The organism is Zestomonas carbonaria, from assembly GCF_904061905.1.
In the GTDB taxonomy this organism is placed as follows: Bacteria; Pseudomonadota; Gammaproteobacteria; order Pseudomonadales; family Pseudomonadaceae; genus Aquipseudomonas; species Aquipseudomonas carbonaria.
This window is the reverse complement of record NZ_CAJFCI010000047.1, coordinates 1-55,975: the sequence shown is the minus strand read 5'-3', so window position 1 is coordinate 55,975 and position 55,975 is coordinate 1. Positions and strand designations below refer to the sequence as shown.

The following is a 55,975-nucleotide window of genomic DNA, read 5'->3' as shown; positions in this document are numbered from 1 at the left end:
AGCCGGCGGTCAGGGTGCCCTTGTAGGCTTCCGGGCCCTGTGGCCAGGTGTCGAGCAGGTCGACGCCGCCACGGCCGAACACCACGCCGCGCGGCAGCGGGTCGCTGGGGGTGAAGCCGGTGCCGAAGATGATCGCGTCGATCTCGCGCTCCTGGCCGTCGGTGGTGACGATGCTGTTGGCGCGGATTTCCTGGATGCCGTCGGTGATCACGTCGACGTTCGGCTGCACCAGTGCCGGGTAGTAGTCGTTGGAGATCAGGACGCGCTTGCAGCCCATCACGTAGTCCGGGGTGACCTTGGCGCGCAGCACCGGGTCCTTGATGTGCTTGTTGATGTACATCTTGCCGACCTTCTGGGCCAGCTTTAGCAACTGCGGCGCGAAGGCGAAGGCGATCACCCGGCTTTCCAGCATGCCGTAGATCAGCCCGCGCCAGAGCTTCTGGAAGCTCGGGAAGTGGCGGAAGCGAGCGCGCTCCTTCTCGCTGATGGCGCGGTCCGGCTTGGGCATGATCCACGGCGCGGTGCGCTGGTAGAGGTCGAGCCTGGCCACCTGCTTCTGGATCTGCGGAACGAACTGGATCGCCGAGGCGCCGGTGCCGATCACCGCCACGCGCTTGCCGGCCAGGTCGTAGTCGTGGTTCCACTGCTGGGAGTGGAACAGGGTGCCCTTGAAGCTTTCCAGGCCCTTCAGCCTGGGGATCGACGGCGTGGACAGGGCGCCCATGCCGGAGACCACGAACTGCGCGGTGTAGTGGTTGCCCAGGGCGTCGTCGATCTGCCACAGCTCCTGCTGCTCGTCCCACTGGAGGCGGGTGATCTCGGTGTTCAGCAGGGTCTTGTCCTGGAGCCGGTACTTGGCCCAGCACTCTTCCAGGTAGCTCTGGATTTCCGGCTGCTTGGCGAACATCCGCGTCCACTTCGGGTTCGGCTCGAAGGAGAAGGAGTACAGGTGCGATTGCACGTCGCAGCCGCAGCCCGGGTAGTTGTTGACCCGCCAGGTGCCACCGACGCCGCCTTCCTTCTCGAACAGCAGGAAGTCGTTCTCGCCCTGCTGTTTCAGGCGGATGGCCATGCCGAGGCCGGAGAAACCACTGCCGATGACGGCGATCTTGCAATGGCGGGCTGTGCTGCGAGGTGACACTGAAGCGTTCATGGGCCGAGCTCCTGTTATCTTTATTGCTGGCGTATACGGCTGTATACCAATGTAGACATCTGTATACTCCCTGGCAACAGGGGCTCCCACAAGCCAACCTAAGGTAGGGGAAGAATGGATACCGATCGCCAAGACACGCCCGCCGCGCGGGAAAGAAACAGCACCGCGCCCGGCAAGCGCCTGCTGATGGAGGCGGCGTTACGATTGACCTCGACCAGCCGCAGCCTGAGCAGCCTGGGCCTGCGCGAACTGGCGCGCGAGGCGGGGCTGAACCCCAATACCTTCTACCGCCACTTCAAGGACGTGGACGACCTGGGCATGGCGGTGATCCGCGACATCTCCACGCAGTTGCGCCAGCCGCTGCGCGACCTGCGCCGCGAGGCGGCGTTGCGCGCGGAGGGAACGGAGCAGGGCGAGTCGCCCAAGCTGTTCGGCATCGACCTGAGCCGGGGCCGGCGCGTCTGCCACGAGACGGTGCAACTGTTCTTCGACTTCGTCGACAGCCACCCGGAAGCCTTCATCATCGGCGTGCGCGAACTGCACGGCGCTTCGCCGGTGCTGCGCGCGGCGCTGCAGGAGGTGATGGAGGAGTTCGGCGCCGACATGGCAGAGGACATCTTCGAGTTCAAGCTGCTGCCGGCGCTGATGGAGCGTCCGGTGGTCCTGCGCCTCTCGAACCTGATCAGCCGCAACCTGTTCCAATTGTCCCTCGACTACCTCGGCCAGCCGGAGCAGCGCGAGTCGATCCGTACCCTGGCCGAGGAGCAGGTGGTGATGCTGTTCACCGGCGCCAGCGTATTGCAGGGATTGGGGCAGTTGCGGCTGAAGTAGTGGAGTGGTTTGGGTGGTTGGTTTGTCGGGGGCGCATGTTTATTGGGTCCCCGCGAGCGCGGGGATCCAGAAAAGATCGCCGAAACAGGAAATGAAAAAAGACGGCGCCGCCTGGGGATAGCGACGCCGCCAATTGGGTAGCGCAATCGATCAGTTGTTGAAGCCGAGGCGTTGCCGCCAGTCCTTCTCCAGCGCCTTGGTCTCGTGGTCGAAGGGGTGGAAGCCGGGTCGGTAGTAGTCCAGGTACGGCCCGATCAGTCGGGTGAAGAAGCCGTTGCGCGGGCTGAACAGGGTGGTCAGGCCGCGTTTCCAGGCGCGCCAGTTGAACAACTGGCCGTCTTTGCGCAGCAGGTGGATCTGGAACCAGCCGATCACGCCGAGGAAGATCACCGTGGTCAGCATCATGGTGATGACGCGGATGAAGTAGCCGCCGCCGATGGCCTGGTAGGCGTCGTAGCAGACCGCCTTGTGCTCGTTCTCCTCGATGGCATGCCACATCCACAACTGATACATCTTCGGATCGTCGATCTGGGTGGTCAGGTCTTCGCGCTTGAGCAGTTGCTCGGCCATGGTCGCGGTGAAGTGTTCCAGGGCGCAGGTGGCGGCCAGGCACTGCTTCTTGGTGAATATCCTGGTCACCCACTCCAGCAGTACCTTGATGCGCAGTTCCAGGCGCTCGAGGTCGATGCCGTGCTCGGCGGCGTAGTCGTTGTAGGTGGCATGCTCCTTGGAGTGCATGGCCTCCTGGCCGATGAAGGCGCTGATGTCCTTCTTCAGTTGCGGGTCGGTGATGCGGTCGCGGATGGCGCGTACGCTGTCGACGAAGAACTTCTCGCCATAGGGGAACAGCGACGACAGGTTGTTCATGAAGTGGCTCATGAAGGGATCGTCGCTCCACCAGTATTTCTTGGTCTCGGCGAAGCTGAAATCCATGCGGCGTACCGGGAAGCTGGCACTGGGGGCAGGGTTGACGGTAGCAGTGGTCGACATTGCGGAGTCCTCGCTCGATGCGGCAAGCCGGTGCCGCTGTTCTTGTTATGGGCATGACGCGGCGGTTCGATCTCAACCGTGACATCGCTTGATGTAACTATTGAGCAAGGCGGGGATTTGCGCGGCCAACTTTCGGCGGGTTATCGGCGGGGAAGCGGTAACAGATGGGGCGGCCGCTTCAACCACAGGGTGCGCCGCGCGCACCGTTTACTTGGGGCGGACAGGGTGGTTCGCCGGAAATGTGGGTGCTGTCCCTGGGGCGGTGCGCACGGCGCACCCTGCGGGATGAGCTTCCTGGGGGATTCACCGTCGTCCCCGCGAACGCGGGGACCCGGATGGAGCAGGATCAGCGTTCGTCGAGGGAGAAGGCGGTGAGGCTGAAGGTGGGAATGCCGATGTCCTGCAGTTTCTGCGAGCCGCCGAGTTCCGGCAGGTCGATGATCGCTGCGGCCTCGAACACCTTGGCGCCCATGCGCCGGACCAGCTTGGCCGCCGCCAGCAGGGTGCCGCCGGTGGCGATCAGGTCATCGAAGATCAGCACCGAGTCGCCTTCGCACAGGCTGTCGGCGTGCACTTCGAGGAAGGCTTCGCCGTATTCGGTCTGGTAGCCCTCGGCGAGCACTTCGGCGGGCAGCTTGCCTTGCTTGCGGAACAGCACCAGCGGCTTGTTCAACTCGTAGGCGATGATCGAGCCGATCAGGAAGCCACGGGCGTCCATGGCGCCGATGTGGCTGAACTCGGTTTCCACGTAGCGCTGGATGAAGCTGTCGGCGACCAGGCGCAGGGCGCGCGGCGACTGGAACAGCGGGGTGATGTCGCGGAAGATCACGCCGGGCTTGGGGAAATCCGGCACGGGACGGATCAGTGTCTTGATGTCGTATTCGTCGAAGATCATCGTCGGGAGGTCCTGCGGAAAAGCGCTGGTGCGGGGTGCGGGGAAGCGGCGCGGACCCTCGACGGTCCGCGCGGATGGCGTCAGGCCTCGAGGTTGCCGCCAGCGGAGGCGCACAGCTCGATGGGGTCGAGGATGTGGATTTCCTTGCCTTCGGCGCTGATCAGGCCGTTCTGCTGGAAGCGGGTGAACACCCGGGACACGGTTTCCACCGCCAGGCCCAGGTAGTTGCCGATCTCGTTGCGCGACATGGCCAGGCGGAAGTGGTTGGCCGAATAGCCGCGAGCGCGGAAGCGTGCGGACAGGTTGACCAGGAAGGTGGCGATGCGCTCGTCGGCGGTCTTCTTCGACAGCAGCATCATCATCTGCTGGTCGTCGCGGATTTCCCGGCTCATCACCCGCATGAGCTGGCGGCGCAACTGCGGCAGCCCGGCGGACAGCTCGTCGAGGCGCTCGAAGGGAATCTCGCAGACCGAGGTGGTCTCCAGCGCCTGGGCCGACACCGGGTAGAACTCACCGTCCATGCCGGACAGGCCGACCAGTTCGCTGGGCAGGTGGAAGCCGGTCAGTTGCTCCACGCCGTCGTCGCTGAGGCTGAAGGTCTTCAGGGTACCGGAGCGCACGGCGAACACCGAATCGAAGGGGTCGCCCTGGCGGAACAGGAACTCTCCTTTCTTCAGCGGCCGCCCGCGCTTGACGATCTCATCGAGGGCGTCCATGTCCTCGAGGTTGAGCGAGAGCGGCAGGCACAGACTGGCCAGGCTGCAATCCTTGCAGTTCACCTGGGGCAAGGTGCGAACCTTGATGATTTCGGACATGAGGAGGGGTTCCCTGGAAGAAACACGGACTGGCCGTAAGGTTACTCCAGGGGAATAGGGACTGCCACCTTGGAGGTAGCGGCCAATGGCCGCGCCCCCGGTATCCGATAGTCGTAGTCCGTGCGCCGGCGGTCAGATCACCCGTGAGAAGCGCAGGTTCTCCAGTGGGTTCAGGTAGCGGTCGAACAGCATGCCCACGGCGCGGACCAGCAGGCGGCCAGCGGGCAGCACGCGGATCGAGCGATCGTTCAGATCGATCAGGCCATCGTTGGCCATTTGCTGCAGGCCCGGCCAGATATCAGCGAAGTAATCTCGGAAATCCAGGTCGTGGCGTGCCTCGATGGTGTCGAAGTCGACCCCGTAGTGGCACATCAGGCTGTGGATCACTTCGGCGCGGACGTCGTCGTCCGGGCTGCTGTGCAGGCCCCGGCAGGTGGCGAGCTGGCCGCTGTCCAGGCTGTTCTGGTACTGGGCGATGTCGCTGCTGTTCTGGCTGTAGAGCGAGCCGACGTGGCTGATGGCGGAAACGCCCAGGCCGATCAGGTCGCAGTGGCCGTGGGTGGTGTAGCCCTGGAAGTTGCGTTGCAGGCGGCCGTCTTCCTGGGCGATGGCCAGGTCGTCGTCGGGCAGGGCGAAGTGGTCCATGCCTATGTGGCGGTAGCCGGCGCGCTCCAGTTGCTCGATGGTGGTGTGCAGCATGGCCAGCTTGGCCGCCGGCGAGGGCAGGTCCTGGCTGTTGATGCGCCGCTGCGGCATGAAGCGATCCGGCAGGTGGGCGTAGTTGAACACCGACAGGCGGCTGGGTTGCAGGGCGATGACCTCGTCGACGGTGCGGGCGAAGCTTTCCGGGGTCTGCTTGGGCAGGCCGTAGATCAGGTCGATGTTCACCGAACGGTATTGCAGGGTGTGCGCCGCATCGATGATGGCGCGGGTTTCCTCCAGGGTTTGCAGGCGGTTGACCGCGCGCTGCACTTCCGGGTCGAGGTCCTGTACGCCCAGGCTGATACGGTTGAAGCCGAGTTCGCGGAGCAGGCCCATGGTCGCCCAGTCGGCTTCGCGCGGGTCGATCTCGATGCTGTAGTCGGCGTTGTCGTTGTCCATCAGGTTGAAGTTGCGGCGCAGCTCGGTCATCAACTGGCGCAACTGGGCGTGATCGAGGAAGGTCGGGGTGCCGCCACCGAAGTGCAGTTGTTCGACCACCTGGTCGTGGTCGACATGGCGGCTGATGATCTCGATCTCGTGGATCAGCCGTTGCAGGTAGGGCGCGCTGCGGCTGCGGTCCTTGGTGATCACCTTGTTGCAGGCGCAGTAGTAGCAGATGTTGGCGCAGAACGGGATGTGCACGTAGAGCGACAGCGAGCGTTCGGCCTTGCGACTGTCGCGCAGCGCCTGGAACAGCTCGAACGGGCCGACCCCAGGGTGGAACTGCATGGCGGTGGGGTAGGAGGTGTAGCGTGGGCCGGGCAGATCGTAGCGGCGGATCAGGTCGGTGTCCCACTGGATGGTGTCGAGCATGGCGGTGCTCCGCTTATTCGTAATACGTGCACGCAGTCTATGGGGTGGGGCAGGGATGGATGTTGATCTGGGGCAAGAGATGGGAAGCCGATGAAAGCGCTGGAGGCTGGAAGGTAGGACGGAAGGCGCTCGTTTTCGCAAGGGTTGTGGCCCGACCGTCATCCCCGCGAACGCGGGGACCCAATAGACAAAGCCTGTCAGTGCCCCATCAGCCAGGCCTGGTGCGGGCCGGGGAGGGTCCACAGGCCGAAGAGGATCACCAGCAGGCCGCCGGCCATGCGCACGCCGCGCTGGCGCAGCAGGGCGGTGAGGCGTTCGGCGGTGAGGCCGGTGGCGATCAGCACCGGCCAGGTGCCGAGGCCGAAGGCGAACATCAGCAGGGCGCTGTGCAGCGCGTCGCCCTGGCTGGCGGCCCACAGCAGGGTGCTGTAGACCAGCCCGCAGGGCAGCCAGCCCCACAGCGCGCCGAGCAGCAGGGCGCGTGGCAGGGTGGCGACCGGCAGCAGGCGGCTGGCGACCGGCTGGATATGCCGCCACAAACCGCGCCCGAGCGCTTCGATACGGGTCAGGCCGCTCCACCAGCCGGCCAGGTACAGGCCCATGGCGATCAGCAGCAGCGCGGCGACCACCCGCAGCGCCATCGCCGCCGGGCTGCTGGCCACGGCCCAGCCGGCCAGGCCGATGAGCAGGCCGGCGGTGGTGTAGCTGAGGATGCGCCCGAGGTTGTAGGCCAGCAGCAGGCGCAGGCGGCGGTTGCGTTGTTCGGCGGGAATGGCCAGGGTCAGCGCGCCCATCAGCCCGCCGCACATCCCCAGGCAGTGGCCGCCGCCGAGCAGGCCGAGGATCAGTGCGGAAACCAGCAGCGGCGCCAGTTCAAGCACGCGGTGGTTCCTGGTCGTTGTCGTCCTTGGCTTCGTCGACGCCGGCCTGGTGCTGCGGGTCTTCGTCGTCGAACAGGATGCTGTGGGCTGGGCCGTCTAGGTCGTCGTACTGGCCACTGTCCACCGCCCAGAAGAACACGTAGATGGCCACCGCGACGATGAGCAGGGCGACGGGGATTAGGACGTAGAGGGCGGGCATGGCAGGATCTCGAACTTCGAACGGGTAGGATGCGCCGTGTGCGCCGAAACGAAAAGAGCCGAAAAGAGCGCTGGAGGCTGGATGGCTGGACGAAAAAGCGGCCCGCTTTCGTACCCATCATCCCCGCGAACGCGGGGATCCAATAAACAAAGCGAAAGCAACAAACGCTGTCCAGCGCCTTCAGCCTCCAGCCTTCAGAATCTCGTCAACCTGAGCGCATTGAGCACCACCGCCAGCGAGCTGACGGACATGCCGACCGCCGCCCCGGCCGGGGTGATCCAGCCGAGGGCGGCGAAGGGCAGTACCAGGCCATTGTACAGCCCCGCCCAGAGCAGGTTCTCGATAATGATCCGCCGGGTGCGGCGGGCCAGGGCGAAGGCCGAGCTCAGCGCTTCCAGGCGGTTGGAGAGCAGTACCGCGTCGGCGCTGGTCTTCGCCAGGTCGGTGGCCGAGCCCATGGCCACGCTGATGTCGGCGGCGGCCAGCACCGGCACGTCGTTGACCCCGTCGCCGAGCATCAGCACCTTGCGGCCCTGTTCGCGCAGCCGCTGGAGGATCGCCAGTTTGTCGTCCGGGCGCAGGCCGCCGCGCGCTTCGTCGATGTCCAGTTCGGCGGCGACGCTGGCGACCATCGGCGAGCTGTCGCCGGACAGCAGCAGGGTGTGCCAGCCGCGTGCCTTGCAGGCGGCCAGCAATTGCGCCGCGTCGCTGCGCAAGCGGTCGTCGAGCACCAGCCAGGCCAGCGGCCCCTCCGTGTCGCCGAGCAGCAACCATTGGCCCGCTTCGTCGGGCATTTCCGGCGCCAGCCGGCTGCTTAGTTCGGCGACGAACCCCGGCTGGCCGATCCGCAGGCGGCGGCCTTCGACCACGCCTTCCAGGCCCAGCCCGGGCGTGGCGGCGACGTCCTCCGCGGCCTGTGGCGCCTGGCCGAAGGCGCGGGCGATGGGGTGTTCGGAGCGGTTCTCCAGGGCGGCGGCCAGGGCCAGGCAGGTGTCGGCGTCGACGGTGCCCAGCGGGCGGATTTCGCGCAGGGTCAGCTTGCCTTCGGTGAGGGTGCCGGTCTTGTCGAAGATCACCGTGTCGATCTGGTTGAGACCTTCCAGCACGTGGCCACGGGTCAGCAGCAAGCCGAGCTTGTGCAGGGTGCCGGTGGCGGCGGTGAGGGCGGTCGGCGTGGCCAGCGACAGCGCGCAGGGGCAGGTGGCGACCAGCATGGCGAGGACCACCCAGAACGCCCGGCTGGCGTCCAGTTGCCACCAGACCAGGCCGATGACGGCGGCGGCCAGCAGCGAGAACAGCAGGAACCACTGCGCGGCGCGATCGGCCAGCTCGGCCAGGCGCGGCTTCTCCGACTGGGCGCGCTCCAGCAGGCGGACGATGGCCGACAGCCGGGTGTCCTGGCCGAGCGCCTGGACTTCGACGGTCAGCGGTCCCTCGACATTGAGGGTGCCTGCGGTGACCGCGTCGCCGACGCCGCGCGGCTGCGGCAGGTATTCGCCGGTGAGCAGCGATTCGTCGACGCTGGACTGGCCGTCGAGGATGCGCCCGTCGGCCGGCAGCACCGCGCCGGGCATGACCTGCACGCGGTCGCCGAGGCGCAGTTCGCTGAGCAGGATGCGTTCGCCATGGCCCTCGGCGTCCAGGCGCAGGCAGGAGGCCGGCAGCAGGTTGACCAGTTGCGCGGTGGCCGCCGCCGTGCGTTCGCGGGCGCGGCGTTCCAGGTAGCGGCCGGTGAGCAGGAACAGGGCGAACATGCCGACGGCGTCGAAGTACAGCTCGCCCTGGCCGGTGATCGCGGTCCAGATGCCCGCCACGTAGGCGCCGCCGATAGCCAGCGACACCGAGACGTCCATGGTCAGGTGGCGGGTGCGCAGGTCGCGCAGGGCGCCCCGGAAGAACGGCGCGCAGCTATAGAAGACGATCGGCGTGGTGAGGAACATCGCCACCCAACGCATGATCTGGTGCAGCTCGGGGCTGAGGTCGATGTTGAATTCCGGCCAGGTGGCCATGGTCGCCATCATCGCCTGGAACCACAGCAGCCCGGCGACCCCGAGCTGGCGCAGGGCGCGGCGGTTCTCGGTGGCGAGCTGTTCGGCGGCGCGATCCGGCTGGTAGGGATGGGCGGCGTAGCCGATCTTGCGCAGCGAGGCGAGCAGTTGGCTGAGCGGCAACTGGCTGTCGGTCCAGCGCACGTGCAGGCGGTGGTTGGACAGGTTGAGGCGCGCTTCGGCGATGCCCGGCAGGTGCTTGAGGTGGTGTTCGATCAGCCAGCCACAGGCGGCGCAGCTCACGCCTTCCACCAGCAGGGTGGCTTCGGCCAGTTCATCCTGGTGGTGGACGAAGGGCTTCTGCACCTCGGGGCGGTCGTACAGCGCCAGTTCGTCGCTCAGTTGCTGGGGCAGCGCCTGCGGGTTGGCGGAGGGTTCGCTGCGGTGCCGGTAGTAGCTTTCCAGACCGCCGGCGACGATGGCTTCGGCCACCGCCTGGCAGCCGGGGCAGCAGAACTCGCGGGATTCGCCGAGCACGGATGCGCGAAAGCGGCCGCCGGAGGGCACCGGCAGGCCGCAGTGGTAGCAGGGCTGGGGCGCGCTGGCGGCAGCGCTGCGGGAAACGGCGACGCCGTCGGCCGTGCTCATTGGCCCAGGTCTTCGGCTCCCGGAATGGCTTCGTCGCCGAGCATCAGGACGCCGCCGGGGGCGATGTTCTCTTCCTCGAACAGGCGCCAGGTGTGGCCCTCCTGTTCGCCGAGCAGTTCGACGAAGCGGCGGCCCTCGATCACTTCCGGCAACTGGCCGATGTAGCGATCCGGCTCGCTGACGCTGCGGGTCAGGCGGATATGGCGGTCCTTCTCCGGTTGGGTGGGGGAGAACAGGCTGAGTTCGAGATGCTCGGGCAGGCTGGCGCCGCTGAGGCGCAGGCTGAGTTCGCCGGTCAGTTCGTCGACGTGCGCCTGGGCACGGATCTTCAGGTCGCGGGCCAGGCGCTCGCGGTCCAGGGAGCGGTTGATGCCCTTGCCGGCCTCGTAGTAGTTGTCGTTGACCAGGGTGTCCTGGTTGTCGACGGCGATGCGGATCAGGTTGATGCTGAGCACCACCGAGGTGGACAGCATGCCGATGATGATCCAGGGCCAGACGTTCTTGTACCAGCGGGTGGTGTGTTGCGGTTGAGCGGACATGCTGTTCTCTCGATGAGTACGGGCGCGGGGGAGCCGCGCCCGGCCATTCTACCGGACGCGCGGGCCGATGAAGCGGGTCTTCGCTTCGACCTGGATATCCGGGTCGTCGGTGCTTTGCAGGGTGAAGACTACTTCGTTGGTGGTCGAGGGCAGGTTCTCCGGGGCGACCGAGAGCTGTGCCGGCAGGGTGAGGATCTCGCCGGCGGCCACCTGGATCTCGCGCTTGCCGCCGAGCTGGATGTCTTCCAGGCCGCGCGCGCTGATCACGTAGGTGTGGTCGTGCTGGTCCTTGTTCATGATCTTCAGGCTGTAGACGTTCTCGATCCGTCCCTGGCTGTCCTCGCGGAACAGGACGCGGTCCTTGCTGACGTCGAAGCCGACCAGCGGGCGCAGCACCACGGCGGTGACCAGTGCGCCGATGATCAGCAGCAGGGCGAAGGCGTAGCCGATCAGGCGCGGGCGCAGCAGGTGGGTCTTCTGGCCGGACAGGTTGTGCTCGGTGGTGTAGCTGATCAGCCCGCGCGGGTAGCCCATCTTGTCCATGATGCTGTCGCAGGCGTCGATACAGGCGGCGCAGCCGATGCATTCGATCTGCAGGCCGTCGCGGATGTCGATGCCGGTGGGGCAGACCTGTACGCACATGGTGCAGTCGATGCAGTCGCCCAGGCCTTCGGTCTTGTAGTCGGCGTTCTTCTTGCGCGGCCCACGGCGTTCGCCACGGCGCGGGTCGTAGGAGACGATCAGGGTGTCCTTGTCGAACATCACGCTCTGGAAGCGCGCGTAGGGGCACATGTAGATGCACACCTGTTCGCGCAGCCAGCCGGCGTTGCCGTAGGTGGCGAGGGTGAAGAAGGCGACCCAGAAATAGGCCCAGCCGCTGGCCTCGCCGGTGAACAGTTCGACCACCAGGTCGCGGATCGGCGAGAAGTAGCCGACGAAGGTCAGCCCGGTGACGAAGCCGATGAGAATCCACAGGCTGTGCTTGGCCAGCTTGCGCAGGAGCTTGTTGGCGCTCATCGGCGCCTTGTCGAGCTTCATGCGCTGGTTGCGGTCACCTTCGGTGATTTTCTCGCACCACATGAAGATCCATGTCCACACGCTCTGTGGACAGGTGTAGCCGCACCACACGCGGCCGGCGAACACGGTGATGAAGAACAGGCCGAAGGCGCAGGTGATCAGCGCGCCGGAGAGCAGGATGAAGTCCTGCGGCCAGAAGGTGGCGCCGAAGATGAAGAACTTGCGTTCCGGCAGGTTCCACCACACGGCCTGGTGGCCGTCCCAACTGAGCCAGACGGTGCCGAAGTAGATCAGGAACAGCAGGGCTCCGCCGAAGCGTCGCAGGTTGCGATAGAAGCCGGTGAAGGCACGGGTGTAGATCTTTTCCCGGGAGGCATAGAGGTCGACGCCACCTGCCGCGGCCTTGGCCTGCGGGGTCACGTCTTGAACCGGAATTTGCTTGTTCATCATGCGTACCACGGCTGTGGGGAATGCCCCGGTCAGTGCGTGCCGACAGAGGTCAGGTCTTCGGATTATACGCTGGATGTGCTTGCTAGACGCTGCGACGGGTCGTCGCGCTGGGGTTCCGCCCGGCTCCGATGCTGCGGAGCCGGGGGAGGGGAGAGCTTACTCTGCGGCGGATTCGCCGTGGGACAGGCTGTAGACGTAGGCGGCCAGCAGGTGGACCTTGTCGTTGCCTTGCAGCTCGGCCTGGGCCGGCATGACGCCGGTGCGGCCGTAGCGAATGGTCTGTTGCAGTTGCGCGAAGCTGGTGCCGTAGATGAAGGCGGACGGCTGGGTCAGGTCGGGCGCGCCGAGGGCGGCCATGCCTTTGCCTTCGGGACCGTGGCAGGCGGAGCAGGTGGTGGAGAAGATCTGCTTGCCGGCCTCGACGTCCGCTTCCGCGCCTTCCGGCAGCTTGCGGCCATGCAGTTGGGTGGTGACGAAGGCGGCGACGTTGCGAACGCCCTGGTCGCCGATCACCGGGCCCTGGGGCGGCATCATGCCGTGGCGGCCTTCCATGATGGTGGTCTTGATGGTTTCCGCTTCGCCGCCCCAGCGCCAGACGTCGTCGGTCAGGTTCGGGAAGCCGTAGGCGCCCCGGGCGTCCGAGCCGTGGCAGATCGAGCAGTTGGAGGCGAACAGACGGCCACCCATTTTCAGGGCTTGCGGGTCCTTGGCCACTTCCTCGATGGGCATGGCGGCGAACTTGGCGAAGATCGGCCCGAACTTGGCGTCGGCCTTGGCCATTTCCTTTTCCCACTCGTGTACGCCGGTCCAGCCCGACGAGCCGGTGGAGAACTCCTGCTTGGTCTCGTTGTTCAGGTAGCCGTAGCCCGGCAGGACGCCTTTCCAGTTACCGAGGCCCGGGTAGAGCGCCAGGTAGCCGAGGGCGAAGACGATGGTGGCGATGAACAGCATGAACCACCACTTCGGCAGCGGATTGTCGTATTCCTCGATGCCATCGAAGGCGTGGCCGACGGTTTCGTCGGTGGCCTCGGCGCGCTGACCGCGGCGGGTGGAAAACAGCAGCCAGGTCAGGGCGAAGATCGTGCCCAGGGTGAGTACGGTGACGTACAGACTCCAGAAGAGGGTCATTCTTTGTTACTCCTAGAAGCTTGCTCTTGCTCGACGTGCTTGATGGCTTCGGGATCATCCGCGAACGGCAGCAGGGTGGCTTCGTCGAAGTCCTTCTTGCGCCTGGAACTGAATGCCCAGAGCGCCAGGCCGATGAAGGCGATGAAAATGACGAGGGTGCCAAGTCCGCGAATAGTCCCGATATCCATCACAGTCACCGTTTGCTCTTGATGATGGTGCCAAGGCCCTGCAGGTACGCGACGAGGGCATCCATTTCGGTCTTGCCCTTGACGGCATCGCGTGCGCCGGCAATGTCTTCATCGGTGTACGGCACGCCCAGGGCGCGCAGTGCTTCCATCTTCTGGGCGGTGTGCTTGCCGTCCAGCTTGTTCTCCACCAGCCACGGGTAGGCCGGCATCACCGACTCGGGCACCACGTTGCGGGGGTTGTACAGGTGGGCACGGTGCCACTCGTCCGAGTAGCGACCGCCGACGCGGGCCAGGTCCGGACCGGTACGCTTGGAGCCCCACAGGAACGGGTGGTCCCAGACGCTCTCGCCGGCTACCGAGTAGTGGCCGTAGCGCTCGGTCTCGGCGCGGAACGGACGGATCATCTGCGAGTGGCAGCCGACGCAGCCTTCCTTGATGTAGATGTCGCGGCCTTCCAGTTCCAGCGCGGTACGCGGCTGCATGCCTTCGACCGGCTTGTTGGTGACGTCCTGGAAGAACAGCGGAACGATCTGGGTCAGGCCGCCGATGCTGACGGCGATGACCATGAAGAAGGCCAGCAGGCCGATATTCTTCTCGACTACTTCGTGGTTCATCAATGGGCTCCTACTGCGGGAATCACGGCAGCGGCGTCAGCGTCGGCCGGCTTGGATGCGCGCACGGTGCGCCAGGTGTTGTAGGCCATCAGGAACATGCCGCTGGCGAAGAAGGCGCCACCGATGGCACGGACGACGAAGCCGGGCTGGCTGGCGACCAGGGCTTCGACGAAGGAGTAGGTCAGGGTGCCGTCTTCGTTGATCGCACGCCACATCAGGCCCTGGGTGATGCCGTTGACCCACATCGAGGCGATGTAGAGCACGGTGCCGATGGTGGCGAGCCAGAAGTGAGCGTTGATCAGGCCGACGCTGTGCATCTGGGTGCGGCCGTAGACGCGCGGGATCAGGTGGTAGAGCGAGCCGATGGACACCATCGCCACCCAGCCGAGGGCGCCGGCGTGCACGTGGCCGATGGTCCAGTCGGTGTAGTGGGAGAGGGCGTTGACGGTCTTGATGGCCATCATCGGGCCTTCGAAGGTGGACATGCCGTAGAAGGCCAGGGAGACCACCAGGAAGCGCAGGATCGGGTCGGTGCGCAGCTTATGCCAGGCGCCCGACAGGGTCATCATGCCGTTGATCATGCCTCCCCAGCTCGGCGCCAGGAGGATCACCGACATCACCATGCCCAGCGACTGCGCCCAGTCCGGCAGGGCGGTGTAGTGCAGGTGGTGCGGGCCGGCCCAGATGTACAGGGTGATCAGCGCCCAGAAGTGGACGATGGACAGGCGATAGGAGTAGATCGGGCGCTCGGCCTGCTTCGGTACGAAGTAGTACATCATGCCGAGGAAGCCGGTGGTCAGGAAGAAGCCCACGGCGTTGTGGCCGTACCACCACTGGATCATCGCGTCGGTAGCGCCGGAGTACAGCGAGTAGGACTTCCAGAAGGTGACAGGGATTTCCATGTTGTTGACGATGTGCAGCATCGCGGTCACGACGATGAAGGCGCCGTAGAACCAGTTGCCCACGTAGATGTGCTTGGTCTTGCGCTTGACGATGGTGCCGAAGAACACCAGCAGGTAGCTGACCCAGACCACGGTGATCAGCAGGTCGATCGGCCATTCCAGCTCAGCGTACTCCTTGGAGGAGGTATAGCCCAGCGGCAGGGTGATGCCCGCAGCGACGATCACTGCCTGCCAGCCCCAGAAGGTGAAGGCGGCGAGGTTGTCGGAGATCAGGCGGGCCTGGCAGGTGCGCTGTACCACGTAGTAGGAAGTTGCGAACAGAGCACAGCCACCGAAGGCGAAGATCACCAGGTTGGTATGCAGGGGGCGCAGACGTCCAAAGCTCGTCCAGGGCAGACCGAAGTTCAGTTCGGGGAAGACCAGTTGCGAGGCAATGAAGACGCCCATGCCCATGCCAAGGATCCCCCAGACCACCGTCATGATGGCGAACTGGCGGACCACCTTATAGTTATAAGCAGTCGGACTGATTGCTGTGCTCATTCTAAGGTTCCACGGTTTGGGTGTTTTTTCGGGGTAAAAAATCGGCGGCAAGTATGGAGAAAGCAGGTATCCATTGCAACGCCGAAACCCGTAACCACAAGGCTTCCAGGCATCTGAAACAAGATATTTCAACCCGTGGGCAAAGGCTTTCCACAATTCAGGCACGGCCTGTACGTCGCGTGGGAAGTGCGGTTGCCACGGGGGCACACTTCGCCAAGGTTAGTCCATGCGAATTGTCCGGCCATGTTGTTGGTCGGCGGAGGGTGCGACACTCGGTCGCATGAAGGTGTCGCGGAGGGAGGAGGCCACCTTGAGGTGACCCGGAGGAGGGAGGGGCGGTAGTCGCAGGGTGGGCCGGGCGGCGTTCCGCCTGGCCCACCCTGCGGCTGTGTGCGGCGGCGCTACTGCGCGGGGCTTTCCTCCACTTGCCGCGACAGGCTGTACACGTAGGCGGCGAGGACATGCACCTTGTCGTTGCCCAGGTACTGCTCCTGGGCCGGCATCTGGCCGTTGCGGCCGTGGCGCACGGTCTGCTGCAACTGCGCCAGGCTGGAGCCGTAGATCCAGCCACTCGGCTGGGTCAGGTCCGGGGCGCCGAGGGCGGCCATGCCCTTGCCTTCGGGGCCGTGGCAGGCGACGCAGGTGGTCTGGTACACCTGCTGGCCTTCGTCCAGGTCGGCGCCGTGGTCGGCCGGCAGCGGCAGGCCGGCCAGGGTGCCGCGCACATAGGCGGCGACGTTCTTCACGCCGGCTTCGCCGACCACTTCGCCCCAGCCCGGCATCATGCCCTGGCGGCCGTGCAGGATGCTGGTCTTGATGGTTTCCGGCTCGCCGCCCCAGCGCCAGTTGGCGTCGGTCAGGTTGGGGAAGCCCTGGGCGCCCTTGGCGTCGGAGCCGTGGCAGATCGAGCAGTAGGTGGCGAACAGCCGGTTGCCGATCTTCAGCGCCTGCTCGTCCTGGGCCAGTTCCTCGATGGGCGTGGCGGCCAGGCGGGCGAACAGCGGGCCGTAGGCTTTTTCGGCGGCATCCACTTCGCGTTGCCATTCCTTGGTCTGCGTCCAGCCGTCATAGCCGGGGAGAACGCCTTTCCAGTTGCCCAGGCCCGGGTAGAGCAGCAGGTAGCCGGCGGCGAAGACGATGGTCCCGATGAACAGCAGGAACCACCATTTCGGCAGCGGATTGTCGTATTCCTCGATGCCATCGAAGGCATGGCCCATGGTCTTGTTGCCGCCATCGGCGGACTCGCCCCGGCGGGTGGCGAAGATCAGCCACAGCAGGGCGACCAGGCTGCCGATGGTCAGCAGGGTGATGTACCAGCTCCAGAATGAAGTCATGTGATCAGGCTCCACGAATCCTGTCGGTCCCCGGCCTCATGGGCCGGGGCTCTGTTATCTCTTGCTCTTGATGGCGGTGCCGAGGCTCTGCAGGTACGCGACCAGGGCATCCATCTCGGTCTTGCCGGCGACGGCTTCGCGCGCGCCGGCGATGTCCTCGTCGCTGTAGGGCACGCCCAGACTCCGCATGGCCTGCAACTTGGCCGCGGTGTGCTTGCCGTCCAGCTTGTTCTGCACCAGCCAGGGATAGGCGGGCATCACCGACTCGGGCACCACGTTGCGCGGGTTGTACAGGTGGGCGCGGTGCCACTCGTCCGAGTAGCGGGCGCCGACGCGGGCCAGGTCCGGACCGGTGCGCTTGGAGCCCCACAGGAACGGGTGGTCCCAGACGCTCTCGCCAGCCACCGAGTAGTGGCCGTAGCGTTCGGTTTCGGCACGGAACGGACGGATCATCTGCGAGTGGCAGCCGACGCAGCCTTCCTTGATGTAGATGTCGCGGCCTTCCAGCTCCAGCGCGGTGTAGGGCTTCATGCCTTCCACCGGCTTGTTGGCGACGTCCTGGAAGAACAGCGGAACGATCTGGGTCAGGCCGCCGATGCTCACCGCCAGCACCATGCACAGCAGCAACAGGCCGACGTTCTTTTCGAGTACTTCATGCTTGCTCATCGCGACTCTCCTCAGGCCATCTGCGCGGCGGCGGTGACGGCTGCCGGTTGTGCGGAGCGCACGGTGCGCCAGGTGTTCCAGGCCATCAGGAACATGCCGCTGAGGAAGATCGCCCCACCGATCAACCGCACGACGTATCCGGGCTGGCTGGCGACCAGCGTTTCGACGAAGGAGTAGGTGAGCGTGCCGTCGGAGTTGACCGCCCGCCACATCAGGCCCTGGGCGATGCCGTTGACCCACATCGAGGCGATGTAGAGCACGGTGCCGATGGTGGCGAGCCAGAAGTGGGCGTTGATCAGGCCGACGCTGTACATGCCATCGCGGCCGTAGAGTTTCGGGATCATGTGGTACAGCGAGCCGATGGACACCATCGCCACCCAGCCGAGGGCGCCGGCGTGCACGTGGCCGATGGTCCAGTCGGTGTAGTGGGAGAGGGCGTTGACGGTCTTGATGGCCATCATCGGGCCTTCGAAAGTGGACATGCCGTAGAAGGCCAGGGACACCACCAGGAAGCGCAGGATCGGGTCGCTGCGCAACTTATGCCAGGCACCCGACAAGGTCATCATGCCGTTGATCATGCCGCCCCAGGAGGGTGCGAGGAGCACCAGCGACATCACCATGCCGAGGCTCTGGGCCCAGTCCGGCAGGGCGGTGTAGTGCAGGTGGTGTGGACCGGCCCAGATGTACACGCCGATCAGCGCCCAGAAGTGGACGATGGACAGGCGGTAGGAATACACCGGGCGCTCGGCCTGCTTGGGCACGAAGTAGTACATCATCCCCAGGAAGCCGGCGGTCAGGAAGAAGCCCACCGCGTTGTGGCCGTACCACCACTGGATCATCGCGTCGGTGGCGCCGGAGTACAGCGAGTAGGACTTGGTCAGGGTGACCGGGATTTCCAGGTTGTTGACGATGTGCAGGATCGCCACGGTGACGATGAAGGCGCCGAAGAACCAGTTGCCTACGTAGATGTGCTTGGTCTTGCGCTGCATCAGGGTGCCGAAGAACACCACCGCGTAGGCGACCCACACCACGGTGATCAGCAGGTCGATCGGCCATTCCAGCTCGGCGTATTCTTTCGAGCTGGTGAGGCCCAGCGGCAGGGTCACCGCCGCCAGCAGGATCACCAGTTGCCAGCCCCAGAAGGTGAAGGCGGCCAGGCGCGGCGCGAACAGGCGGGCCTGGCAGGTGCGCTGCACGGTGTAGTAAGAGGTGGCAAACAGCGCGCAACCGCCGAAAGCGAAGATCACCGCATTGGTGTGCAGCGGGCGCAGTCGGCCGAAGCTGGTCCACGGTAGATCGAAGTTGAGTTCCGGCCAGACCAGTTGTGCGGCGATCAGGACTCCCATCCCCATCCCGACTATCCCCCAGACCACGGTCATGAGGGCAAACTGGCGGACCACCTTGTAGTTGTAGGCGGTACTGGTTGCTGTGGTCATGTGCGTTGGCTTCCGTCCACGGTTCATCATTTGATTTTTATGCACTCGAGTGCGAGGCAAGCATGTCCAACCCCCCCTTCCGAAATATTGATCTGGATCAAGTCCACCCCGGCCCGGACGGCCTGCTGTGGCAACACGCCGCAGGCAAGCCGCGGGCGAGCCTGGTCCTCGCCCATGGCGCCGGAGCGCCGATGGACAGCGACTTCATGCAGGGCGTGGCCGAGCGCCTGGCGGTGCGGGGCGTGACAGTGGTGCGCTTCGAGTTCGCCTACATGGCCGCGCGCCGGGAGGACGGACGCAAGCGGCCGCCGAACCCGCAGGCGCAGTTGCTGGCGCAGTGGCGCGAGGTGCATGCGCGGGTGCGCGAACGGGTGGAAGGGCCACTGGCCATCGGCGGCAAGTCCATGGGCGGGCGGATGGCCAGCCTGCTGGCCGATGAGCTGGCGGTGGATGCGCTGGTATGCCTGGGCTATCCGTTCCACGCCGCCGGCAAGCTGGACAAGCCACGGGTGGCGCACCTGGCCGATCTGAAAACGCCAACCCTGATCGTGCAGGGCGAGCGCGACGCGCTGGGCAACCGCCAGACCGTCGAGGGCTATCGGCTGTCGAGTGCGATCGAACTGTGCTGGCTGCCGGCCGCCGACCACGACCTCAAGCCGCTCAAGGCTTCAGGTTTCACCCATGAGCAGCATCTGGACAGCGCGGCGGATGCGGTGGCGGGGTTTCTCAGGGGGTGAGGGGCGGAGGTTAGGGCGAGCGAAGATGCTCAGCTCCCTCCACCACCCTCATCAGCCTGCCGGTAGGATGGTGGGCTGAAGCCCACCCTACGGGTTCCTAGCGGTTGAACCGCTCCACCAGCGCCGACTGGCTGTATGCCGTGGCGGTCAGTTCCTTGCTCAGTTGCGCGGTGTTCTGCGCCTCGCCAGCGGTCTGGTCGGCCAACTGGGCGATGTTGGTGATGTTGCGGTTGATCTCGTCGGCCACCGAGCTCTGCTCCTCGGCGGCGGCGGCGATCTGGTTGGCCATGTCGGTGATGTTGGCCACCGCGTCGCTGATCCCGGCCAGGGCCTGGTCGGCCTGCTGCACGCGCTCGACGCCTTCGTCGGCCTGGCGGCGGCCGATCTCCATGGTCATCACCGCTTCCTCGGCGGTGCGCTGCAGCTTGGCGATCAACTGGTGGATCTGTTCGGTGGACTCGGCGGTACGCTGCGCCAGCGAGCGCACTTCGTCGGCCACCACCGCGAAGCCACGGCCCATCTCGCCGGCTCGGGCAGCCTCGATGGCGGCGTTGAGCGCCAGCAGGTTGGTCTGGTCGGCGATGCCCTTGATCACGTCGACCACGCCGCCGATCTCGTTGCTGTCCTGGGCCAGGCGGGTGACGGTTTCCCCGGTCTCGCCCACAGCCACCGACAGGCGCTGGATCGCCTCGCGGGTTTCCTCGGCGATCGAGCGGCCTTCGCCGGTCAGCCGGTTGGCTTCCTGGGTGGCGATGGCGGTGCGTGCGACGTTGCTGGCCACTTCCAGGGTGGTGGCGGCCATCTCGTTGATGGCGGTGGCCACCTGCTCGGTTTCGGCGCGCTGGCGGTCCAGGCCGCTGGAGCTGTTCTGCGCCAGCGAGTCGGCCTGGTGGGCCTGGCGGGTCAGGTGTTCGGCGGTGTCCTGCAACCGGGTCAGGCAGGTCTTCAGGCGGGCTTCCTGGCTGAGCATGGCCATTTCCAGGCGCGCTTCGGCGCCACGGCTGTCGGTGTACATCTGCGCGATCAGCGGGTCCGAGGTGGTCTGTTCGGCGATGCGCAGCAGGCGACGCACGCCGCGTGCCTGCCAGGCCAGGCCGAGCATGCCGAGCGGCACCGAGAGCAGGGCGGCGACCAGGAAGCCCCAGGTGCTGCCCATGAAGTGGCCGATCAGGAAACCGATCTGGCTGATCAGGATGAACGGCAGCCAGGCCTGGATCACCGGCAGCCAGCGGTCGCTGAGCGGAATCGCCGCGCGGCCGGCGTTGATCCGCTGGTACAGCGCTTCGGCCCGGCTCACCTGCTCGGCGGTGGGCTTGATGCGCACCGACTCGTAGCCGACCACCTGGCCGTTTTCCAGCATCGGGGTAACGTAGGCGTTGACCCAGTAGTAGTCGCCGTTCTTGCAGCGGTTCTTGACGATGCCCATCCACGGCCGGCCCTTCTTCAGGGTGGTCCACATGTGGGAGAACACCGCCGACGGCACGTCCGGGTGACGGACGATGTTGTGCGGAGCGCGAATCAGCTCATCGCGGTTGAAGCCACTGATCTCGACGAAGGCATCGTTGCAGTAGGTGATCTGTCCCTTGAGGTCGGTGGTGGAGATCAGCCGCTGCTGGGTGGGGAAGGTGCGTTCGCGTTGGGTGACGGGCTGGTTGTTGCGCATGGGGACTTGTCCAGGAGGTGTATACGACAGTGATCGACCGGTAGACGGAAAAATTAAGTGAAAAATAACAAAAAAGACCGGATGGTCAGTCCGGTCGTAGAGGGGGGGCTGCGGACGCGGAACCGGTCCGCTGCGGGGGTCCAGCCGTCACGCTCCTTCGGCGATCAACTGGCGCAGCACATAGTGGAGGATGCCGCCGGCCTTGAAGTACTCCACCTCGTTGAGGGTGTCGATGCGGCACAGCACCTCGAAGCCTTCGCGGCTGCCGTCCTCGCGGTGCACTTCCACGGAGAGGCGCATCTTCGGATGCAGCTCGACGCCATCCAGGCCGCAGATGTCCAGGGTCTCGCGCCCGGTGAGGCCGAGGGACTTGCGGTCCTGGCCGTCGAGGAACTGCAGCGGCAGCACGCCCATGCCCACCAGGTTGGAGCGGTGGATGCGCTCGAAGCTTTCGGCGATCACCGCTTTCACGCCGAGCAGGTTGGTGCCCTTGGCCGCCCAGTCGCGTGACGAGCCGGTGCCGTATTCCTTGCCGGCGACGATCACCAGCGGCGTGCCGGATTCCTGGTAGCGCATCGCCGCGTCGTAGATCGCCAGTTTCTCGCCGCTGGGGATGTGCAGGGTGTTGCCGCCTTCCTCGCCGCCGAGCATCTCGTTCTTGATGCGGATGTTGGCGAAGGTGCCGCGCATCATCACCTCGTGGTTGCCGCGCCGCGAGCCGTAGGAGTTGAAATCCCTGGGCTCCACGCCATGCGCGCGCAGGTAGCGACCGGCCGGGCTATCGGCCTTGATGTTGCCGGCCGGGGAGATGTGGTCGGTGGTCACCGAGTCGCCGAGCACCGCGAGGATGCGTGCCTGGTGGATGTCGCCGATGTGCGGCGGATCGCCGGCGATGTCCTCGAAGAACGGCGGGTGCTGGATGTAGGTGGAGTCTTCCTGCCAGACGTAGGTGTCGGTCTGCGGCACCTGGATCGCCCGCCACTGTTCGTCACCGGCGAACACCTCGGCGTATTCCTTGCGGAACATCGCGGTGTCGACCTTGCCGATCGCCTCGGCGATTTCGTGCTGGCTCGGCCAGATGTCGCGCAGGTACACCGGCTGGCCATCCTTGCCGGTGCCCAGCGGCTCGCTGCTGATGTCGATGCGCACGCTGCCGGCCAGGGCGTAGGCGACCACCAGCGGCGGCGAGGCCAGCCAGTTGGTCTTCACCAGCGGATGCACGCGGCCTTCGAAGTTTCGGTTGCCGGAGAGTACCGAGGCGACCGTGAGGTCGGCCTGCTGGATGGCCTTCTCGATGGGCTCGAGCAGCGGTCCGGAGTTGCCGATGCAGGTGGTGCAGCCGTAGCCCACCAGGTCGAAACCGAGTTCGTCGAGGTAGGGCGTCAGCCCGGCGGCCTTGAAGTATTCGGTGACCACCTTGGAGCCGGGCGCCAGCGAGCTCTTCACCCAGGGTTTGCGTTGCAGGCCCTTGTCTATGGCCTTCTTGGCCAGCAGCCCGGCGGCCATCATCACGCTGGGGTTGGAGGTGTTGGTGCAGGAGGTGATGGCGGCGATCACCACCGCGCCGTCCTCCAGGTCGTAGCTGTGGCCGTCGTGCTCGACGTGCGGGCTGGCGGCCGGCGCCTTGTCCGCCGGCTTGAGTTGCAGGCCGATCACTTCGTCGAAGGCCTTGGGCACCTGGGGCAGCACGACGCGGTCCTGCGGGCGCTTGGGGCCGGCCAGGCTGGCCTCGACGCTGCCCATGTCCAGCTCCAGGGTGTCGCTGAACAGCGGCTCGTGGCCCGCCTCGCGCCACAGGCCCTGGACCTTGCTGTAGGCCTCCACCAGCTTGACCGCCTGTTCGGGGCGGCCGGACAGGCGCAGGTAGCCGAGGGTGATCTCGTCGACCGGGAAGAAGCCGCAGGTGGCGCCGTATTCCGGGGCCATGTTGGCGATGGTCGCGCGGTCGGCCAGCGGCAGGTCGGCCAGGCCGTCGCCGTAGAACTCGACGAACTTCCCGACCACGCCTTTCTTGCGCAGCATCTGGGTGACGGTCAGCACCAGGTCGGTGGCGGTGATGCCCTCGCGCAGCTTGCCGGTGAGCTTGAAGCCGATCACCTCGGGGATCAGCATCGACACCGGCTGGCCGAGCATCGCCGCTTCCGCCTCGATGCCGCCGACGCCCCAGCCGAGCACGCCGAGGCCGTTGATCATGGTGGTGTGCGAGTCGGTGCCGACCAGGGTGTCGGGGAAGGCGAAGACCTGACCGTCCTCCTCCCGCGTCCACACGGTGCGGCCCAGGTATTCCAGGTTGACCTGGTGGCAGATGCCGGTGCCCGGCGGCACCACGCTGAAGTTGGCGAAGGCGTGCTGGCCCCAGCGCAGGAAGCTGTAGCGCTCGCCGTTGCGCTGCATCTCGATCTCCACGTTCTCGGCGAAGGCCTGGGGCGAGGCGAACTTGTCGACCATCACCGAGTGGTCGATGACCAGGTCGACGGGCGACAGCGGGTTGATCTTCTGCGGATCGCCGCCGGCCTTGGCCATGGCCGCGCGCATCGCCGCCAGGTCGACCACCGCCGGCACGCCGGTGAAATCCTGCATCAGTACGCGGGCGGGGCGGTACTGGATCTCGTGGTCGGAGCTGCGGGTCTTCTGCCAGTCGACCAGCGCCTTGATGTCGTAGGCGCTGACGGTGGCGTTGTCTTCCCAGCGCAGCAGGTTTTCCAGCAGCACCTTCAGCGACATGGGCAGGCGACGGATGTCGCCGAGGGTCCGGGCGGCCTCCGCCAGGTCGTAATAATGGTAGGTCTGTCCGTCGACCTCGAGGGTACGGCGGCTGTTCAGGCTATCCAGGGATGGCATTTCTAGCTCTCCTCACGGCCCGCACGGCACGGGCCAGGTTACGGCTCGGGAATCTTCAAACTAGACCGATTTGACACGTTCTGCCTGTCCGGCCGGTCAGCTATGGCGTGATTCCGCTATCATGCGCGGCTCCAGGAGACATCCCCATGAACTCTTTGCTATTGCATTGCCGCCCCGGCTTCGAGGGCGAGGTGTGCGCGGAAATCAGCGAGCACGCCGCCAACCTGAACGTCGCCGGCTACGCCAAGGCCAAGCCGGGCAGCGCCTATGCGGAATTCATCTGCAGCGAGGCGGATGGCGCCGAGCGGCTGATGAGCGGGCAGCGCTTCGACCGCCTGATCTTCCCGCGCCAGTGGGCGCGCGGCCGCTTCATCGAACTGCCGGAGAGCGATCGCATCAGCGTGCTGCTCGACGCCCTGGCGGACTACCCGGTGTGCGGCAGCTTGTGGCTGGAAGTGTTCGACAGCAACGAGGGCAAGGAGCTTTCCAACTTCTGCAAGAAGTTCGAGGCACCGCTGCGCAAGGCCCTGGCCAAGGCCGGCAGGCTGGAGGAGGACGTCCGCAAGCCGCGCCTGCTGCTGACCTTCAGGAGCGGCCGCGAGGTGTTCCTCGGCCTGGCCGAGTCGGACAACTCGGCGATGTGGCCGATGGGCATCCCGCGCCTGAAGTTCCCCCGCGAGGCGCCGAGCCGTTCGACCCTCAAGCTGGAGGAAGCCTGGCACCACTTCATTCCCCGCGCCGAGTGGGACGCGCGCCTGGCCCCGGCGATGACCGCCGTGGACCTGGGTGCCGCGCCCGGCGGCTGGACCTGGCAACTGGTCAACCGGCACCTCAAGGTGATCGCCGTGGACAACGGCCCGATGGCCGAGAGCCTGATGGACTCCGGGCTGGTCGAGCACCAGCGTGCCGATGGCTTCGTGTTCAGACCGCGCCGGCCGGTGGACTGGATGGTCTGCGACATCGTCGAGAAACCGGCGCGCACCGCCGCATTGATCGAGACCTGGCTGGGCGAGGGGCTGTGCCGCGAGGCGGTGGTCAACCTCAAGCTGCCGATGAAGCAACGCTACGCCGAGGTGCGCCGCCTGCTCGAACGCATCGAGGACGGCCTGCGCGAGCGTGGCGTCAAGGTGGCCATCGGCTGCAAGCAGCTCTATCACGACCGTGAGGAAGTGACCTGTCATTTGCGCAGGTTGTAGGGGCTGGAGTTCTTTTTAATTGGTTCCCCGCGTTCGCGGGGACGACGGGGGATAGCGAGCGCGTACCCCAAACCTCGTCATTCCCGCGAACGCGGGAATCCAATCAGCATCCTCCTCTCTCTCGCCCCAGCACGCTCCGCTCCCGACATCTCCCCGCATGATTGGCGCAATAGCCATTTAGGGGCGGTATCGCCGGCCCTCCGCGATCCCCTAAGATCGCAGGAAGTTTTCGTGTCGAGGTCGAGATGAACTTTTCCGAATTGATGCAGGCGGTGCGCGGCAATCCGCACAGCGTGGTGGTGCCGAGCCATTGGGGGCAGGGGCGCGCTGGTTTTGGTGGGTTGGCGGCGGCGCTGGTCTACGAGGCGATGCGGGCCAGGGTGCCGGCCGATCGTCCGGTGCGTTCGTTGGCGATTACCTTCGTCGGTCCGCTGGAGGTGGAGGCGCCGGTGAGCTTCGAGGTCGAGGTGCTGCGCGAGGGCAAGGCGGTCAGCCAGGTGTCTGGCCGCGCGGTGCAGGATGGCCAGGTGGTGACCCTGGTGCAGGGCAGCTTCGGCAGTGCGCGCGAGTCGGCGATCGAGGTCGAGCCCGAGCCGGCACCGGAGATGAAGCCCGCCGAAGACGCCATGGAACTGCCCTACGTGAAGGGCGTGACGCCGGAGTTCACCCAGCACCTGGCGATGCGCTGGGCGGTCGGCGGCATGCCGTTCACCAACACGCCGAAGCGGAGGATGGGCGGTTGGGTGGGCTTCCGTACCGAACCCGAAGCCCGTCCGGTGGACGAGGCCGACCTGCTGGCGCTGGTCGATGCCTGGCCGCCGGCGACCCTGCCGTACCTGCGCGCTCCGGCGCGGGGCAGTTCGCTGACCTGGACCATCGAGTTCGTCCAGCCGGCGCCGAAAGCGACCACCGGGGACTGGTTCAAGTACCTGGCGGAAATCGACCATTCCCGCGACGGTTATGGCCACACCGCCGCCAAGCTGTGGAGCCCGGACGGCGAGTTGATGGCGATCAGCCGGCAGACCGTGACGGTGTTCGGCTGAAGAGAGGGATCGCGGCACGCAATGCGTGCCGCGATGTGTTTCAGCGTTGTACGGTGCTGCTGCCGGCCTTCGGCTGGCGGTACAGGTCGACCAGCACCTGGTCGAGGATGGAGGAGGCGCCCCACGGTCTCTGGTCGTTGAGGATGGCCACCACCGCCCAGGTATTGCCGTTGACGTCGCGGCTGTAGCCGGCGATGGCGCGCACGGTGTTCAGCGTGCCGGTCTTGATGTGCGCCTGCCCGACCAGGGGCGTGCGCGCCAGTCGCTTGCGCATGGTGCCGTCCATCGCCACCAGCGGCAGCGAGCTGATGAACTCCGCCGCATAGGGGCTGTGCCAGGCGCTCTGCAGCAGGGCGAGCATTTCCCGCGCGCTGATCCGCTCGGCGCGGGACAGCCCGGAACCATTCTCCATCACCAGGTGCGAGGCAGTGATGCCCTTGCGTGCCAGCCATTGGCGGATCACCCGTTGCGCGGCCTTGGCATCGTCGGGGTCCGCGTCGGTGCGGAAGTGGGCGCCGAGGCTGAGGAACAACTGCCGGGACATGGTGTTGTTACTGTACTTGTTGATGTCGCGGATGATCTCCACCAGGTCCGGTGAGAAGGTCCGGGCCAGCAGGCGGGCGCTCTTCGGCACCTCGGCGACACGATCCCGGCCGGCTATGCTGCCGCCCAGTTCCTGCCAGATCGCCCGCACCGCGCCGGCGGCGTAGGCGGGGTGGTCGAGCAGCGAAATGTAGGTCTGCGCGCTGCAACCTTCGGCCAGCTTGCCGGTGACCACCAGGGTGGCGCCGCCGTCGGGGCGGGGCACCGGGTTGAAGCGCACGTCCGGCCAGCCGGGGCACTTGGCGGCGGGCAGCGCCTTGACCTGGTTGTCGATGGCCACGTTGGTCAGCGGTGGGTCCATGGTCACGCTGACCCGGCCGTCCGCGGTGCGGGTGACCAGGCGCACGGCCTTGAGGTTGACCAGCAGCGAGTCCGGCGTGACCAGGAAAGGCCGGTGCGGGTCGCCGCCGTCATCGTTGAACACCGGCAGTTGCGGTTGGACGAAATGGCTGCGGTCGAGCACCAGGTCGCCGGTGATCCTCTGCACGCCGTTGGCGCGCAGGTCGCGCATCATCAGCCAGAGCTTTTCCAGGTTCAGCTTCGGGTCGCCGCCGCCCTTGAGGTAGAGGTTGCCGTTCAGCACGCCGTCCTTCAGCGGGCCGTCGGTGTAGAACTCGGTCTTCCACTGGTAGGCGGGGCCGAGCAGCTCCAGGGCGGCATAGGTAGTGATCAGCTTCATGGTCGATGCGGGGTTCACCGACACATCGACGTTGTACAGGGTCGGGGTGCCGGGGCCGGTGAGCGGCAGGGTCGCCACCGACAGCGACTGGCTGTTGATCTTGTTCTTCTGCAGGGCCTTCTGGACGTTGGCCGGCAAGGTGGCGTTGACGGTGACGGCAGCGGCGGGCAGGGCGATGGGCAGCAGCAGGCCAACGAGGGCGAAGTGTCGAAGCGTCTTGATCATGGAGTAATAACCCTTCGCTCGGGGTGAACAGGCAGGTGACGGGTGAAAATGCCACGGGAGAAATGTGATGGCGATCGCATTATGCCCGAAGCTCCCTGGCATTTCCCTGCTCGGGTGCGGCGGATTTTCATGGCCGTTCGGACTCCGATGTGGCCAGCCGCGAGCGCCCCAGGTACTGGCGCATCCCGTATAGGGTCAGGGCGACCAGCATCGCCAGGGCGACGCCGAGCAGGGTGTTGAACAGGCGCACCTGGGCCAGGTGCCAGTCCTGCGCCAGGCTTTCCGAGAGCAGCACGAAGCACAGGGTGTTCTGCATCACGAACAGGCCGTAGTGGTGGGCCTGGAACGTCCGGCTGAAGAAGATCAGCGGCAGCATGATCGCCACCATCAGCGGTGGGCTCTGCAGGCTGTGGCCGAAGAGGATCAGCAGCACCGCGGCGAACAGGCTGGCCATGCTCGCCTGCAGGGCGCGCACCAGGCTGCCCTGGAACTCGATCTGCAGGGTGCAGATCACCGCCAGGGTCAGCCAGTAGCCGCGCGGCAGCTCGCCGAGCTGCACCGCCAGACCGGCGAGGGCCAGGGCCAGGCTGCAGCCCACCGCGTGCAGCAGCCATTGCCGGCGCGGCAGACGCCGGGCATGGCGGCGCAGCACCCTGAGCAGCCCGAGCAGGCGCGGCATGCGTGGCCACATGCGCAGCCCGTGGACGCCGCGCAGGCCGAAGGCCAGCAGCATCACCCACAGGCCGCCGAGGATGAACAGCATGCCCACCGCATTGGGGTTGTGCAGGTTGCCGATGCCGAACTGTCCCTGGCCGAGGGCCAGGCACACCGCCAGGCCGACCCCGAGCTTGCCAGCCTCGCTGCCGAAACGTTGCAGCCAGGCCAGCAGCAGGCCGAAACCGGCGAACAGGCCGAGACTGAGCAGCGGATGGCTACCGCTCCAGTAGCCCAGCCCGGCGCTCAGCGCGCCGAGTCCGGTGAGCAGCAGCATGCGCAGCATGCCGAAACGGTGCAGGGGGTTGGCCTGGGCGGCCTGGAAGGCGCCGGTGGCGGCCCACAGGAAGCCGCTGTGCTCGGTGAACAGGCCGAGCAGCAACGGCAGCGCGCAGCCGAACATGGCCACCACGCCAGGCCCCCAGGCGGGCGGGCCGGCGTGCCAACTGAGTGCCTGGCGCAGGGTGCGGCGCATGTCAGGGCCTGCTGGCGTTTCGTCGCGAACCGCGTTGCTGCGCAACCCGGAGGAACGGACCTGATTTGACGCAGGGCATCGTTGCTCGTCGTTCATTTGGAATAATCAAAGTGCATTCCTCGCACCTAGGGTGTGTCGTCACTTGTGAATAGTCCTGGTTCCAGTTGGGGCCATTCCTTGCCGCTATACTTCGGCCCCTCACCCCCGTCCCCTCTCCCGGTGGGAGAGGGGAGTATCCGTGCGCGTCATCGGGCTCCGTGCTCTCCCGCCACGCTGTTCCGCCCTCTCTCAGCGGGGCCGGGGGTGAGGGGCGGCATCGATGGCAGCCCCCCAGCCTCGTACAAAAACAGCCTCCGTCACAGCCATGACGGCCCTCTAGGTCGGACTCGAACGGCCGGTCATCTCCCGCGCCATCTCGGTGGCGTAGCTGTCGGTCATCCCGGCGATGAAGTCGATCATGCGCAGGAACGACAGGTACAGCGGCCACTCCGGCGCCGGCGCATAGTGCGCCAGCAGGTCGAGGATGCGCCGGTTCTTGAACGACAGCCCGCGCCCGCTGTGTTGTTCCAGCGCCGCGCCGCAGAAGGCGTTGAGGAGGATTTCCAGGGTGGTGTAGGCGCCGATCTCGTGCAGGGTCTTGCGCTTGTCCTGGAAGATCTTCTCCCGCGCCATGGCCTTGGCGCGCAGTACGCAGCGCTTGGCCGGGCCGTGCATGTGCTCGACCAGGTCGCCTTGCAGCGCGCCGGCCAGCAGCGCCGCCTGTTGGTCGACGAAGGCGCGGGCGGCGGCGTTGGTCAGGTGCTCGATGGCCTTGCCGCGCAGGATCGCCAGCTTGCGCCGCCGCGAGTCGCCGGGGCCGAGCTGGCGGTAGGTCTCCGGCAGGTCGTCGCCGACCAGGTCGAACAGCAGCGACTCGACCTCCGCGTAGTCCAGCAGCTCCATCTCCACGCCGTCTTCCAGGTCGATCAGCGCGTAGCAGATGTCGTCCGCCGCCTCCATCAGGTAGACCAGCGGATGGCGCGCCCAGCGCTGCTCGTCGAGCTGCGGCAGGCCGAGCTTGGTGGCGATCTGTTCGAGCAGCGGCAGCTCGCTCCGGTAGGCGCCGAACTTGTGCTTCTTGTAGCCCAGCGCCTCGGCGTGAAGGGCGCTCCAGGGGTATTTCAGGTAGGCGCCGAGGGTCGCGTAGGTCAGCCGCATGCCGCCGTCGAACTGGTGGTATTCGAGCTGGGTGAGGACGCGGAAGCCCTGGGCGTTGCCTTCGAAGTTGAGGAAGTCGGCGCGTTCGGCGTCGCTCATGGCATCCAGCCAGCCGCGTCCGGCGGCCTGCTGGAACCAGTGGCGGATGGCGTCCTCGCCGGAGTGGCCGAACGGCGGGTTGCCGATGTCGTGGGCCAGGCAGGCGGACTGCACGACCATGCCCAGGTCGCCCGGGCTGCACCAGTCCGGCAGGCTGTCGCGGATCATCTCGCCGACCCGCATGCCCAGCGAACGGCCGACGCAACTGACTTCCAGGGAATGGGTCAGGCGGGTGTGGATGTGGTCGTTGCTGGTCACCGGGTGGACCTGGGTCTTGCGCCCCAGGCGGCGGAAGGCCCCGGAGAAGATGATGCGGTCGTGGTCCTTGTGGAAGGGGCTGCGGCCCAGCTCGTCGGTGCTGTGCACCGGTTTGCCGAGGCGTTCGCGGGTAAGCAGGATATGCCAGTCCAAGGCTTGTCCTCGCCAGTCAGTGGCTGATGATCAGGTCGAATAAAAGGGTAGCGTGCCAGTCGTAGCTCGGCGCGTTTTTCAGAACCTAACCCCGCACCGCATGGCGGAGCTTGCCGAACAGGCCGACCAGGGCAAGCGCCAGCGCACCGGCCAGCACGCCGATGCCGGCGCCGAGCAGGGTGGGGGTGACCCATTCCAGGGCCGGGCCGACGCCGGCGAGCCCGCCCACCGCCCGCGCCGCGCCCTCGATGGTGTGGTGCAGGACGGGCAAGCCGTGGACGAGGATGCCGCCGCCGACCATGAACATGGCGATGGTGCCGATCACCGACAGGCTCTTCATCAGGTAGGGCGCCGCGCGCAGGATGCCGAGCCCGATGGAGCGCAACGGCTCCTGTTTCTGGCTGAGATAGAGGCCAGCGTCGTCGAGCTTGACGATGCCGGCGACCAGCCCGTACACGCCGGCGGTCATGAGCAGGGCGATCCCGGACAGCACCAGCACCTGCTGCATGAACGGCGCCTCGGCCACGGTGCCCAGGGTGATGGCGATGATTTCCGCCGAGAGGATGAAATCGGTGCGTATCGCGCCGCCGATCTTGGTCTTTTCCAGCGCCAGCAGGTCCACCTGCGGATCGTTGACGGCGGCGAGCAGTTCGTCGCGCTCGGCGGCGTCTTCGGCCGGGGCGTGCAGGAAGCGGTGGGCCAGTTTCTCGAAGCCCTCGTAGCAGAGGAAGGCGCCGCCGAGCATCAGCAACGGCGTGACCGCCCACGGGGCGAAGGCGCTGATGGCCAGCGCCGCCGGCACCAGGATCAGCTTGTTGCGCAGCGATCCCTTGGCCACCGCCCAGACCACCGGCAACTCGCGATCGGCCCTGACCCCGACCACCTGCTGGGCATTCAGCGCCAGGTCGTCGCCGAGCACGCCGGCGGTCTTCTTCGCCGCCACCTTGGTCATCAGCGAGATATCGTCGAGCACGCTGGCGATATCGTCGATCAACGCGAGAAGACTGGTTCCTGCCATGGGGCGTCATTCCTTGTGGTTGGGGCGCGGATTTTCACTGATGGCGCGTGTGAGGCGGGCCACCATCCGCCCAGTATTGGCGATTGGCCAGAAGTTGCCGTGATCGACAGGTTATCCGGCTCAAAAGAATTTCAAATACATATAGTTAAAACATCTAAATAGGTACTGATGTGCCAATGACTACTATTTGACATCATGGCACATCTCGACTTTAGTCTTAGATGAAGGTCGTTATCGTCTCATGGATCCGCCGGGTGGGAGAGGGCCCGCGAACCCATGCTCCAGAGTCTGCCGCTAGGGAGAACATCATGGACGTCGACTCGCTGAAACCTCACCAGGGCCTGTCGCGACTCCTGCCGGGTGCCACGCACCTGTTCCATGGTCCCCCCGCCTCCTGACCTGCCACGGCACCGAAGCTGCCCAGGCGGTGCATCCCTGTAGTTCCCGTTCCTGGTCGGCGCCACATTCGTGGCGTGTTCGGCCGTGGCCGCAATTCCCTGACGCAACTTGAGTTTTGCTTTCGAAACGGCGATGGCGCGTCGCTCCTGCCTTGCGTGCAGGCGATGGACCGGTGCCGGGGAGAGGGAGTCCATGAAATCTTCATTTTTGCCGAGCCGCAAAGGCAAGCGCCAAGCCGGCGGCCGGAAAACGGCTTCGGGCGACTGGGGCGAACCACCTGTTCAAGCCACGATGGACGACGCGCCGGATCGGTTGTCGCGGCGGTCCTTCCTCAAGGGCAGCGCGGCCCTGGCGGCAGCGCCCCTGGTACTCTCGCCGCGCCGGAGCGAAGCGGCGGTGCCGCCCAGCCCGGCCACCACGCCGTGGCTGGAGTTCCTGCCCAACGAACCACCCCTGCTTTATTCTTCGCCACTGGATCCGGCGCCGACCGGGCCGGCCAATACCGCCGCCGGCGAGGCTGGGCGTCCGGCGCACCAGCGCTGGGACGAGTTCGGGCCCGGGGCGGAGTACTACGAGCTGCACGCCGCCGAGCGTCCCGACTGGGTGTTCCACCCCAACTATCCGCCGCAGAAGGTGTGGACCTACCAGGCCGCCGAGCCGGACCTGAGCGTGCTCAGCCCGGTGGTCGCCACGCATTACGGCCATCCGATGATCTGCCGCATCTACAACGACCTGCCCGCCAATCACACGGGCTTCGGCTCGCCGGAGATATCCACCCACCTGCACAACCTGCATGTCGGCTCGGAGAGCGACGGTTTCCCCGGCGACTACTACAGCGCGACCAAGGCCGGCCCCACGCTGACCCAGCCGGGGAGCTTCAAGGACCATCTCTATCCCAACATCTACGCCGGCTACGATGAGATGCAGAACGGCATCGGCGACTATCGCGAGGCGCTGGGCACGCTGTTCTACCACGACCACACGGTGGACTTCACCGCGCCGAACATCGTGCGCGGGCTGGTCGGCTTTTACCTTCTCTACGACCACCTGGACTCGGGCAACGAGCGTGACCCGACGCCCGGTGCGCTGCGCCTGCCGAGCCATCCCTACGATTACCCGCTGGGCTTCGCGGACCGGCGCTTCACGCCGGCCGGCATCCTCTACTACGACCAGGTCAACCCCGAAGGCGTACTCGGTGACAAGGTGGTGGTCAACGGCAAGATCGAGCCGGTGCTGCGCGTGGCCAGGCGCAAGTACCGCCTGCGCCTGCTCAACGAGGGACCGAGCCGCTTCTACGAGTTCTACCTGGTGCGCTCGAACAACGTCATCCAGCCCTTCACCTACATCGCCAACGACGGCAACCTGCTGGACAAGCCGCTGCTCAACCAGACCAAGGTGCGCCTGGGCGTGGCCGAGCGCGGCGATATCGTCGTGGACTTCTCCAAGTATCCGATCGGCACCGAGCTGTTCCTGGTCAACCGCCTGACCCACCGTCCGGAAGACACCCGCCGGCCGTACCAGGTGAAGGCGCCCGGCGACCAGGTGTTGAAATTCGTCATCGACCGCGAGCCGCCGGAACAGGACCTGAGCCAGGTGCCGAGCACGCTGCGTCCGCTGCCGCCGCTGCCCAGCCCGGCCGAGCTGGCCGCATTGCCGGTCCGCAAGTTCCTCTTCGAACGGCGGCAGAACATGTGGGCGATCAATGGCCAGTTCGTCAACGTCAACGTCCCGCGCGCGGTGATCCCGCTGGGCAGCACGGAGATCTGGGAGCTGTACAGCATCGACGATGGCTGGGATCACCCGATCCACATCCACTTCGAGGAAGGCCGCATTCTCAGCAAGACCCTGGACGGCAAGAACGTTGCCGTGCCGGCGCATGAGAAGGGGCGCAAGGATGTCTACGTGATTGCCGGCAGGATGACCGTCCGGGTGCTGATGCGCTTCCGTGACTACAAGGGCAAGTACGTCATGCACTGCCACAACCTGATTCACGAGGACCACTCGATGATGCTGCGCTGGGACATCGTCTGATGCCGTGCCATGTCGAATGAGTGATCCGGGAGGTATTTGAGATGAACACGCGAAGAACGGTAGTGGCGGGATTGGGCGTGACGGCGCTCGGCTGGCTGGCCTGGCGCTCGGGTGCCGACTTGCAGCCCGCACGGCGGGAAATGGTGGGGGAGAACGGGACGAGATTCCCCAATGTGACGCTGTATACCCACGAAGGCCGGAAGGTGAAGTTCTACGACGACCTGGTCCGCGGCAAGGTGGTGGCCATCAACATGATGTACGCCCAGTGCACGCGGACCTGCCCGACCAGCACGGCCAACCTGCGCCAGGTACAGCAATTGCTGGGGCAGCGGGCGGGGCGCGATGTCTTCATGTACTCGCTGTCGCTGCAGCCGGAACTGGATACGCCCGAGCGCCTGCGCGAGTACGTCGAGCGCTATCGCATCGGTCCCGGCTGGCTGCTGCTGACCGGCGCGCGAGCGGATATCGACCTGCTGCGCAAGCACCTGGGGTTCTATGACGTCGACCCGGTCGTCGACCTCAACGACCTCACCCACACCGGCATGCTGCGGGTCGGCAACGATGCGCTGGATCGCTGGACGATGGCGCCGACGCTGACCGACGCCAGGCAGATCCTGGCGACCATCAACCATGTGGATACCGCCGTGGTGCACACGGCGTACAGGGAGGCGGAACCGGCATTCTTCGGCTAGGCCGTCATCGGGGAGGGTGGAAAACGCCGCTGGACGCGGCGTTTTTCATGTCTCAGCGTGGGCGTAGCCGCTCGACGTTGATCATGCCGTCTCCCGACAGCCGGCCGCGCACCTGCACGTAGTCGCCGACCTGGGGCGACTTGTCGAGGCGGGTCGCCGCGTTGACCCGCAGGGGCAGGCCGTCCAGTTGCCAACGTCCGTCCAGCCTTCCGTGCAGGCGCACCCTGGCGCCGACCGGGACGATAGCGGGCTGGCCTTGCGCATCGCGCGCACCCTGGTCGATCCAGGCGACGATCAGGGCGATTTCCTCCTCGTCGAGAAACGGCGGGCCGTCCAGCGGCATGCGTGGGAGCGCCTGCCCACGGATGCGCCGTACCACTTCGCTGGCCTCGGCCGAGCCCGGCACGATGCGCGCGCGTTCGCCGAATGCCAGCGCCTCGGCATAGGAGGTCAGCAGATAGCCCTCGGGAGGCGGTCCCATCAGCCCGGAGGGCGAATGGCACTTGGCGCAGCGCCGGCCGAGAATCGCTTCGATGTGGCTGTAGTTCACCGCTTCGCCGGGCTTGGGCGTCGACGGCGTGGCGGCGACTGCGGTTTCCGCCTTGCCAGGTGCGCCGGGAGCGAGCCCGCCGGCGATCCAGGTTTCGAACAAGGCGATTTCCCGATCATCGAGAAAGGGCGGGCCGGTCAGCGGCATGCGCGGCTGGCTGGTGCCCTTGAGGCGCTTGATCAACTCGCTGTCGGCGGGGTTGCCGGACTGCACCACGGGACCGCGCTGGCTGCCCGCGAGCAGGTGTTCGAGGCTGTCCAGGCGCAGCCCCAGCGGCGCCTGCTCTCCGCTGTGGCAGAGCAGGCAGCGGCTTTCCAGGATGGGCGCGATATCGTCCCGATAGGTCGGCTCGGCCGCAGGGAGCGTGGCGGGCGCGAGCAGCATCAGCGCAAGGGCAAGCAATGGATGGCGAGCCGGGCGGATGGGCATGATGCTTTCGACCTCGGGGACAGGTCACCGGTGCGTTAAGCCTAGTTGGAAATGGGGCGACTCTCGTGTGGTGGCAAGGGGGCTTCAAGTGCCGCCTCCGAATCGGTGCACGCGGCGCACCCTACGGGTTTTGATCAGCGAATGGTCAGGGCCATGGAGGTGGGGCATGACACGCTCCCCCAGCCCAGCCCTCTCCCGGAGGGAGAGGGAGTTCACGAGGCATGGTTCGGGCGACGTGACATGGCGCGGCTCCAATCAGTCCCCTCTCCCTTCGGGAGAGGGTTAGGGTGAGCGGAGTTTCCCGCTGGCTCCGGAACGTAGGGTGGGCTCCAGCCCACCAAATAAGAGCCCCCGCCTCACGCCCCCTGCAACCCAGCCGCCTCGATATCGACCAGCAGCAGACGGCTGCCGTTGTCGATGAACTGCCCGGCGGTCAGGCAGTACTGGTTGCTGGTGGCGTCGCGGTAGGTGCTGGACAGGATCAGCCGGCGCTCTTCCCAGCCCTCGGCGAGCAACTGGTAGAAGTAGGGGCGCCACGACCAGTTGTGGCCGACGTAGCGGCTGTCCTCGCGCCAGAAGCCGTCGCGCCAGTCGAGGTTGGAGCTGATCTGCGTGCCGTTGCGGTCGCACTGGTAGATGCGCAGCAGCCACGGGTAGGCGTTCGGTGCCGGCAACTCGTCGAGCCTGGCGCCACGTTCGGCCCAGGGCCGGAGATGCCCCATCAGTTCCGCCAGTTGCTGGCGCAGGCCCATCAGGCGGGCGCGTTCGGCGAGTTTCTGCCGCGCATAGCGGTCGCGCAGCGTGGCGAAGCGCTCGACGAAGGCATCGGCGGCGAAGAACCCCAGTTCGGCCTTGGCGAACAGGTAGCCCTGGACATAGCGCGCGCCGCACTCCAGGGCGAAGTTCAGTTCGTCCTCGGTCTCCACGCCTTCGGCGATGATCCAGCAGCCGGTCTTTTCCGCCATCTGCGCCAGCGCCTTGACCACTTCGCTACTCGGCCCGCCGCGCGCGGCGGCCTGGAACAGGCGCATGTCGAGCTTGAGGATGTCCGGCTGCAGGGCCAGCACGCGATCGAGTTGCGAGTAGCCGGCACCGAAGTCGTCGATGGCGATGCGTGCCCCGGCCTCTCGGTAGCGCGCCACCACGTCCGGCAGACGCAGGCTGCCGCCACCCAGCTCGGTGATCTCGAACACCACCCGCTCCGCCGGTATGCCGTGCTGTTGCAGTTGCTTCAGGCTTGGCAGCGGCTGGTTGGGGCGCAGGCGGCCGATCCAGCGTGGCGAGATGTTCAGGCTCAGGAACCAGTCGGCGGGCGCTCCGTGCAGGCGTTGCAGCGCGTCGTCGCGAATCTGTCGGTCGAGGCGGCGCAGCGCGGCGGCGGGCACCTTGGGATCGGCGAACAGGGGGCCGACCGAGACCAGTTGGCCGTCGGCCTGGTGGACCCGGCCGAGGGCCTCGATGCCGGCGATCAGGCCGGTGGCGGTGTCGATGAACGGCTGGAAGCAGGCAAGAGGCTGCCCATCAATCACGGTGGTTTCCTTAGTGGCGGGTCTGCTGGCTCGAGTCTTGAGAAAACACTCGACGGCTCAAGCGGTTAGCAAGAATGTGGCCAGTTGCCCGACAATTTCAGGAACCCGTGGGCGGCTTATTCGCCGGCGGCGCGGACTGACGCCGCAAGGCCACCGCCAGCACCGGATAGAGCAGGGTGCCGATGCGTACCAGGCGCAGCAGGCCGCGTCTTTTCCCGGCCAGGAAGCCCAGCGCGGCGAGGGCGGCGACGCCCCAGACTGGTGCGCGGCTGAGTCCCAGGCTACCCGGCAGGCCGCTGGAAAAGCTGCGGGCCCTGCGCAGGGGCTGCAGGAGTTGCTGCGATTCGTGGCGGATTTCCTGCCGGTGCATCTCCATGCGCAGGCGGATCAGGGCCTTGCGCAGTTCGCGGCGGCTGGCGTTGGGCGGTAGATCGGGCAGATTCATGGCAGCAGGCGCTCGCGGTCGCGCGCCAGTTCGTCGAGCGTGGCGCTGAAGGGGGAGGATTCGTCGTTCACCGCCGCATGCAGGCGCATGGCGCAGTAGATGGCGGCGATCGCATAGAACAGGCAGAGGCCGATCATCGCCGGCAGCCGATAGGGCGTGTCCCACAGGGCCACGATCAGCAGTGACGACAGGCCGACGATCAGCAGCAGGCCGAAGATCAGCGCGAAGCCGGCGAGCAGCAGCAGGCGCAGAGTACGCGCCTTCTGCTCCTGCAGTTCGATGCCGAACAGCTCGATATGGCTTTTCAGCAACCCCAGCGTGGCGGCGCCCAGGCGGCGTGGCGAAGGGCCGTGGCTCTCATCGCCACGGGGCTTGGCTTCCATTCCTTCGCTCATGGTCAACGACGCGAGCTGAGCAGGCCGAGGAGGAAGCCGACGCCGGCCGCGATACCCAGCGCATGCCAGGGGTGCTCGGAGACGTAGGTCTCGGTGGCGTCGATGGCGGCCTTGCCCTGGTCGAGCAGGGCCTGCTCGGCGCCCTGCAGGGCTTCGCGGGCGCGCTTCAGGCTGTCGTGCATCTGCTGGCGCAGCACTTCGGCCTCGGCCCCGGCCAGTTCGGCGGAGTCCTGCAGCAGCTTCTCGGTATCGGCGACCAGGGCCTTGAATTCGGCCACGAGTGCGTCCTGTTCGTTTGTCGCGGTCTTGCGAGCCATAGCGGGTCTTTCTCCATGCGATGGAAAGTTGAAGGTTATGAGTCTAGTGCTTTTGCGAAGGTTCCTCGCATTCCGGTCGGGACAAGCGCTGGTATGAGGCTTGCATCGGCGTGGTGCGAAGCAGGGGGCAAATGCCCCTTGATTGGGCGGTCGTGTCGACTGGAGCGCTGCCCGATTCGCGATGCAAATAACTGATAAACAAAGAAAAACACCATAGCTTTCTTTTTTCTGCCTCGTCTTCCGGTGCCAATCTGGAGCGGTCTTCTGCCTGCCTGGGCAGTGGCCGGCCTCCATGTGGTGCGTTCGTGGCAGGGAATGGGCCGATTTGGTGCTTTTTTCCTTCCATGCCGGAGTCCAGCACGATGGAAAACCTCAACAGCGCCGTGGAGACCTTGATCCACGGTTCCAATACCTTGTTCATCCTGATGGGGGCGGTGATGGTTCTGGCGATGCATGCCGGCTTCGCCTTCCTCGAGGTGGGCACGGTACGCCAGAAGAACCAGGTCAACGCCCTGTCGAAGATTCTCGCCGACTTCTCCATTTCCGCCCTGGCGTATTTCTTCATCGGCTACTGGGTGTCCTACGGGGTGACCTTCTTCGCGCCGGCCGAGACGCTGGCCGCCGACCACGGCTATGCGCTGGTGAAGTTCTTCTTCCTGCTGACCTTCGCCGCGGCGATTCCGGCGATCATTTCCGGCGGCATCGCCGAGCGCGCCAGGTTCGGTCCGCAACTGTGCGCCACGGCGCTGATCGTCGCCTTCGTCTACCCATTCTTCGAGGGCATGATCTGGAACGGCAACTTCGGCCTGCAGGACTGGCTGAGCGCCCGTTTCGGCGCCAGCTTCCACGACTTCGCCGGTTCGGTGGTGGTGCATGGCATGGGCGGCTGGCTGGCCTTCGGCGCGGTGGTGCTGCTCGGCCGCCGCGATGGCCGCTACCGCGACGGCCGGCTGGTGGCGTTCGCGCCGTCGAACATCCCGTTCCTGGCGCTGGGTTCGTGGATCCTGATCGTCGGCTGGTTCGGCTTCAACGTCATGAGCGCGCAGACGGTGGAGGGCATCACCGGCCTGGTGGCGGTCAACTCGCTGCTGGCGATGGTCGGCGGCACGGTGGCGGCCCTGTTCGTCGGCCGCAACGACCCGGGCTTCCTGCACAACGGCCCGCTCGCCGGGCTGGTGGCGATCTGCGCCGGCTCCGACCTGATGCATCCGCTGGGCGCGCTGGCCACCGGCCTAGTCGCCGGCGCGCTGTTCGTCTGGACCTTCACCGCCACCCAGGTGAAGTGGAAGGTGGACGACGTGCTCGGCGTCTGGCCGCTGCACGGCCTGTGCGGTGTGTGGGGCGGGATTGCCTGCGGCATCTTCGGCCAGCAGGCGCTGGGCGGCCTGGGCGGGGTCAGCCTGGCCAGCCAGGTGATCGGCACCGGCCTGGGCGTGCTGGTGGCGCTGGTCGGCGGCTTCCTGGTCTACGGCCTGGTCAAGCTGGTGGTGGGCATCCGCCTGAACCAGGAGCAGGAGTACTACGGCGCCGACCTGTCGATCCACAAGATCGGTGCGACGAGCCACGAGTGAGCTGGCCTGCCACAGGCTCGCACATGAAAAAGCCCGCCGGATGGCGGGCTTTTTCGTTTCAGGCCGGACGGCTTACCACAGCGGCAGGGTGTAGCTGACGATCAGACGGTTCTCGTCGAGGTCGTTGCCGAAGTTGGAGCGGTAGGTCGCGTTGCGCCACCTCAGGCCGAGGTTCTTCAGCGGGCCTTCCTGGAACACATAGGCGATATCCGTGTTGCGTTCCCATTCCTTGCCTTCGGACGCGGCCGCGCCACGGTCGATGTCGTCGCCGGTGACGTAGCGGGTCATGAAGGTCAGGCCGGGAATGCCCAGGCCGGCGAAGTTGTAGTCGTAGCGCGCCTGCCAGGATTGCTCGTCCTTGTTGGCGAAGTCGCCGATCTGGATGTAGTTGACCAGATAGGGGTCGGTCCCGTTGATGTAGGCGAAGCCGGTGTCGCCGCTCATGTCCTGGTAACCGAGGCCGAAGGCGTGGAAGCCCAGGCTGTAGGTGAACATGGCGTTGAAGGCCTTGTTGTCGACGTTGCTGCTGCCGTCATCGGTGGAGCGGGCCCAGCGGATGTCGGACTTCAGCGCCTGCTTGTCGGCGATCGGCAGGGTATGGACGAGGTTCAGGAAGTGCTGCTTGTAGAACTCGTCCAGCTTGCCGAAGTGGTAGCCGGTGCTGAGCTGGTCGTTCCACTTGTAGGTGGCGCCGGCGAAGTCGAAGTGGTCCGCCGTGGAGCCACCGGCGAAGGTGATGTTGCGCGGGCCGCCGGCGGTGATGACCATGTCCTCGTAGTCCGAGGAGTCGCGATGGTTCACCTGGCGCAGGCGACCGGCGTCGAAGGTCAGACCGTCGATCTCCATGGAGTTCAGGTGGCCGCCGCTGAAGGTCTGCGGCAGCAGGCGGCTGTCGTTGTATTGCACCACCGGCACCTTGGGCAGCAGGGTGCCGACCTTCAGGGTGCTCTTCGAGGCGCGCAGCTTGGCGGTCAGCCCCAGTTCACCATATTCGTCCTGGGCTTCGCCGGTTTCCCGGTCGCGCTTGAGCAGGCCGGTGCCGCTGCGGCCGCCGCCGGAATCGAGTTTCAGACCGAGCATGCCGATGGCGTCCACACCTACGCCGACGGTGCCTTCGGTATAGCCGGACTCCAGGCGCAGCAGGAAACCCTGGGCCCATTCCTCGGCCTTGGGTTGCGCGGCACCTTCCTGGCGGAAGTCGCGGTTGAAGTAGAAGTTGCGTAGCTCCAGGCTGCCTTTGCTGTCCTTGATGAACTCCGCTTGGGCCAGGCCAGGAATGGTGAGGGCGCCCAGCGCGGCCAGGGCCACGGCACGGGCGAGAGGGGAGGTGTTCATTATTGTATTTCTCCTCGTGGGTATGACAGGCGGTTTGTGACCGTACTGTTGCAACTCAGTAATAAAGCACATGCTGCGAAAATCGGGCCTTTAGACCTTAGTCGGCAAGACTTTTGCCGGGCGAATCGCTAGGAGGCGCGCGCGGCCGCCCGGCTGTCGCGGCCCGGATCGATATGGCCCGACGGGGAGTGCGGGCCTGTTAAACTGCCGCTTCCCTGTTTGCGAGGTCCGTCCATGCCCCCCGAATGCCAACTCTTCGGCACCCTGGGCTGTCATCTCTGCGAAGTGGCCGAAGCGCTGCTGATGCCGTTCGTCGAACACGGCCTGCTGGTCGAGCTGATCGACATCGCCGACCGCGAGGAGTGGGTCGAGCGCTACGGCCTGCGGATTCCGGTGCTGCGCCGCTGCGATACCGGCGCGGAACTCGACTGGCCGTTCGATGCCGAGCGGGTGGTGGATTTCCTGCGCTGAGCGATGGAATAGAAGGAGGGGCGGCCCTGGCCGCGATGCCCTGGCCCTGGGCGAATTCGCAGGCAATAAAAAACCCGCCGTGAGGCGGGTTTTTTCGGGTTTGGTCGGAGAGACAGGATTCGAACCTGCGACCTTCTCGTCCCGAACGAGACGCGCTACCAAGCTGCGCTACACTCCGAAGTGGCGACAATAATACCGAAAAACTTTTGTTGCACAAGAGGTTATGTAGATTTTTTTGTTCGCTGAGGTGGCGCGCCGCCGAAAAAGGTAGTGCTAAACCAGACCTGCCGAGGCTTCGGCAGGTCTGGTTCGGATTACAGCTCCTTCACCGTGCGTACCTGGTCCTTGTTGACCCGGGCGCGCTTGCCATCCAGTTGTTCGAATTCGTAGAAGCCGGCTTCTTCGTCGTATTCCGGCGCATCGACCGTCTGGATCTCGCGGCCGTCATTGAGTGTGATCACCGATGGCGTCGAACAGCCGGCCAGGGTGCCGAGGCCGAGGCCGAGCAGGGCGGCGAGCAGGATTCGTTTGGTCATCGTTGGACTCCTTGATGGTGGGATTGATCAGGGCCTGTCGATGATTTGCCACGGCCGCGACGAAACACCGACAGACTCTAGGTCCTTCTGACGGAAAAATGCCGCCAAGGTTCAGTAAAAATGGCCGCTCAACGAGAAGGGGAAGCGCCGGCCAGCAGCTCCGGGGTGTTCAGATTGGCCAGGCGAGGGTCGTCCACGGCGCACTCCAGCGCGGTCACCCCGAGCGACAGCAAGGCCCGTTGCGGGCTGCGTTCGCCGCGCTGCCAGGCCTGCTCCAGCGCCGCGCCGAGGCTTTTCGGCAGCAGGCAGATCAGCGGTTGCCAGTATTCGCCCTGGTGCACCATCACCGCCTGGTCCGGCCGCTCGGCGGAGCGCCGGCGCAGTTGTTCCAGCAGCGCGGCGTCGATCAGCGGCGCATCGCAGGGCAGCACCAGCAGATGGTCATGACGGGCCGTGGCGAGGCCGGCGCGGATGCCGGTCAAGGGGCCGGGAAAGTCGGGGCTGTCGTCCTGCACCAGGCGGTCGGCATAGGCCGCGTAGCGCTCGGCGTTGCGGTTGCAGGAGATGATCAGGTCGTCGGTCAGCGGCCGCACCAGCGCGTGCAGGTGGGCGATCAGCGGCTGGCCGCGCCATTCCAGCAGGCCCTTGTCGGCGCCACCGACGCGCTGGCCGCGCCCCCCGGCGAGGAGCAGCACGGAGCAGGCGGGCAGGGTGGTCGGCGCGGGCATGGGCGGGGTTCCGGAGCTGGCTGGATGGGCCTGTGATATAACACTGGGCTGCTTTCTCCACAATCGGACAACTACCATGAGCCACAAGGCCGATGCGGTGTTCGTGCCGCTCAATATCGCCGTACTGACCGTCAGCGACACCCGTACCCTGGATACCGACACGTCCGGCCAACTGTTCGTCGACCGCCTCACCGCCGCCGGCCATAACCTCGCCGCGCGGGTGCTGCTCAAGGACGATCTGTACAAGATCCGCGCCCAGGTCGCGACCTGGATTGCCGACGACGAAATCCAGGTGGTGCTGATCACCGGCGGCACCGGCTTCACCGGCCGCGACAGCACCCCGGAAGCCGTCGCCTGCCTGCTCGACAAGCAGGTCGATGGCTTCGGCGAACTGTTCCGGCAGATCTCGGTGGCCGATATCGGCACCTCCACCATCCAGTCGCGCGCCCTGGCCGGGCTCGCCAACGGCACCCTGGTGTGCTGCCTGCCGGGCTCGACCAACGCCTGCCGCACCGGTTGGGACGGCATCCTCGCCGAGCAACTGGACGCCCGCCACCGCCCCTGCAACTTCGTCGCCCACCTCAAGCCGGTGGCGCCCTGCGAGTCGCGCGGATGAGCGCCGCTCTGATGCCGGTGGAGGCCGCGCTCGCACGCCTGCTGGAGTTGGCCGAGGCGACCTCCATCGAGGAACGGGAAACCCTGCCGCTGGCCGAGGCCCGTGGCAGGGTGCTGGCCGAACCGCTGGTCGCCGGCCTCGACCTGCCGCCCTGGCCGAACAGCGCCATGGACGGCTACGCCCTGCGCCAGGCCGACTGGCGGGGCGAGCCGCTGCGCGTCACCCAGCGCATCTTCGCCGGCCAGGCGCCGGGGCCGCTGGAGCCGGGCACTTGCGCGCGCATCTTCACCGGGGCGCCGCTGCCGGAGGGTGCCGACTGCGTGGAGATGCAGGAGAACGCCGAGGTGCTGGAGGACGGCCGGGTGCGCTTCCTCGAAACGCTCGAAGCCGGCCAGCACGTGCGGCCGCAGGGCCAGGAGACCCGTCGTGGCGAGCAGGTGCTGGATGCCGGCACCCGCCTGGGCCCGGTGGAGCTGGGGCTGTGTGCGACGCTCGGCGTGGCCGAGGTGACGGTTCGCCGCAAGCCAAGGGTCGCGGTGCTTTCCACCGGCGACGAGTTGGTCGAGCCGGGCCTGCCGCTCGGTCCGGGGCAGATCTACAACAGCAACCGCCGCCTACTGTGCAGTTGGCTGGAGCAGCTTGGCTGCGCGGTGGTCGATGCGGGCATCCTGCCCGACGACCTGGCCAGGACCCGCGCGAGGCTTGGCGAGCTGGGCGATGTCGACCTGATCCTGTCCACCGGCGGGGTGTCGGTGGGCGAGGCGGACTTCCTCGGCAAGGTGCTACGCGAGGATGGCGAGCTGGAGCTCTGGAAGCTGGCGATCAAGCCCGGCAAGCCGCTGACCTTCGGCCGCTACAAGGGCGTGCCGGTGATCGGCCTGCCTGGCAACCCGGCCTCGACGCTGGTGACCTTCTCCCTGCTGGCGCGGCCCTACCTGCTGCGCCGACTGGGCGTGCGCAAGGTCGCGCCGCTACGCTTCCCGGTGCCGGCCGGTTTCACCTGGCACAAGCCGGGCACCCGTCGCGAGTTCCTGCGTGTGCGCCTGGAGGAGGGCCGCGCGGTGCTCTACGCCAACCAGAGCTCCGGCGTGCTGCGCGGCGTGGCCTGGGCCGATGGCCTGGTCGAAGTGCCCGAAGGCCGCACCCTGGCCGAGGGCGAGATGGTTGGCTTCATTCCGCTCAGTGAGTTGCTGGTATAGGTGCGGTGGGCTGAAGCCCACCCTACGGAAGTGATCCGTGGTTGCGTCATCCCCACCCAGTACCCCCCGTAGGAGCGGCCCATGGCCGCGATTCGCGCGCATGGCGCGCTCCTACGTGGGGTGGGTGTCGCTTTTTACATCCACCGCATGCACCTGCGGTCAGCGCCTGTGGCGCTCGCGGAATTCTCCCGGCGTCATCCCGGTCCAGCCCTTGAAGCTGCGGTGGAACGAGCGCGATTCGGTGAAGCCGAGGTACTGGGCGATGTCCTGAACCGCCAGGTCGCTGCGCGTGAGGTAATGCTCGGCGAGCTCCTGGCGCAGTTCGTCGAGGATCTGCTGGTAGCTGGTGCCGGCCAGTTGCAGGTGGCGTTGCAGGGTGCGCACGGTCATGTTGAAGCGCTCGGCGACCCTTTCCTTGCGCGGCAGGCCCTCCTTGAGCAGCAGGCGCAGGGCGTTCTTCACCCGTTGCGGCAGCGGCTCGTCGTCGTCCAGCCCGGCCATCAGCGCCAGGGCGTGTTCCTCCAGGGTGCGCAGCAGGTTGGCGTCGGCCTGGCGCAGCGGCACGCCGAGATACTCCATGGGCACCAGCAGGGCGTTGGCGCTCTGCTCGAACTTCACCGCGCAACCGAACACCGCCTGGTACTCGGCGAGATCGGTGCCGGCCGGCTGCTGATGCTCGAACCACACCTCGCTCGGCGAGCGGTCCATGTCGGCGATCCAGCGTGCATACAGCAGCCAGGAGGCCAGCACGTTCTCCACCATATGCCGGCGGATGTCGGCGGTTTCGTGGCGGCAGCTCCAGCTCAGCCGCACGTGGCCATCGACCGGTTCGATGCGGCTGGTGCCCATGTCGCCGACCAGTTTCTCGTAGGGCACGATGCGGCTCATCGCCTCGCCGAGGGTGGCGCAGTTCATGGTGATGTAGCCGAGCACGCTCCACGAGCCGGGCTGCACGAACTCGGCGGCATGCAGGCCGAACAGCGGGTCGCCGGAGACGGCGATGAAATGCCCGAGCAGTTTTTCGTGGGCCTCGCTGGGCAGGCGTCTACCGTTGTCTTGCAGGTCGGCGGGGTCCAGGCCGGCGGCGGCCAGCGCGGCATCCAGGTCGAGACCCTGGCGTTCGGCCAGGCGCAGGTACTTCAGCAGGGCGGGGACGGCGGTGTAACCCAGTGCTTGCATGGTGTCGTTCTTGTCTTGATTGGCGACTCGTGCTGTCTCGATTCGACAGTGACCGCGCAAGGCGGCTGGCTAGTATAGGCAGCTAGAAATGCACAGGAGAATGCCATGCGGCGCTGGAACGGTTGGGGTGACGAAGCCACGGTGATGGAGCTGCCCGCGCACGGCGCGGCGTTCCTGGAGGCGCGGGTCGGCGCCGGCCGGTCATTGCCGGATGCCAGCCTGGACAGCGTGCTGACGCAGGTGCCGGCCTCGCGCCTGGCGGACCACCCGCTGATCTCCAGCGATGCCGAGGCGCGCGTCCGCCACGCTCGCGGGCAGAGCCTGCCGGACTGGCTGGCGATGCGCGAAGGCAACTTCGGCGTGTTCCCCGACGGTGTCGCCTTCCCGGAAACCGCCGCGCAGATCCGCGAGCTGCTGGCCTGGGCGGCCGAGCGCGACGTGATCGTCATCCCCTACGGCGGCGGTACCTCGGTGGCCGGGCACATCAACCCGCAGTCCGGCGACAGGCCGGTGCTGACCCTGTCGCTGGAGCGCATGAACCGCCTGCTCGACCTGGACGAGGAAAGCCGCATCGCCACCTTCGGCCCCGGCGCCAATGGCCCACAGGTGGAGAGCCAGTTGCGCGCCCATGGCTACACCCTCGGCCACTTCCCGCAGTCCTGGGAGCTGTCGACCCTCGGTGGCTGGGTGGCCAGCCGTTCCAGCGGCCAGCAGTCGCTGCGCTACGGGCGCATTGAGCAGTTGTTCGCCGGCGGCACCCTGGAAACCTTCGGCGGTCCGCTGGAGATCCCGACCTTCCCGGCCTCCGCCGCCGGCCCCGACCTGCGCGAAATCGTGCTCGGCTCGGAAGGGCGTTTCGGGGTGATCTCCGAGGTTCGGGTACGGGTCAGCAAGCTGGCCGAGGACGAGCGTTTCTACGCGGTGTTCCTGCCGAGCTGGCCGCGCGCGCTGGAGGCCATCCGCGAGCTGGCCCAGGCCCGGGTGCCGCTGTCCATGCTGCGGCTGTCCAACGCGATCGAGACCGAGACGCAACTGGCGCTGGCCGGCCATCCGGGGCAGATCGCCCTGCTGGAGAAATACCTCAGGCTGCGCGGCGCGGGCGCCGGCAAGTGCATGCTGACCTTCGGTGTCACCGGCAACCGGTTGCAGAACGCCGCGTCGCTGAAACAGGCCAAGCGCCTGCTGGGGCGCCACGGCGGCGTGTTCACCGGCACCTTGCTGGGCAGGAAATGGGCGGAAGGGCGTTTCCGCTTCCCCTACCTGCGCGAGGCGCTGTGGCAGGCCGGCTACGTGGTCGACACCCTGGAGACCGCCACCGACTGGTGCAACGTCGACCTGCTGCTCGACCGCATCGAGGCCAGCCTGCGCGACGGTCTCGCCGACGAGGGCGAGCGGGTGCACGTGTTCACCCATCTGTCCCATGTCTATGGCGAGGGCTCGAGCATCTACACCACCTATGTGTTCCGCCCGGCGGGCAGCTATGCCGAGACCCTGGAGCGCTGGCGCACGCTCAAGCAGGCGGCCAGTTGGGTGATCGCCGGCAATCGCGGCACCATCAGCCACCAGCACGGCGTCGGTCGCGACCACGCGCCGTACCTGGCGGCGGAGAAGGGCGAGCGGGGCATGGCGGTGCTGGAGGCGCTGGCCGCGCACTTCGACCCCGAGCGGCGGCTGAACCCCGGCGTGCTGCTGCGGGACTGACATGGAAACCTGGAACGCCGCCTGGCGTGAGCGCGCACTGCCCGAACTGGCCGCGCGCGACTGGGACCTGATCGTCATCGGCGGTGGCATCAGCGGCGCCGGCATCCTGCGCGAAGCGGCGCGGCGTGGCTGGAAATGCCTGCTGCTGGAGCAGCGCGACTTCGCCTGGGGCACTTCCAGCCGCTCGTCGAAGATGGTCCACGGCGGCCTGCGCTACATCGCCAAGGGCCAGTGGCGGCTGACCCGCGATTCGGTGCGCGAGCGCCAGCGCCTGCTCGGCGAGGCGCCGGGGCTGGTCGATCCGCTCGGTTTCGTGATGGCCCATTATCGTGGCGGCTTTCCCGGACCCAAGGTGTTCGGCGGCCTGCTGGCGCTGTACGACGCCATGGCCGGCAAGCGCAATCACCTCTATTACCCCTTGCAGGAGCTGCGCTTCCTGGCGCCCGGCCTGAAGGAGGAACACCTGCTCGGCGGCACGCGCTTCCTCGACGCGGTGACCGACGACGCGCGCCTGGTGCTGCGCGTGCTCGACGAAGCGCGCGGCGACGGCGGCGAGGCGCTGAATGGCGTCAAGGTGGTCGAATTGCCGCGGGAAAACGGCCGGGTGGTTGGCCTGCTCGCCGACGATGCGGAAAGCGGCCGGCGCTTCACCTTCCGCAGCCGCGTGGTGGCCCAGGCCACCGGCGCCTGGTCGAACCGCCTGCGCCAGGCCGGCGCCCACGAGCGGATCCGTCCGCTGCGTGGCAGCCATCTCCTGCTGCCGGGCTGGCGCCTGCCGGTGGCCCATGCCTTCAGCTTCATGCACGCGCAGGATGCCCGGCCGGTGTTCGTCTTCCCCTGGGAGGGCGCGACGGTGATCGGCACCACCGACCTCGACCATGACGACGACCTGGACCGGGACGCGCGGATCAGCTCCGTCGAGGTCGACTACCTGCTGGCCGCCTGCGCCCAGCAGTTTCCCGGCGCGCGCATCGGTCGCGACGATGTGCTGTCCACCTGGGCCGGCGTGCGCCCGGTGGTCAGCGATGGCACGGCGGGGCGCAAGCCTTCGGACGAGAAGCGCGAGCATACGCTGTGGGCCGAGCCGGGCTGCGTGACCCTGGCCGGCGGCAAGCTGACCACCTTCCGCCTGCTCGCCCTGGAAGTGCTGCGGGCCTGCGCGGAGCAACTGGGGCGCACGGTCGCTGACCATGGCGCCGAGGTCTTCCGCCCGCAACCGCCGCTCGCCTTGCCGGGCCTGTCGCCTGGCCAGTGCCGGCGCCAGGCCGGTCGCCATGGGCGTGGCCTGGCGCGGCTGGCCGAGTTGATCGAGGAGCTGGGCGGCGAACGCGTCGTCGCCAGCGACACCCTGTGGGCCGAACTGGCCCTGGCCGCCGAACGGGAACTGGTGCTGCACCTCGACGACCTGCTGCTGCGCCGTACCCGGCTGGGCTTGCTGTTGCCGAACGGCGCCGAGGCCGAGCTGCCACGCATCCGGGCGTTGTGCCAGGCGCGGCTGGGCTGGAGCGACGCGCGCTGGGACGAGGAACAGCAGCGTTACCTGGCGCTGTGGCGAAGCTGCTACAGCCTGCCGGACCGGCGATTGTAGGAGCGGGCCATGCCCGCGATCTCGCGGCCGAGGCCCGATCCTGCCGGTGTATATAGAGACGAATAACAAGAAGGACCGCATCTTGAGCGAACCAAGCTACCTGCTGGCCATCGACAACGGCACCCAGAGCGTCCGCGCGCTGCTTTTCGATCTCGCCGGCAACCTGCTCGGCAAGGGCAAGGTCGAGCTGCAGGCCTACTTCTCGCAGCAGCCCGGCTGGGCCGAGCAGGACCCGGAATACTACTGGCAGAGCCTCGGCGAAGCCTGCCGGCAGCTCTGGCGGCAGGTCGACATCGACAAGAACCGGATCAAGGGCGTGGCGCTGACCACCCAGCGCGGCACCATCATCAACGTCGATGCCGAAGGCCGGCCGCTGCGCCCGGCGATGCTCTGGCTCGACCAGCGCCGCGCCGAGGTCGAAGGGCGCATCAAGGGGCCCTGGGGCTGGCTGTTCAAGCTGATCGGCGAGGAGGCGACAGTCGATTACTTCCGCTCCCAGGCCGAGGTCAACTGGATCGCCCAGCAGCAGCCGGAAATCTGGGCGCGGACCGACAAGGTGCTGTTGCTATCGGGTTTTCTCACCCATCGGCTGACCGGCCGTTTCGTCGATTCGCAGGCCAGTTGCGTGGCCTACCTGCCGTTCGACTACAAGAAACTGCAATGGGCCGCGCCGCGCGACTGGAAGTGGCAGGCCATGCCGGTGCGCTGCGAGCAACTGCCGGAACTGGTCAAACCGGGCGAGCGCCTGGGCGTCATCAGCGCCGAGGCCAGCCGCCACACCGGCATCCCCGAGGGGCTGCCGCTGATCGCCGCCGGCGCCGACAAGGCCTGCGAAGTGCTCGGCGCCGGCGGCGTCGGGCCGAGCACCGCCTGCCTGTCCTACGGCACCACGGCGACCATCAACACCACGCGCAAGACTTACCTGGAGACCGTTCCGCTGATCCCGCCATACCCGGCGGCGATCCCCGACCACTACAACACCGAGGTGATGATCTTCCGCGGTTTCTGGATGGTGAGCTGGTTCAAGCAGGAGTTCGGCCTGCGCGAGATGCAGCGGGCCGGGGAGCTGGGCGTCGAGCCCGAGGCGCTGTTCGACGAACTGGTCAACGGCGTGCCGCCCGGCTCGATGGGCCTGATGCTGCAACCCTACTGGTCGCCGGGCATCCGCGAGCCGGGGCTGGAGGCCAAGGGTTCGATCATCGGTTTCGGCGACGTGCACACCCGCGCGCACATCTACCGGGCGATCCTCGAAGGGCTGGCCTATGCCCTGCGGCAGGGCAAGGAGCGCATAGAAAAGCGTTCGAAGACGAAGATCACCCGGTTGCTCGTATCCGGCGGCGGTTCGCAGAGCGATGCGGCGATGCAGCTCACCGCCGACATCTTCGGCCTGCCCGCCGAGCGGCCGCACACCTACGAGACGTCCGGCCTCGGCGCGGCCGTCGCCTGCGCGGTGGGGCTCGGCCTGCATGCCGACTTCCCGACCGCCATCGCCGCCATGACCCGCGTCGGCGCGGTGTTCCAGCCCGACCCGCAGGCGCGGCGGACCTACGAGCGACTGTACCGCGAGGTCTACCAGGGCATGTACAGGCAGCTCAAGCCGCTGTACCGGAGCATCCGCGAGATCACCGGGTATCCGGCGTGATTTTCGGCGGGCGGCAGGGTCTATGGTTAGGTCGAGCCAACGAGGGGACGGAATCATGGGCGAGCGTAGGGCACTACTGATTCTTCACGGCAAGCAGGCCTGCAACGAAGAGGTGCGTGCCGCCGTCCAGGCCAGGCGCGAGGCCGGCTGGGACCTGGCCGTGCGGCTGACCTGGGAGGACGGCGACGCCCGGCGGCTGGTGGACGAAGCACTGGCGGCGGGCTTCCCGACCCTGATCGCCGGCGGCGGCGACGGCACCTTGCGCGATGTCGCCGAAGCGCTCGTCCGGGCCGGCGGGCAGGCCAGCCTGGCGCTGCTGCCGCTGGGCACCGCCAACGACTTCGCCCGCGCCGCCGGCGTGCCCTTGCTGCCCGCCGAGGCGTTGGAACTGCTGGACCTGCCGGCGCGGCCGGTCGACCTGGGCGAAGCCGACGGGCATCTGTTCCTCAACATGGCCACTGGCGGCTTCGGCTCCAAGGTCACCGCCAACACCTCGGAAGACCTCAAGAAGGTGCTCGGCGGTGCAGCCTACTTCCTGACCGGGCTGACGCGCTTCTCCGAGGTGCATTCGTCCTTCGGCCGTTTCACGGGGCCGGATTTCGCCTGGGAAGGCGAGTTCCTGGCCCTCGGCATCGGCAACGGGCGCCAGGCCGGTGGCGGCCATGAGCTGTGCCCACAGGCGCTGGCCGACGATGGCCTGCTCGACCTGTGCATCGTGCCGGCGGCGCAGGACGTGGTCGGCACCCTGGGCACGCTGCTGTCCGGGGGCATCCTCGGCCTGCAGTCGGTGTCGGTCGGGGCGCGGCTGCCGTGGATCGAGATCGAGGCGCCGGAAGGGCTGGACCTCAACCTGGACGGCGAACCACTGGAAAGCACCCGCCTGCGCTTCACCGCCCGCCCAGCCGCGCTGCGCGTGCACCTGCCGGCGGATTCGCCGTTGCTGAGCCGGTAGAAGAGGGTAACTCCTGCACGGACAACCCCCTCTCCCACCGGGAGAGGGCAGGGGTGAGGGGCGGACTTCGACATGGCGCCATGGCGATGGGTATCGCTCCACTCGACCCATCCTACGAGTCGATCGCCGGTTGTTGCCCGTAGGGTGGTGTCTTTATGCCATTATCGTTGCCCTTCAGTTCCGCCCGTTCCTGCCGATACCCCTGGCAGCGGCATTCTCAGCGAAGGAGTAGACGATGGCCGGCATTCTCGACACGGTGGACCAGCGCACCCAACTGGTAGGCGAAAACCGCCTGGAAATCCTCATGTTCCGCCTGGCCGGTCGCCAGATGTTCGCCATCAACGTGTTCAAGGTCCAGGAAGTCCTGCACATGCCCAGGCTGACCCTGGTGCCGCATCGCCACCCGTTCGTCTGCGGCGTGATCCACCTGCGCGGGCAGACCCTGCCGGTGATCGACCTGTCGCGCGCCATCGGCATGCGTCCGCAGGAGGCCAACGAGCGCAGCACCATCATCGTCACCGAGTACAACCGCTCGGTGCAGGCCTTCCTGGTCAGCGGCGTCGACCGCATCCTCAACCTCAACTGGGAATCCATCCTGCCACCGCCCGGTGGCGCGGGGCGCCAGCACTACCTGACGGCGATCACCAAGGTCGACGAGCAACTGGTGGAAATCATCGACGTGGAGAAGGTGCTCGCCGAGATCGTGCCGTACAACGCCACGGTCTCCCGCGAGCGCCTGGACGATCCGCTGCTGGCTGCCGCGCGTGGCCGCGAGGTGCTGCTGGTCGACGACTCCAGCGTAGCCCTGGCGCAACTGCGCGAAACCCTCAGCCAGCTTGGCCTGAAGATGCACGTGGCCAGCGATGGCCTGAAGGCGCTGAACATGCTCAAGGCCTGGGCCGACAGCGGCGAGCGGATGACCGACAAGCTGCTGATGATGTTCACCGATGCGGAAATGCCGGAGATGGACGGCTACCGGCTGACCACCGAGGTCCGCAACGACCCGCGCCTGCGCGATCTCTACGTGGTGCTGCACACCTCGTTGTCCGGCAGCTTCAACCAGGCCATGGTGCAGAAGGTCGGCTGCGACAACTTCCTCTCCAAGTTCCAGCCGGAAGGGCTGGTGGACGTGGTCCTCGACCGCCTGCGCCGCGACGCGTAGGGCGCACCGTGCGCCCTCTTCGGCGAGGGGCGCATGGCCCGGCCTTGAGCTTCCTACCCCGGCTTCCGTATAACGGTCTCTTTTGACCGTCCCGGCAGGAAGCAGGCCATGATGCGCATCACCCAGCTCTATCGTTACCCCCTCAAGTCCGGCATCGCCGAGCCGCTGGAAGATGCGCGCCTGGACGGGCTTGGCCTGGCCGGCGACCGTCGCTGGATGGTAGTGGACGCGCAGAGCGGCCGTTTCCAGTCGCAGCGCGCGCTGCCGCGCATGTCGCAGATCCTCGCGCGCTGGAATGCCGCTGGCGGGCTGACCTTGCAGGCGCCGGGCATGGCGTGTCTCGACGTGCCGCTGCCGGATGACGGCGCCGCACTGCGCGGGGTGACGGTGTGGAGCGACGCCATGCGGGTGCCGGACGCCGGCGACGAAGCGGCGGCCTGGCTCAGCGAACTGCTCGGCAAGCCCTATCGCCTGGTGCAGGTGCCGGCGGAGCGGGCGCGCCAGGTCGATACCGGCTATGCGGAACCCGGCGAGAAGGTCGGGTTCGCCGACGGCTTCCCGCTGCTGCTGATCGGCCAGGCTTCGCTGGACGACCTGTCGGCGCGGGTCGGCAGGCCGCTGGAGATGCTGCGCTTCCGGCCCAACCTGGTGGTGGAGGGCGGTGAGCCCTATGCCGAGGACGGCTGGAAACGCATCCGCATCGGCGATACCGAATTCCGGATGGCCAAGGGATGCAGCCGCTGCATCCTGACCACCATCGACCCGAGCACCGGCGAGCGCAGCCCCGACCGCGAGCCACTGACCACCCTGAAGACCTACCGCGAGCGCGATGGCGAGGTGTACTTCGGCCAGAACCTGGTTCACCAGGGGGAAGGGGAACTGCGCGTGGGGATGGCAGTGGAAGTGTTGGAATAAGGCCGATAAGAGCGCTGGAGGCTGGACGACGCGCGCCTGTAGGAGCCAGCTTGCTGGCGATGCTTGGGGGGATCGCCAGCAAGCTGGCTCCTACGGAAAAGCGGACGTAGCCCGGATTGCATCCGGGCAACTCACTGGATTCCCGCGTTCGCGCACTACTGTCCGGCACACTTCATGCTAACGCCAACTGGCCTTGCCTGAGGTGAAGCTCTCGAAGTCGTTCTTGCCGTCGTCGATAGCGTTCCGTCTCTAGCGCAGGGCGCTGGAAGAGCGTCGAGCGGACCTCGACCAGGAGTATCCAGAGGCTCTGCGACGTGCCGCTGGCGCTCCGGTACAGGCTCAGCAGCAGGTAGCTGATCAAGGCGCAGAGAATCTGGAGGCGCACGGCATTTTCACTGCGGCCCAGGAAACGCTTGATCTTCAGGTGCTGTTTGATCCACTTGAAGAACAGCTCAATCTGCCAACGCGCGCGGTAATGCTCGGCAATGGTCGCCGCCGGGCTTTCCAGGTCGTTGGTCGCCAGGATCAGGGGCCGCTCATGCCCCGGGCGCTCGACGACGATCCGCCGCAGCGGCTTCTGGTAACGGTTGAGCCGCTTGCCCCCAGGATGGCGATGGGCGAAGCGGACCTCCTCGTCCTCGCGGATCTGCTCCCGGTCCGCCTCCGGTACTTCGCGCCGGGCCAGCACCTTGAGGGCTGCGTTGTACTTGAAGCGGGTGACGAAGCGCGCCTGCTGCTCATCCAGGCGTGCCCACCAGTTGTAATCGCAATAGCCCTTGTCGAAAACATAGGTGACGTGGGGCTCGATGCTCAGTTGCCGGCCTTCGTCGATGTCGTTGACGTTGGCGGCACTGAAGCGACAGTGCAGCGGTGCCGCGGCCTGGGCAGCATACAGCACATGCACCTTCAGTCCCTGGGTCCGCCGTGTCCGCTCGGCCAGGGTCCACGCGTCGAACCCCGGACCCTTGAGCGTGATGGATGTTGAGTCCAGCAGATACAGCAACTCTTGGCTGTCGCGGCGCACCTGCCGACTGACACCGGCCATCAGGTGTTGCGCCGTCTGGGCGAAGAGCTCAGCACCACGACGCCCGTTGGCCTCAGCCAGAGTCGAGCGCCGGATCGAACCGGTGCCCAGGTGATAGTGATGGTTGGAGTGACTGTTGAAGCTCGCCTCCAGCTCACGCAGGCTGCTCACTCCCGTCAGGTGGCCGTACATCATGGCCACCAAGTGGTCCCAACTGCTGAAACGCTTGCAGTGCCGGTCGGCGCCCTGTGCGCTGACCAGTCGATCGAACACCCCGCGGGGCAGGGCTTTGAGCAGCTCATGGAAACGGCTTATGCTGAACATCTTGTGGGGCCTGAGGTTGAGTTGGCGCTCAACGGTTTAAACCGTGCCTCCAGGCCCCACAAGCCTTTCGTACCTCTCCCTCAAAAATATCCCGGACAGCAGTGCGCGTTCGCGGGAATGACGGGTGGGAAACTCCGGACTTCAACCGTCATCCCCACGAACGCGGGGACCCGGTAAACCCCGTAGGAGCGGCCCATGGCCGCGATTCGCGCGCATGGCGCGCTCCTACCGTTCATTCGGGCTACTTCACTGGACTTCCGCGTTCGCGGGAATGACGGGTGAATATCGGGGGCTCCTCCACGTCATCCCCACGAACGCGCACTGCTGTCCGGCACGCCTCATGCTATTAACAGTTGCCCCTGACGCAGGTTGATCTCGCGTATTCGCTCCTGCCGTCGTCGGTAACGTTCGGCTTCCAGGCCAGGACGCTGAAACAGCGTCGCCTGTACCTCCACCATCAGCATCCACAGGCTTTGCCGCGTTCCCGTCCTGCGTTGGTAAAGGTTCAGCAGCAAGTAGCTGATCAGCGCACAGAGAATCTGGAGGCGCACGGCATTCTCGCTACGGCCCAGGAAACGCCTGACCTTCAGGTGTTGCTTGATCCATTTGAAAAAC

At 66.5% G+C, this 55,975-nt stretch carries 49 protein-coding genes, 1 tRNA gene and 1 pseudogene (1 of these 51 cut by a window edge); 16 read left to right on the top strand and 35 right to left on the bottom strand.

The features are described 5' to 3' along the window. Positions 1-1,153, bottom strand: partial view of a flavin-containing monooxygenase gene (locus PSEWESI4_RS12410; protein ID WP_187671509.1) — the 5' portion only. It extends 395 nt beyond the left edge of the window; the window shows 1,153 of its 1,548 coding nt (coding positions 1-1,153); it begins with the start codon at positions 1,151-1,153; the stop codon falls past the left edge of the window. Positions 1,154-1,267: 114 nt separating this feature from the next. Between PSEWESI4_RS12410 and PSEWESI4_RS12405 the strand changes: the two genes are divergently transcribed. Beyond that, a complete protein-coding gene (locus PSEWESI4_RS12405) occupies positions 1,268-1,984 on the top strand; it encodes a TetR family transcriptional regulator (RefSeq protein ID WP_187671508.1) in 717 nt (238 codons plus the stop codon). A gap of 150 nt (positions 1,985-2,134) precedes the next feature. Here PSEWESI4_RS12405 and PSEWESI4_RS12400 read toward each other — a convergent pair whose 3' ends face one another. The 16 genes from PSEWESI4_RS12400 to ccoN (PSEWESI4_RS12325) all read right to left on the bottom strand — a co-directional run bounded on the left by PSEWESI4_RS12400 (position 2,135) and on the right by ccoN (PSEWESI4_RS12325) (position 18,729). Continuing rightward, positions 2,135-2,974 carry a metal-dependent hydrolase gene (locus tag PSEWESI4_RS12400; protein ID WP_187671507.1) on the bottom strand — a complete coding sequence of 280 codons (840 nt, stop codon included), beginning with the start codon at positions 2,972-2,974 and terminating at the stop codon, positions 2,135-2,137. Between the two features lie 346 nt (positions 2,975-3,320). Beyond that, a complete protein-coding gene (locus PSEWESI4_RS12395; protein ID WP_187671506.1) occupies positions 3,321-3,869 on the bottom strand; it encodes an adenine phosphoribosyltransferase in 549 nt (182 codons plus the stop codon). An 80-nt stretch (positions 3,870-3,949) separates the two neighbouring features. After that, entirely contained in the window at positions 3,950-4,684 is a 735-nt protein-coding gene (gene fnr, locus PSEWESI4_RS12390; RefSeq protein WP_187671505.1) for a fumarate/nitrate reduction transcriptional regulator Fnr, read from the bottom strand. A gap of 132 nt (positions 4,685-4,816) precedes the next feature. Then, a complete protein-coding gene (gene hemN, locus PSEWESI4_RS12385) occupies positions 4,817-6,199 on the bottom strand; it encodes an oxygen-independent coproporphyrinogen III oxidase (protein ID WP_187671504.1) in 1,383 nt (460 codons plus the stop codon). A 197-nt stretch (positions 6,200-6,396) separates the two neighbouring features. Continuing rightward, complete coding sequence (locus tag PSEWESI4_RS12380) at positions 6,397-7,080, bottom strand: sulfite exporter TauE/SafE family protein (protein ID WP_187671503.1); 684 nt, start codon at positions 7,078-7,080, stop codon at positions 6,397-6,399. Beyond that, positions 7,073-7,279 carry a cbb3-type cytochrome oxidase assembly protein CcoS gene (ccoS, locus tag PSEWESI4_RS12375; protein WP_187671502.1) on the bottom strand — a complete coding sequence of 69 codons (207 nt, stop codon included), beginning with the start codon at positions 7,277-7,279 and terminating at the stop codon, positions 7,073-7,075. Before ccoS ends, PSEWESI4_RS12380 begins: the two co-directional genes overlap by 8 nt. Positions 7,280-7,473: 194 nt before the next feature. Next, entirely contained in the window at positions 7,474-9,915 is a 2,442-nt protein-coding gene (locus tag PSEWESI4_RS12370) for a heavy metal translocating P-type ATPase (protein WP_187671501.1), read from the bottom strand. Continuing rightward, on the bottom strand, positions 9,912-10,454 hold the full coding sequence (locus PSEWESI4_RS12365; RefSeq protein WP_187671500.1) for a FixH family protein: 543 nt from the start codon (positions 10,452-10,454) through the stop codon (positions 9,912-9,914). Before PSEWESI4_RS12365 ends, PSEWESI4_RS12370 begins: the two co-directional genes overlap by 4 nt. A 48-nt stretch (positions 10,455-10,502) precedes the next feature. Next, positions 10,503-11,918, bottom strand: coding sequence for a cytochrome c oxidase accessory protein CcoG (ccoG, locus tag PSEWESI4_RS12360; RefSeq protein WP_187671499.1), 1,416 nt, complete (start codon positions 11,916-11,918; stop codon positions 10,503-10,505). A 159-nt stretch (positions 11,919-12,077) separates the two neighbouring features. Further along, a complete protein-coding gene (ccoP, locus tag PSEWESI4_RS12355) occupies positions 12,078-13,049 on the bottom strand; it encodes a cytochrome-c oxidase, cbb3-type subunit III (protein WP_187671498.1) in 972 nt (323 codons plus the stop codon). Then, positions 13,046-13,237, bottom strand: coding sequence for a cbb3-type cytochrome oxidase subunit 3 (locus PSEWESI4_RS12350; protein WP_187671518.1), 192 nt, complete (start codon positions 13,235-13,237; stop codon positions 13,046-13,048). The genes ccoP (PSEWESI4_RS12355) and PSEWESI4_RS12350 overlap by 4 nt, the downstream gene beginning before the upstream one ends. 5 nt (positions 13,238-13,242) lie before the next feature. Continuing rightward, on the bottom strand, positions 13,243-13,854 hold the full coding sequence (gene ccoO, locus PSEWESI4_RS12345; protein ID WP_456243214.1) for a cytochrome-c oxidase, cbb3-type subunit II: 612 nt from the start codon (positions 13,852-13,854) through the stop codon (positions 13,243-13,245). Then, on the bottom strand, positions 13,851-15,293 hold the full coding sequence (gene ccoN / locus PSEWESI4_RS12340) for a cytochrome-c oxidase, cbb3-type subunit I (RefSeq protein WP_187671496.1): 1,443 nt from the start codon (positions 15,291-15,293) through the stop codon (positions 13,851-13,853). The genes ccoO (PSEWESI4_RS12345) and ccoN (PSEWESI4_RS12340) overlap by 4 nt, the downstream gene beginning before the upstream one ends. 401 nt (positions 15,294-15,694) lie before the next feature. Then, positions 15,695-16,627 carry a cytochrome-c oxidase, cbb3-type subunit III gene (gene ccoP, locus PSEWESI4_RS12335; RefSeq protein WP_187671495.1) on the bottom strand — a complete coding sequence of 311 codons (933 nt, stop codon included), beginning with the start codon at positions 16,625-16,627 and terminating at the stop codon, positions 15,695-15,697. A 54-nt stretch (positions 16,628-16,681) separates the two neighbouring features. Next, on the bottom strand, positions 16,682-17,293 hold the full coding sequence (ccoO, locus tag PSEWESI4_RS12330; RefSeq protein WP_187671494.1) for a cytochrome-c oxidase, cbb3-type subunit II: 612 nt from the start codon (positions 17,291-17,293) through the stop codon (positions 16,682-16,684). A gap of 11 nt (positions 17,294-17,304) precedes the next feature. Continuing rightward, positions 17,305-18,729: a cytochrome-c oxidase, cbb3-type subunit I gene (ccoN, locus tag PSEWESI4_RS12325; protein ID WP_187671493.1), complete on the bottom strand. Its 1,425-nt coding sequence runs from the start codon at positions 18,727-18,729 to the stop codon at positions 17,305-17,307. Between the two features lie 62 nt (positions 18,730-18,791). Between ccoN (PSEWESI4_RS12325) and PSEWESI4_RS12320 the strand changes: the two genes are divergently transcribed. After that, a complete protein-coding gene (locus PSEWESI4_RS12320) occupies positions 18,792-19,466 on the top strand; it encodes an alpha/beta family hydrolase (RefSeq protein WP_235978926.1) in 675 nt (224 codons plus the stop codon). A 97-nt stretch (positions 19,467-19,563) separates the two neighbouring features. Here the strand turns inward: PSEWESI4_RS12320 and PSEWESI4_RS12315 are convergent, their stop codons facing one another. Both PSEWESI4_RS12315 and acnA read right to left on the bottom strand, forming a co-directional pair. After that, the gene (locus tag PSEWESI4_RS12315; RefSeq protein WP_187671492.1) at positions 19,564-21,129 is read right to left on the bottom strand and encodes a methyl-accepting chemotaxis protein; all 1,566 of its coding nucleotides are present in this window, start codon (positions 21,127-21,129) and stop codon (positions 19,564-19,566) included. A gap of 147 nt (positions 21,130-21,276) precedes the next feature. Further along, the gene (acnA, locus tag PSEWESI4_RS12310) at positions 21,277-23,970 is read right to left on the bottom strand and encodes an aconitate hydratase AcnA (RefSeq protein WP_187671491.1); all 2,694 of its coding nucleotides are present in this window, start codon (positions 23,968-23,970) and stop codon (positions 21,277-21,279) included. 146 nt (positions 23,971-24,116) lie between these two features. On the opposite strand from acnA, the gene rlmM reads away from it, so the two are divergent. Together rlmM and PSEWESI4_RS12300 are read left to right on the top strand one after the other, a co-directional pair. After that, the gene (rlmM, locus tag PSEWESI4_RS12305) at positions 24,117-25,166 is read left to right on the top strand and encodes a 23S rRNA (cytidine(2498)-2'-O)-methyltransferase RlmM (protein WP_187671490.1); all 1,050 of its coding nucleotides are present in this window, start codon (positions 24,117-24,119) and stop codon (positions 25,164-25,166) included. A gap of 245 nt (positions 25,167-25,411) precedes the next feature. Then, entirely contained in the window at positions 25,412-26,209 is a 798-nt protein-coding gene (locus tag PSEWESI4_RS12300; protein ID WP_187671489.1) for an acyl-CoA thioesterase, read from the top strand. A 40-nt stretch (positions 26,210-26,249) separates the two neighbouring features. Here the strand turns inward: PSEWESI4_RS12300 and dacB are convergent, their stop codons facing one another. The 4 genes from dacB to PSEWESI4_RS12280 all read right to left on the bottom strand — a co-directional run bounded on the left by dacB (position 26,250) and on the right by PSEWESI4_RS12280 (position 31,630). Next, positions 26,250-27,716, bottom strand: a complete 1,467-nt coding sequence (gene dacB / locus PSEWESI4_RS12295; protein ID WP_187671488.1) for a D-alanyl-D-alanine carboxypeptidase/D-alanyl-D-alanine endopeptidase — start codon at positions 27,714-27,716, stop codon at positions 26,250-26,252. A gap of 127 nt (positions 27,717-27,843) precedes the next feature. Next, the gene (locus tag PSEWESI4_RS12290; RefSeq protein WP_187671487.1) at positions 27,844-28,905 is read right to left on the bottom strand and encodes an FUSC family protein; all 1,062 of its coding nucleotides are present in this window, start codon (positions 28,903-28,905) and stop codon (positions 27,844-27,846) included. Between the two features lie 375 nt (positions 28,906-29,280). Beyond that, a complete protein-coding gene (locus PSEWESI4_RS12285) occupies positions 29,281-30,612 on the bottom strand; it encodes a deoxyguanosinetriphosphate triphosphohydrolase (protein ID WP_187671486.1) in 1,332 nt (443 codons plus the stop codon). 85 nt (positions 30,613-30,697) lie between these two features. Next, positions 30,698-31,630 carry a DUF808 domain-containing protein gene (locus PSEWESI4_RS12280; protein ID WP_187671485.1) on the bottom strand — a complete coding sequence of 311 codons (933 nt, stop codon included), beginning with the start codon at positions 31,628-31,630 and terminating at the stop codon, positions 30,698-30,700. Positions 31,631-32,221: 591 nt separating this feature from the next. On the opposite strand from PSEWESI4_RS12280, the gene PSEWESI4_RS12275 reads away from it, so the two are divergent. Together PSEWESI4_RS12275 and PSEWESI4_RS12270 are read left to right on the top strand one after the other, a co-directional pair. After that, positions 32,222-34,060, top strand: coding sequence for a multicopper oxidase family protein (locus tag PSEWESI4_RS12275; protein ID WP_408004304.1), 1,839 nt, complete (start codon positions 32,222-32,224; stop codon positions 34,058-34,060). A 41-nt stretch (positions 34,061-34,101) separates the two neighbouring features. Beyond that, positions 34,102-34,752, top strand: a complete 651-nt coding sequence (locus tag PSEWESI4_RS12270) for an SCO family protein (protein WP_187671484.1) — start codon at positions 34,102-34,104, stop codon at positions 34,750-34,752. Between the two features lie 52 nt (positions 34,753-34,804). Here the strand turns inward: PSEWESI4_RS12270 and PSEWESI4_RS12265 are convergent, their stop codons facing one another. The 5 genes from PSEWESI4_RS12265 to PSEWESI4_RS12245 all read right to left on the bottom strand — a co-directional run bounded on the left by PSEWESI4_RS12265 (position 34,805) and on the right by PSEWESI4_RS12245 (position 38,417). After that, positions 34,805-35,731, bottom strand: a complete 927-nt coding sequence (locus PSEWESI4_RS12265; RefSeq protein ID WP_235978925.1) for a c-type cytochrome domain-containing protein — start codon at positions 35,729-35,731, stop codon at positions 34,805-34,807. A gap of 356 nt (positions 35,732-36,087) precedes the next feature. Beyond that, the gene (locus PSEWESI4_RS12260) at positions 36,088-37,260 is read right to left on the bottom strand and encodes an EAL domain-containing protein (protein ID WP_187671483.1); all 1,173 of its coding nucleotides are present in this window, start codon (positions 37,258-37,260) and stop codon (positions 36,088-36,090) included. Between the two features lie 97 nt (positions 37,261-37,357). Then, a complete protein-coding gene (locus PSEWESI4_RS12255) occupies positions 37,358-37,705 on the bottom strand; it encodes a hypothetical protein (RefSeq protein WP_187671482.1) in 348 nt (115 codons plus the stop codon). Beyond that, positions 37,702-38,100 carry a phage holin family protein gene (locus tag PSEWESI4_RS12250; protein ID WP_187671481.1) on the bottom strand — a complete coding sequence of 133 codons (399 nt, stop codon included), beginning with the start codon at positions 38,098-38,100 and terminating at the stop codon, positions 37,702-37,704. The genes PSEWESI4_RS12255 and PSEWESI4_RS12250 overlap by 4 nt, the downstream gene beginning before the upstream one ends. A gap of 2 nt (positions 38,101-38,102) precedes the next feature. Then, on the bottom strand, positions 38,103-38,417 hold the full coding sequence (locus PSEWESI4_RS12245) for a DUF883 family protein (protein ID WP_187671480.1): 315 nt from the start codon (positions 38,415-38,417) through the stop codon (positions 38,103-38,105). A 362-nt stretch (positions 38,418-38,779) separates the two neighbouring features. Between PSEWESI4_RS12245 and PSEWESI4_RS12240 the strand changes: the two genes are divergently transcribed. After that, positions 38,780-39,988 carry an ammonium transporter gene (locus PSEWESI4_RS12240; RefSeq protein WP_210768846.1) on the top strand — a complete coding sequence of 403 codons (1,209 nt, stop codon included), beginning with the start codon at positions 38,780-38,782 and terminating at the stop codon, positions 39,986-39,988. A gap of 72 nt (positions 39,989-40,060) precedes the next feature. On the opposite strand, the gene PSEWESI4_RS12235 is transcribed toward PSEWESI4_RS12240, so the two are convergent. Further along, positions 40,061-41,323 carry an OprD family porin gene (locus PSEWESI4_RS12235; protein WP_187671478.1) on the bottom strand — a complete coding sequence of 421 codons (1,263 nt, stop codon included), beginning with the start codon at positions 41,321-41,323 and terminating at the stop codon, positions 40,061-40,063. A gap of 234 nt (positions 41,324-41,557) precedes the next feature. Here PSEWESI4_RS12235 and PSEWESI4_RS12230 point away from each other — a divergent pair, with 234 nt between their 5' ends. Then, positions 41,558-41,794, top strand: a complete 237-nt coding sequence (locus PSEWESI4_RS12230) for a glutaredoxin family protein (RefSeq protein WP_187671477.1) — start codon at positions 41,558-41,560, stop codon at positions 41,792-41,794. A gap of 101 nt (positions 41,795-41,895) precedes the next feature. Here PSEWESI4_RS12230 and PSEWESI4_RS12225 read toward each other — a convergent pair. The 3 genes from PSEWESI4_RS12225 to mobA all read right to left on the bottom strand — a co-directional run bounded on the left by PSEWESI4_RS12225 (position 41,896) and on the right by mobA (position 43,058). Continuing rightward, positions 41,896-41,972 (bottom strand) — tRNA-Pro (locus PSEWESI4_RS12225). 136 nt (positions 41,973-42,108) lie between these two features. Beyond that, on the bottom strand, positions 42,109-42,330 hold the full coding sequence (locus PSEWESI4_RS12220; protein WP_187671476.1) for a YgdI/YgdR family lipoprotein: 222 nt from the start codon (positions 42,328-42,330) through the stop codon (positions 42,109-42,111). Positions 42,331-42,458: 128 nt separating this feature from the next. Then, positions 42,459-43,058, bottom strand: coding sequence for a molybdenum cofactor guanylyltransferase MobA (mobA, locus tag PSEWESI4_RS12215; RefSeq protein ID WP_187671475.1), 600 nt, complete (start codon positions 43,056-43,058; stop codon positions 42,459-42,461). A gap of 76 nt (positions 43,059-43,134) precedes the next feature. Between mobA and moaB the strand changes: the two genes are divergently transcribed. Then, entirely contained in the window at positions 43,135-43,674 is a 540-nt protein-coding gene (gene moaB / locus PSEWESI4_RS12210; RefSeq protein WP_187671474.1) for a molybdenum cofactor biosynthesis protein B, read from the top strand. Further along, positions 43,671-44,873 (top strand): molybdopterin molybdotransferase MoeA, encoded by a 1,203-nt coding sequence (locus tag PSEWESI4_RS12205; RefSeq protein ID WP_187671473.1) that lies wholly within the window; start codon positions 43,671-43,673, stop codon positions 44,871-44,873. The genes moaB and PSEWESI4_RS12205 overlap by 4 nt, the downstream gene beginning before the upstream one ends. Before the next feature lie 159 nt (positions 44,874-45,032). Here the strand turns inward: PSEWESI4_RS12205 and gliR are convergent, their stop codons facing one another. Next, complete coding sequence (gene gliR, locus PSEWESI4_RS12200) at positions 45,033-46,052, bottom strand: AraC family transcriptional regulator GliR (RefSeq protein WP_187671472.1); 1,020 nt, start codon at positions 46,050-46,052, stop codon at positions 45,033-45,035. A 105-nt stretch (positions 46,053-46,157) separates the two neighbouring features. On the opposite strand from gliR, the gene PSEWESI4_RS12195 reads away from it, so the two are divergent. The 6 genes from PSEWESI4_RS12195 (at position 46,158) to PSEWESI4_RS12170 (ending at position 54,012) form a co-directional block, all read left to right on the top strand. Continuing rightward, complete coding sequence (locus PSEWESI4_RS12195) at positions 46,158-47,753, top strand: FAD-binding oxidoreductase (RefSeq protein ID WP_187671471.1); 1,596 nt, start codon at positions 46,158-46,160, stop codon at positions 47,751-47,753. A 1-nt stretch (position 47,754) separates the two neighbouring features. Beyond that, a complete protein-coding gene (locus PSEWESI4_RS12190; RefSeq protein ID WP_187671470.1) occupies positions 47,755-49,341 on the top strand; it encodes a glycerol-3-phosphate dehydrogenase/oxidase in 1,587 nt (528 codons plus the stop codon). An 82-nt stretch (positions 49,342-49,423) separates the two neighbouring features. Beyond that, positions 49,424-50,983, top strand: coding sequence for an FGGY-family carbohydrate kinase (locus PSEWESI4_RS12185; RefSeq protein ID WP_187671469.1), 1,560 nt, complete (start codon positions 49,424-49,426; stop codon positions 50,981-50,983). A 55-nt stretch (positions 50,984-51,038) separates the two neighbouring features. Next, positions 51,039-51,935 (top strand): lipid kinase YegS, encoded by an 897-nt coding sequence (yegS, locus tag PSEWESI4_RS12180; RefSeq protein WP_187671468.1) that lies wholly within the window; start codon positions 51,039-51,041, stop codon positions 51,933-51,935. Between the two features lie 235 nt (positions 51,936-52,170). After that, a complete protein-coding gene (locus PSEWESI4_RS12175) occupies positions 52,171-53,097 on the top strand; it encodes a chemotaxis protein CheV (protein WP_187671467.1) in 927 nt (308 codons plus the stop codon). Between the two features lie 108 nt (positions 53,098-53,205). Continuing rightward, on the top strand, positions 53,206-54,012 hold the full coding sequence (locus PSEWESI4_RS12170; protein ID WP_187671466.1) for an MOSC domain-containing protein: 807 nt from the start codon (positions 53,206-53,208) through the stop codon (positions 54,010-54,012). Positions 54,013-54,184: 172 nt separating this feature from the next. Here PSEWESI4_RS12170 and PSEWESI4_RS12165 read toward each other — a convergent pair whose 3' ends face one another. Together PSEWESI4_RS12165 and PSEWESI4_RS12160 are read right to left on the bottom strand one after the other, a co-directional pair. Further along, complete coding sequence (locus PSEWESI4_RS12165) at positions 54,185-55,360, bottom strand: IS4 family transposase (RefSeq protein ID WP_187671465.1); 1,176 nt, start codon at positions 55,358-55,360, stop codon at positions 54,185-54,187. 338 nt (positions 55,361-55,698) lie between these two features. Continuing rightward, positions 55,699-55,975: pseudogene (locus tag PSEWESI4_RS12160) on the bottom strand (IS4 family transposase); the annotation flags it as partial.

Coding starts and splice junctions, on each gene's coding strand:
- PSEWESI4_RS12405 (WP_187671508.1), top strand. CDS start 1,268: ATGGATACCGATCGCCAAGACACGCCCGCCGCGCGGGAAAGAAACAGC.
- PSEWESI4_RS12400 (WP_187671507.1), bottom strand. CDS start 2,974: ATGTCGACCACTGCTACCGTCAACCCTGCCCCCAGTGCCAGCTTCCCG.
- PSEWESI4_RS12395 (WP_187671506.1), bottom strand. CDS start 3,869: ATGATCTTCGACGAATACGACATCAAGACACTGATCCGTCCCGTGCCG.
- fnr (WP_187671505.1), bottom strand. CDS start 4,684: ATGTCCGAAATCATCAAGGTTCGCACCTTGCCCCAGGTGAACTGCAAG.
- hemN (WP_187671504.1), bottom strand. CDS start 6,199: ATGCTCGACACCATCCAGTGGGACACCGACCTGATCCGCCGCTACGAT.
- ccoS (WP_187671502.1), bottom strand. CDS start 7,279: ATGCCCGCCCTCTACGTCCTAATCCCCGTCGCCCTGCTCATCGTCGCG.
- PSEWESI4_RS12370 (WP_187671501.1), bottom strand. CDS start 9,915: ATGAGCACGGCCGACGGCGTCGCCGTTTCCCGCAGCGCTGCCGCCAGC.
- PSEWESI4_RS12365 (WP_187671500.1), bottom strand. CDS start 10,454: ATGTCCGCTCAACCGCAACACACCACCCGCTGGTACAAGAACGTCTGG.
- ccoG (WP_187671499.1), bottom strand. CDS start 11,918: ATGAACAAGCAAATTCCGGTTCAAGACGTGACCCCGCAGGCCAAGGCC.
- ccoP (WP_187671498.1), bottom strand. CDS start 13,049: ATGACCCTCTTCTGGAGTCTGTACGTCACCGTACTCACCCTGGGCACG.
- PSEWESI4_RS12350 (WP_187671518.1), bottom strand. CDS start 13,237: ATGGATATCGGGACTATTCGCGGACTTGGCACCCTCGTCATTTTCATC.
- ccoN (WP_187671496.1), bottom strand. CDS start 15,293: ATGAGCACAGCAATCAGTCCGACTGCTTATAACTATAAGGTGGTCCGC.
- ccoP (WP_187671495.1), bottom strand. CDS start 16,627: ATGACTTCATTCTGGAGCTGGTACATCACCCTGCTGACCATCGGCAGC.
- ccoO (WP_187671494.1), bottom strand. CDS start 17,293: ATGAGCAAGCATGAAGTACTCGAAAAGAACGTCGGCCTGTTGCTGCTG.
- ccoN (WP_187671493.1), bottom strand. CDS start 18,729: ATGACCACAGCAACCAGTACCGCCTACAACTACAAGGTGGTCCGCCAG.
- PSEWESI4_RS12320 (WP_235978926.1), top strand. CDS start 18,792: ATGTCCAACCCCCCCTTCCGAAATATTGATCTGGATCAAGTCCACCCC.
- PSEWESI4_RS12315 (WP_187671492.1), bottom strand. CDS start 21,129: ATGCGCAACAACCAGCCCGTCACCCAACGCGAACGCACCTTCCCCACC.
- acnA (WP_187671491.1), bottom strand. CDS start 23,970: ATGCCATCCCTGGATAGCCTGAACAGCCGCCGTACCCTCGAGGTCGAC.
- rlmM (WP_187671490.1), top strand. CDS start 24,117: ATGAACTCTTTGCTATTGCATTGCCGCCCCGGCTTCGAGGGCGAGGTG.
- PSEWESI4_RS12300 (WP_187671489.1), top strand. CDS start 25,412: ATGAACTTTTCCGAATTGATGCAGGCGGTGCGCGGCAATCCGCACAGC.
- dacB (WP_187671488.1), bottom strand. CDS start 27,716: ATGATCAAGACGCTTCGACACTTCGCCCTCGTTGGCCTGCTGCTGCCC.
- PSEWESI4_RS12290 (WP_187671487.1), bottom strand. CDS start 28,905: ATGCGCCGCACCCTGCGCCAGGCACTCAGTTGGCACGCCGGCCCGCCC.
- PSEWESI4_RS12280 (WP_187671485.1), bottom strand. CDS start 31,630: ATGGCAGGAACCAGTCTTCTCGCGTTGATCGACGATATCGCCAGCGTG.
- PSEWESI4_RS12275 (WP_408004304.1), top strand. CDS start 32,222: ATGAAATCTTCATTTTTGCCGAGCCGCAAAGGCAAGCGCCAAGCCGGC.
- PSEWESI4_RS12270 (WP_187671484.1), top strand. CDS start 34,102: ATGAACACGCGAAGAACGGTAGTGGCGGGATTGGGCGTGACGGCGCTC.
- PSEWESI4_RS12265 (WP_235978925.1), bottom strand. CDS start 35,731: ATGCCCATCCGCCCGGCTCGCCATCCATTGCTTGCCCTTGCGCTGATG.
- PSEWESI4_RS12255 (WP_187671482.1), bottom strand. CDS start 37,705: ATGAATCTGCCCGATCTACCGCCCAACGCCAGCCGCCGCGAACTGCGC.
- PSEWESI4_RS12250 (WP_187671481.1), bottom strand. CDS start 38,100: ATGAGCGAAGGAATGGAAGCCAAGCCCCGTGGCGATGAGAGCCACGGC.
- PSEWESI4_RS12245 (WP_187671480.1), bottom strand. CDS start 38,417: ATGGCTCGCAAGACCGCGACAAACGAACAGGACGCACTCGTGGCCGAA.
- PSEWESI4_RS12240 (WP_210768846.1), top strand. CDS start 38,780: ATGGAAAACCTCAACAGCGCCGTGGAGACCTTGATCCACGGTTCCAAT.
- PSEWESI4_RS12235 (WP_187671478.1), bottom strand. CDS start 41,323: ATGAACACCTCCCCTCTCGCCCGTGCCGTGGCCCTGGCCGCGCTGGGC.
- PSEWESI4_RS12230 (WP_187671477.1), top strand. CDS start 41,558: ATGCCCCCCGAATGCCAACTCTTCGGCACCCTGGGCTGTCATCTCTGC.
- PSEWESI4_RS12220 (WP_187671476.1), bottom strand. CDS start 42,330: ATGACCAAACGAATCCTGCTCGCCGCCCTGCTCGGCCTCGGCCTCGGC.
- mobA (WP_187671475.1), bottom strand. CDS start 43,058: ATGCCCGCGCCGACCACCCTGCCCGCCTGCTCCGTGCTGCTCCTCGCC.
- moaB (WP_187671474.1), top strand. CDS start 43,135: ATGAGCCACAAGGCCGATGCGGTGTTCGTGCCGCTCAATATCGCCGTA.
- PSEWESI4_RS12205 (WP_187671473.1), top strand. CDS start 43,671: ATGAGCGCCGCTCTGATGCCGGTGGAGGCCGCGCTCGCACGCCTGCTG.
- gliR (WP_187671472.1), bottom strand. CDS start 46,052: ATGCAAGCACTGGGTTACACCGCCGTCCCCGCCCTGCTGAAGTACCTG.
- PSEWESI4_RS12195 (WP_187671471.1), top strand. CDS start 46,158: ATGCGGCGCTGGAACGGTTGGGGTGACGAAGCCACGGTGATGGAGCTG.
- PSEWESI4_RS12190 (WP_187671470.1), top strand. CDS start 47,755: ATGGAAACCTGGAACGCCGCCTGGCGTGAGCGCGCACTGCCCGAACTG.
- yegS (WP_187671468.1), top strand. CDS start 51,039: ATGGGCGAGCGTAGGGCACTACTGATTCTTCACGGCAAGCAGGCCTGC.
- PSEWESI4_RS12175 (WP_187671467.1), top strand. CDS start 52,171: ATGGCCGGCATTCTCGACACGGTGGACCAGCGCACCCAACTGGTAGGC.
- PSEWESI4_RS12170 (WP_187671466.1), top strand. CDS start 53,206: ATGATGCGCATCACCCAGCTCTATCGTTACCCCCTCAAGTCCGGCATC.
- PSEWESI4_RS12165 (WP_187671465.1), bottom strand. CDS start 55,360: ATGTTCAGCATAAGCCGTTTCCATGAGCTGCTCAAAGCCCTGCCCCGC.